Genomic DNA, 54,598 nt, shown 5'->3' on the forward strand with positions numbered 1-54,598 from the left:
ATCACCACCAACGAAGTGGTCGAATACAAGACCCTGAAGAACAACCGCATGCTCGCCGCCATCGAAGATGAAGGCGATTTGCTGACCTACAGCGCCCAGGCCATCCGCGATGCCAAAAGCGAGCAGGCCGAGCAGCTGTACCTCACCGGCTACCGTGACGAGAAACTCAGCGACGAAGTGCGTGCCATTTCGCTGTACCAGATCGGCCTGCTGTACATGAACCGCTTCAACGAGCAGCGCGATGACAATAAGGCGCTCAACTACTTCTACCAGGTGCTCAACCAGTTCCCTGCCAGCCGCGCCGCCGAGCGGGCCGAGGCGCGCATCGTGATGATTCGCGAGCGCGCCAATGAACCTGTGCACAAGACCTCACGCGAATTGCTCGTACACTGGAAGCCCAATCAGCAACTCGACCTCTACAAGCCCAGCCTTGACCAAGACATGACCCTGCTATCGCGTCGCGCCGTACTGAAAAATCGCGTAGGCGAAGCCGAAGAGCTGTATCTGTTGGCCTTGAGCGACCCCGGCATCCCAGCCGACATCAAGGAAAAGGCCCTGTACCAGCTCGGCCTGATGTACCTGGCTCCGGACAACCCCCAAGCCAGCCGCGACAAGGCCATTACCTACCTGCGCCGCCTGCTGGTGCAATACCCCAGCAGCGAGCTGAACAACAAGGCCGCCCGCCATCTGGACCAGGCACTCAATCGCTAGCAGGCCTGTCAAGGTAGTGCAGAGGAACAATGACTACAGCCTTGCGGCATAGTAGCCTCGTACACAGATGCAACTCAGGAGTCTGTGCATGACCTTTCGCCGCACCAAAATCGTCGCCACCCTCGGCCCCTCCAGCAGCAGCCCCGAAGTGCTTGAACAGCTGATCATCGCTGGCCTGGATGTCGCCCGCCTGAACTTCTCCCACGGCTCGCCCGATGAGCACAAGGCCCGCGCCAAGCTGGTGCGCGAGCTGGCTGCCAAGCACGGTCGTCACGTTGCCCTGCTCGGCGACCTGCAAGGCCCGAAAATCCGCATCGCCAAATTCGCCAACAAGCGCATCGAACTAAAACTCGGTGATCGCTTCACCTTCTCCACCAGCCACCCGCTGACTGCCGGCACCCAAGATATCGTCGGCATCGACTACCCGGATCTGGTCAAGGATTGCGGCGTCGGTGACGAGCTGTTGCTCGACGACGGCCGTGTGGTGATGCGAGTAGAAACCGCAACCGCAGACGCCCTGCACTGCGAAGTGATCATCGGCGGCCCACTGTCCGACCACAAAGGCATCAACCGCCGTGGCGGAGGTCTGACCGCGCCAGCGCTGACCGAAAAAGACAAAGCGGACATCAAACTGGCGGCCGAGATGGAGCTGGATTACCTGGCCGTGTCCTTCCCGCGCGATGCCGACGACATGCACTACGCGCGCAAGCTGCGTGACGAAGCCGGCGGCACCGCCTGGCTGGTGGCCAAGATCGAACGCGCCGAAGCCGTAGCCGACGACGAAACCCTCGACGGCCTGATCCGCGCCAGTGATGCGGTGATGGTTGCCCGTGGCGATCTGGGTGTGGAAATCGGCGACGCCGAGCTGTGCGGCATCCAGAAGAAAATCATTCTGCACGCGCGCCGCCATAACAAGGCGGTGATCACGGCGACGCAGATGATGGAGTCGATGATCCAGAACCCGATGCCGACCCGTGCCGAAGTCTCCGACGTGGCCAACGCCGTGCTCGACTACACCGATGCGGTGATGCTCTCGGCTGAAAGCGCCGCCGGCGCCTACCCGCTGGAAGCGGTGCAGGCCATGGCACGCATCTGCCTGGGAGCGGAAAAGCATCCGACCAGCAAGAAATCCAGCCATCGCATAGGCACCGAGTTCGAGCGTTGCGACGAAAGCATCGCCCTGGCAGCCATGTACACGGCCAATCACTTCCCCGGTGTGAAAGCGATCATCGCCCTCACCGAAAGTGGCTACACCCCGCTAATCATGTCGCGTATCCGCTCTTCGGTGCCGATCTTCGCCTTCTCCCCACACCGCGAAACCCAGGCCCGCGCGGCCATGTTCCGTGGCGTCTACACCGTGCCGTTCGACCCAGCCGCCCTGCAACCGGCCGAAGTCAGCCAGGCCGCAGTGGACGAGCTGCTCAAGCGTGGCGTGGTACAGGCCGGCGACTGGGTGATCCTGACCAAGGGCGACAGCTACCACACCATCGGCGGCACCAACACCATGAAGCTGCTGCATGTAGGTGAGGCGCTCGTTTAACTGCTGCGCTGCAATGCAAAAGGCCGCTCGATTGAGCGGCCTTTTTGTTTGCCTCAAGGCATCAGGCGAACTTGCTGAAGTCCGGCGTACGCCGCTGCATAAAGGCAGTCAGTGCCTCGATGGCTTCCGGCGAGCGCAGGCGTTGGCCGAACAGCGCGCCCTCCTCTTCGATTACCCGGCGCAGTTGCTCGCGATCCGGTGCGCGCATCAGGCGTTTGCTGTCCACCACTGCAGCCGGTGCCAATTGCTGGAAGCGCAGGGCCATTTCGCGGGCCTTGGCCAGGGTTGCCGCGCCGCTATCCAGCGCCTGATTGGCGATGCCCCAGGTTGCAGCCTGCTCACCGGTAAAGCTCTGCCCGAGCAGCAGCAGTTCGGCAGCGCGGGCGTGGCCGAGCAAACGCGGCAGAATCAGGCTGGAACCGTATTCAGGGCACAGGCCAAGGTTGACGAAGGGCATCTTCAACGTGGCCTCGCGGCTGACATAGACCAGGTCGCAGTGCAGCAACATCGTCGTGCCGATACCCACCGCCGGACCGTTGACGGCGGCCACCACTGGTTTGCTGAACTCGAACAGCGCCTGCATAAACTGGAACACTTCGCTGTTCAGCCCCGTCGGGGGCGCCTGGATAAAGTCGGCGACATCGTTGCCACTGGTAAAGCAGCTCTCGCCGCCAGTGATCAGCACGGCGCGCACGCTTTTATCCTGATCGGCCTGCACCAGCACTTCGGCCATGCCGCTGTACATAGCGCGGGTCAGGGCATTTTTCTTGTCGGGGCGGTGCATGCGTAGGGTCAGCAACCCTTGTTCACGCTCAACCAGCAGGTGCTCGCTCATCAGAAATCCTCACGGCAGGCCACCCGCGAGCTGAGAACCGGTACGGCTAGCGCGCGTGAGGCAAAAATACGTCAGCGAAAACCTGGCTGCGCGGTAAACCCGCCAGATACAGGCGGCGCGCAAAGGTTTCAACGCTGTCGGGGTGGCCGCAGAGTAAGGCGATGGTTTGCCGCGAAACAAGGCGCAGTTCGGCCAAAGCAGCCGGCAACTCGGCCGCAACCAGCAGCTCGACCTGCAGCGGAGGATGGTTGGCCGCCAATGCACGCAAGGGCTCGGCCAGATAATGCGCCGACGCATCATGGGCCAGGTGAATAACCCGGATAGCGCCCTGATGCTCTTGCCGCAGTGCCTCGCGCAGCACCCCGTACAGCGGCGCCAGGCCGGTGCCGGCGGCCATTAGCCAGAGCGGGCGGGCTTGCCAGTCCGGGTCATAGTGCAAAGCTGCACCGCGCAATTCGCCCAAACGCAGACCATCGCCCGGCTGAAACGCCCGCGCAGCTCTGGCAAAGGCACCGCCGTGTCGACAGTCAATATGAAATTCCAGCCAAGGATCATCGTCCGGCACGCTGGCCAGCGAATAGGGTCGGGCAATTCCGTCCTCAGTCCAGAGTTGCAGGTGCTGGCCGGCGCTGTAACGTAGCGGCCGCTGTGGGGTCAGGCGCAGGCGCAGCACATCGCTGCTGAGCCAGTCGCAACTTTGAATAACGGCTGGAGCCGCATCACGCAGCGGGTCGAACACCTCGACCTGCACATCCTCGACTACCCGACACTGGCAGGCCAGGCGCCAGCCCTGCTCACGCCGCGCAGCGTCCAGGGCTTCCGGCTTTGCATCAAGCAGCTCGCCGCTCACACAGCGCACCAGGCAGGCATGACAACTGCCGGCGCGGCAGCTGTAGGGCACGGCGATGCCGACAGCCAGCAAGCTATCCAGCAGGTTACTGGCGGGGGCGACCTCAAGGCAGCGTTCCGCGGCCCGTAACTCAGGCATCCACATCCTCCCAGGTCGCCGCGCAACGGTTACGCCCGTCGCGTTTGGCCTGGTACAGCGCCTGATCGGCACGTTGCAGGGCTTCGTCGAGATCATCGTGCACGGTCAACAGAGTCATACCGATGGATACGCTCAGGCTGGCCACCTTCACGCCCAGCGGCTCAGCGCGACTGAACGCCTCACGCAGGCGCTCGCAGCAGGCGGTGAACTGATCGGCTTCGGTATTGGGTAACAACAACACAAATTCCTCACCGCCGTAGCGGGCTACCACATCACCATCGCGCAGGCAGGCGCGGGCGACGGCGGCGAACGTCTGCAGAACCCGATCCCCGGCAGCGTGGCCGTGGACATCGTTGATCCGCTTGAAGTGATCCAGATCGAGCAGCGCCAGGCCATGCTGACGCCCGTTGTGCAACCCTTCCAGCTCACGGCTGGCCAGGCGCAGGAAGTGTCGACGGTTGCACAGGCCAGTCAATTCATCGGTGGCGGCCAGATCTTCGAGCTGCCGCATCATGCCACGCAGCGTGTCCTGATGTGCTTGCAATGCGAAACGCCGTTGGCGCATACGCTGACGCATGGCCTGGGCGTAACTGGCGAACAGACACAGCCAAACCAGCACCACCGCCAGTACGCACGCCTGCATTAGCGCCACACGCGGTTCGCTCAGCTGCAGGGTATAGGCCTCATACAGGTTCAAACCGGCAAAGCCGAAGAAGGCAAACAGCGCGCAGCGGGCGAACACCCGTGGCGGCAACTGGAACACGCCGAACAGCAGTATCAGCAGATAGATCACCAGCATGCTGCCGCGGCCTTCGCTGAACAGCGACAGCAGCACGGTCAGCCAGGCCAACGCCACCAGCACCTGGGGTTCGGTCAGGCTGGGGTCGGCTAAACGCAGATTGATGCGGGACAGAAATAGCCCGAGAAACACCAGCTGGCTCAGCGCAGCCAGGCCGGTAATGCTCAGAGCGGCCAAGGGCGATGCATGAAACAGCCCGGCAAATACGCCAATCCAGCACAACAGCCCGGTCAGCGCATAGGTCGCCACTGCCATGCCGAAACGTTTCAGCAGCAGGCTTTGCAGAGATCGCTGGGTTACCCGCTGGCTACTTAGGCTCATGGGTTTATGGGCTCCGTCCCATGCTGGCATCTAGCCGCCACTGTACCCCTGTGACCACAGAATGCCTAGGGTCAGCCCAGGGTTCATTCGTCGGCTCAAATGGCCGACCAGCGACCATGGTCTGGGCCCTTACAGGTGTCCGCCTGACGGAGTGCGCGGTATACTGCCGCGCCTTTTTATCTTGTGCTTTGGCCTTGTCCTTTGACCTTGATAGCCCTGCGCCGGGCCGTGACCCAGCGTGGTTCGAAGTTCCTGCCCTACTCCTACCTTTACAAAAAGGAGCGCCAAGCATGACCGTGATCAAGCAAGACGACCTGATCCAGAGCGTCGCCGACGCCCTGCAGTTCATCTCCTATTACCACCCCGTGGATTTTATCCAGGCCATGCATGAGGCCTACCTGCGCGAAGAGTCCCCCGCCGCGCGCGACTCCATGGCGCAGATCCTGATCAACTCGCGCATGTGCGCCACCGGTCATCGGCCGATCTGCCAGGACACCGGCATCGTCACCGTATTTATCCGCGTCGGCATGGACGTGCGCTGGACCGGCGCCACCATGAGCGTCGACGACATGATCAACGAAGGCGTGCGCCGCGCTTACAACCTGCCGGAGAACGTCCTGCGTGCTTCGATCCTTGCCGACCCAGCTGGCGCGCGGAAGAACACCAAGGACAACACCCCGGCCGTGATCCACTACTCCATCGTCCCCGGCGACAAGGTGGAAGTGGACGTTGCAGCCAAAGGCGGCGGCTCCGAGAACAAATCGAAGATGGCCATGCTCAACCCGTCCGACTCGATCGTTGACTGGGTGCTGAAAACCGTCCCGGAAATGGGCGCCGGCTGGTGCCCGCCAGGCATGCTCGGCATCGGCATCGGCGGCACCGCCGAGAAAGCCGCGGTAATGGCCAAGGAAGTGCTGATGGAGCACATCGACATCCATGAGCTGAAAGCCCGCGGCCCGCAGAACAAGATCGAAGAGATGCGTCTGGAGCTGTTCGACAAGGTCAACCAGCTGGGCATCGGCGCCCAGGGCCTGGGCGGCCTGACCACCGTGCTCGACGTGAAGATCATGGATTACCCGACCCACGCCGCATCCTTGCCGGTGTGCATGATCCCCAACTGCGCCGCCACCCGTCACGCCCACTTCGTACTCGACGGCACCGGCCCAGCCGAGCTGGAAGCGCCGGATCTGTCCGCCTACCCGGAAATAGTCTGGGAAGCCGGCCCGAGCGCGCGCCGCGTCGACCTCGATACCCTGACCCCAGAAGACGTGCAGAGCTGGAAGCCGGGCGAAACCGTACTGCTCAACGGCAAAATGCTCACCGGCCGCGACGCCGCGCACAAGCGCATGGTCGACATGCTGAACAAGGGTGAAGAGTTGCCGGTCGATCTCAAAGGCCGCTTTATCTATTACGTCGGCCCGGTTGATCCGGTGCGCGAAGAAGTGGTTGGCCCAGCCGGCCCGACCACCGCCACGCGGATGGACAAGTTCACCCGGCAGATCCTCGAAAGCACCGGCCTGCTCGGCATGATCGGTAAATCCGAGCGCGGCCCGATTGCCATCGAAGCGATCAAGGACAACAAGGCCGTGTACCTGATGGCCGTTGGCGGCGCTGCTTATCTGGTCGCCCAGGCGATCAAGAAGTCGCGCGTGGTGGCCTTCGCCGAACTGGGTATGGAAGCCATCTACGAGTTCGACGTGAAAGACATGCCAGTCACTGTGGCGGTCGACACCAAGGGCGAGTCGGTGCACATCACCGGTCCAGCGATCTGGAACAAGAAGATCCACGACAGCCTGGCGGTCGAGATCAAGTAAGCATTAAAGCGCTAACACAAACCCGGCCAAGTGCCGGGTTTGTTGTTTTAGCGACCTTAGCGATGCCGCAATGCCTGCGCCATGGACTGATCAACGTGTGTGCGCCACTCGCGGTCACGCCAATCGTCGTCATGCCATTCGCGCTCAATGGCGCTTTGCTGAGTGGCCTGACATTGGCGGAAACCATCATCCCAGCCTTGGGCATACAGCGGCGCTGCCAGGTAGCGCGGCACATCCTTGCGGAAAGCATCGAGAGCGCCTGCTGCTTGCCGGCCACTGCTGCAGCCCGCCTCAAAGCCATCAACAAAGGCTGGCGGATAACCTTCGGCCTGCATCAGCTCGCGCGTGCTCTGGCAGCCGCAAACCAGCAGCGCAAACCCGGCAAGCACAAGTACTCTTAACCAGGCGATAGGCGGCGTCTTCATCTGCACGGTTGCCTCAACCGCCCTGAAGAGTCGGGCACAGCTGAACGTTCGACACAGCCTTTACGCTGCATGCCATGGTGTAAAACCGCTTCAGCAGAACAACTGTAAATAGCTGTGCAGTAAAACCAAAACGCGAGCTGTTAAAAACGTTAGCCATTACCTAACCCTCCAGCGGTTTAAGTACAGGTTGTTCGGCGTGCTGAGGCAGCGGCGCGCGATAGAGCACCCAGCGATAACAAAGCAGGCAAATCGTCCAGTCGAAGAGCAACGTCCACAGGTTGTGCGACAGGAAGTGCGCGCCCTGCATCATCCTTCCCACCGAGAAAACCGCACCCAGCCCCAGCGCGAATACCAACGCAACACGCGCACTGCGTGGGCGCTTATCACGCAGGAGGAAAAATAACGCCAGCAAGGAAAACCCCGAGGAAGCATGGCCACCCGGCCAGCAACGGCCTGGACTCTCCGTTGCCGCGCGCTCGCTCAGCAGTGGGGTAAAGGTCTCCGTGCCGCCAAACTCACTCAGGTTCCAGGGGCAATGCACGGCGGTGAGTGCTTTCAAGGGCGTGACCACACTGGTCGATATCCCCAGCGCCAGCACCAGAAACCCCAGCGACCGGCGCCACACCCTGAAACGGGTAGGTAACAGGCTGATGGTAAAGCCAATAATGGCCAGCACAGCAAACACGATAACCAGCTGCTTGGCCCGGTCGTGCAGGATGTCCTCCAACCAAAAGCTGTGTTTGCCAATAAAGCCCTGCCCCGGCTGGTAGAACAAATGTTCGATGGCGAAATCCAGACCGCTGGGGTCAAACAACAGCAATAGCGCCATCAGCGCCACAGGAATACCCAGGCCCAGGCGGAAATCAAAATAACGTGAGAACTCACTAGACCGATTGGCCCGCATAACGGTGCTCCAGCCAAGGCACTGCGCGGCAGTGCCTGAAAGATTTAGGGTTAACGCTTGCTCAGTTGCTCGTCAGGCAACAGGGTCGGCTGCCAGGCAATCAGGTGTTTCTGGAAGGCGTGGCTGGCCCCCTGGTAATAGGCAATATTGCGGCGCTGCAGAGTATCGGTGGCATCCACAACCACCTCATGGCTCAGGCCTAGCGCATCATCATGGCGGCGCATGCTCTTACGCGGGCTCAGAATTGCCAGGCTGGAACCGTCGAACAGCCCAAGATGCTGATAGTTACCCAACAGCGCACGGCCCGGGGCGCGGTCATTGCGCAGTACATTGCGGCCGAAGAAGGTCGATACATAGTCCATGTTCAACAAGCCCAGCAGCGTGGGTGCCAGGTCGATCTGGCTGGCTACATCGCTGAATTCACGAGGCTGAATGTGCGCCGGCGCATAGATGAACAACGGGATGTGGTAATTAGCCACGGGCAGGTCTTCTTTGCCGGCACTGCCCGCCGTGTGGTCTGCGACAAAAATAAACACTGTTTGCTTGAACCAGGGTTTATCCCGCGCCTGGGCAAGGAATTGGCCGATGGCATAATCGGTGTACTTCACCGCACCTTCGCGACCATCACCGGATGGGATGTCGACACGACCGTCAGGGTAGGTATACGGCCGGTGATTGGAAGTGGTCATCAGCTGCAAAAAGAATGGCTTTCCTGCGGCATGATCAGCGTCGGCCACCTTCAGCGTCTGCGTGTAGATGTCCTCATCAGACATACCCCAAGCGTTCTGGAACACCATATCCGCTTCAGCCACGCTGCTCTGGTCAACGATGCGATAACCATTGCCGCCGAAGAAGGCATTCATATTGTCGAAATAGCCACGCCCACCGTAGAGAAACACACTGTCATAACCTTGCGCTCTGAACTGTTGACCCAAGCTGCCGAAGCCAGACTCACGGCCGACACGCTTGACGATGGAGCGCCCAGGCGTAGGTGGCATGGACAGGCTAATGGCCTCTAAACCCCGATCAGTTCGGGTGCCCGTGGCGTAGAAGTTACTGAAGCTCAGGCTCTGTTTACGCAGTTGGTCCAGGTTGGGTGTCAGTCCACGTGTATCGCCAAAGCTGCCCAGGTACTTGGCACTCAGGCTTTCGATGGTCACCAGGACAACGTTCAGGCGCTTGGGCTGCCCAGGGTTATCGATCACCCGGCGGATATCCTGCGGATCACTGCCGATAAACCGCGCGTTGGGCTCACTGATTTCACTGCGCAACAAACGGGCCACCTCGGGTTCCGCCAGGGTGGTGTAAAACTGCGGATAATCCAGCTCATTGTTACGAAACGCGGCAAAGAACTGGAATGGACCATTGCTGGCTAGCTCACGCTGGTAAGCGTTGCCATCCGTTCCCCGTGGCGCGTCCTGGCCAATCAGTGCGCTACTCAACGCTGCCGATAGCAGTATGCCCACCACGCTAAACAGGGCCGGCGCAGCCCTTAGACGTGGGGCATCCAGCGCAGCCAGCACCGTCTTACGCAACAGCACAGTCGTAACGATGGCCACGATCGCCAACAACGCCAGCAGCGGGTAGATCGGGTAGGACTCGAGGATGTTGTTGATCACCTCCTCGGAGTACACCAAGTAGTCCACGGCGATAAAGTTGAAGCGCACGCCGAACTCATCCCAGAACAGCCATTCCGCCACCGCCGTAAACAGCATGACAAAAAGGCTGACCCCGACCACGCCAAGTAACAGCTGCTTATGCCAGTGCTGTTGCCACAGGCGTCGCGGACACAACAGTAGGTACACGGCAAGCGGCAGACTGGCGTAGAGCAGGAAGCTCACGTCATACACCACGCCAACCCCATACAGGCTGAACACCTGCAGCACACTGACATTGGCGTCGCTCAGGTGGGTGGCCAGCAATGCACTGCGGGTCAGGAAAAACACCACCAGCCATGCCGCCACGATGATCGACAGGTAACGAAGTTGCGCGAAGTGAAGCTGAGGCATCGTATGATCCTGCTTGGATGAACGTGCCGCAGTGTGCAACTGCACCTGTGAGGCGCTTGTCAAAGCAATGTGAAAAAAACGTCAACGCTAAAGGAACACCCGCTCATGCGTATTCTGGTGATCGAAGATAACCGCGATATTCTGGCCAACATACTCGACTACCTGCAGCTCAAAGGCTTTAGCGTTGATTGCGCACAAGATGGTTTGAGCGGCTTGCACCTGGCCAGCAGTGGCCACTATGACCTGATCGTGCTGGACATCATGCTGCCCGGCATTGACGGCTATCAGGTGTGCAAGCGCTTGCGTGAGGATGGCCACAATGAGGTGCCCATTCTTATGCTGACGGCCCGTGATGCACTGGATGATCGCCTGCAAGGCCTGAACGCCGGCGCTGACGACTACCTGATCAAACCCTTCGCGTTGTCCGAACTGGTGGCGCGTATTGAGGCGATCCTGCGGCGCAGCCAGGGCAGCCGCAAACGCCAGCTGAAAGTCGCCGACCTGGTTTATGACCTCGATACGCTGCATGTCAGCCGTGCTGGGCAGCCACTCAAGCTCAACCCCATCGGCCTCAAATTATTGGCCGTACTGATGCAGAAGAGCCCGGCGGTGATCCGCCGTGAAGCGCTGGAAGAAGCGCTCTGGGGGGACGACAGCCCAGACAGCGACAGCTTGCGCAGCCACATCCATCAACTACGCCAGGTGCTGGATAAACCCTTCGCGACACCGCTGCTGCATACCTTGCATGGCGTCGGCTATCGCTTGGCGGAGCATGCCAATGGCGTCTAAGCAACCGTTCGCCAGGCGCATTCTGATCGCCTTTGTCCTGATGACGACGCTGGTCAGCGGCCTGTTTTCGCTGAGTATCGTGGCGGTGGTGCATGTCCTTGAAGAACACCTGGTGTCCGAGGAGCTCAGCCGCGAGCTGGATACGGTGCTGCACGAAGACCTCAAACAAGGCAACCACCCTCGGCTGGATGCCTCCACACGCTTTTTTGCCTCCAACCTCCCCGACTATCCCATCCCCGAGCAGTACGCCGGGCTGCCGAAGGGCTTCAATGAGGTATTTAACGAGGAGACAGCCTTCTACGTCTATGTGCAGGAAATCAACGGCAACACCTACCAACTGGTGCAAGAGCAGCACGAGTTCGAGGCCCGCGAGCAAGCCTTGTTCAACGTCGTACTCGCCGGTTTTCTGCTGACCGTCGTCGGCGCCTGGGCCTTGGGCCTGGTCATGGCGCGCAGGGTCATGGCACCAGTCAGCCGTCTGGCGCAACAAGTTCGGCACCGCGACCAGCTGCACACCCTCGCCCCTCCTCTGGCACCGGACTACCCCGATGACGAAGTGGGCCAACTGGCCGCCGCCTTCGACAGCACCCTGGGACAGGTACGGCAGTCGCTGGAGCGTGAGCGCCTGTTTACCAGCGATGTCAGCCATGAGTTGCGCACGCCCTTGATGGTCATTGCCACCTCCTGCGAGCTACTCACAGAAGCCACCCTACCACCCCGTGAACGTCAGCAGATTGAGCGCATTGCCAGGGCCAGTGAGGAGATGCGCGAGCTGGTGCAGACCTTCTTGCAACTGGCCCGGAGCACGGCCAATGAGACCGCGTTTGTTGCAGACAGCAGCCTCGCCAGTATCGCTGCCGCACAGACAGAGCGCTGGGAGCCGATGTTCAATGACAAGGGTTTGACCTTCCAGCATGCGCAAGAAGGCAACGATAGCGGCCTCTACAACGCCACATTCCTCGGCACGGTCATGGCTAACTTGCTGCGCAACGCCTTGCATTACACCGAACACGGATTGGTTCGCCTGGTGCTGGAAGAAGGCGGCTTTCGTGTGGAGGACAGTGGCACGGGCATTCCCCAAGAGCAGCACGAGCAGATTTTCCAACCCTTCGTGCGCGGTCCGCAGGCACGCGGCGAAGGGCTCGGGCTTGGGCTGTCACTGGTAAAACGCATCTGCGCCAAGCAAGGTTGGGCAATATCTGTACACAGCCGTGCAGAGGGAGGCACTTGCTTCAGAGTCAGGTTCAACCCACCCGCTAACGAAATTTTCACATCCCTTTAACAGCCTGTTGATGCCCTGACACCTAATGTGGCGAGCGTTCCCCCTTACCGGACGCTCAGCCATGCTTGCACTGCCTACTCCTAATCGCCTGTGCCCTATGGGTTCCCCGTTGTGCCGTACACAACTGCAGAAACTGGAGCTGCCAACATGAGCGGCAAACCCACTGCAGAGACCCATGACGCCCTCTCGCTCAAAGGCCGCACCGGGCTACGGCGCATTCTCGACGCAGGCGGCTATTCACTTATGGGCTTACAGGCGGCCTATCGCGGCGAGGCGGCGTTCCGCCAGCTGCTGCTGCTCAATGTTGTGCTGCTTCCGCTGGCATGTCTGGTCGAGGTCACACGCAGTGAGCGCGTGCTGCTCATGCTCGTGCCGCTGCTATCACTGATCGTCGAGCTGCTCAACTCCGCCATCGAAGCCACCGTAGACCGCATATCCCTGAGCCTCCATCCACTGTCCAAGCAAGCCAAGGATATGGGCAGCGCGGCGCAGTTTATTGCCCTGCTGCTGATCGGTCTGACCTGGGGCCTGATCCTTTTATAAGCGACAACAAGCAGACGCTAGTGTGGCCGACTTGGCATCGTCGGCCCGCCGCGAGTGAACTCCCCACGCCCGGCGGATGTCTGTGTGCTGTCGGCCCGCCGGGTGGATTGCATGGCCATTTGCCCAGCGAGCAGCTGCATAGCGCCGCACCATCCCGACCGCCTAACTGCTCACGGCAATGCGCCTGGCCGGCATTTATCGCACCCGCCTGAGGGTTTCGTTTAATCGCCATGTGAAGATTGCCCCATGTCCCTATTCCGCCATCGCCCCGCCACGTTTACCCCACTGCACAACCTGGCCTTCGCGGCCTGCCTGCTGGCAAGCGCCAGCGCCCAAGCCGAAGACAACGCCAGCAACAACCGCTGGGTCAGCGACAGCCTGAATACCTATGTACGCAGCGGTCCGACCGACGGCTACCGCATCGTCGGCACACTGGTCTCCGGGCAGAAAGTCACCCTGCTGCAGACCTCTGGCGATTACAGCCAGGTGCGTGGTGAAAGCGGCAGCGCGGTATGGATTGCCAGCCGCGACCTGCAGGACGTCCCCGGCCAGGCCGAGCGCCTGCCGCAGCTGGAACAGAAAGTGACCGAACTGAGCGCCGAGCTAGACGGCATCAACGACACCTGGAAAGCCCGTGTACAAGGCATGCAGGAAACCCTCGACTCACGCAAAACCCTGATCGACGAACTGCAAACCGCCCGCTCAACCCTGGACATAGAGTTAAGCCGGGCCAATTCCGAGCTACGCGAGCTGCAAGCGCAATTGGGCGAAGAAAACCAGCACGTGCTGATGCGCTATATGGCCTACGGCGGCGGCATCGCCGGTGGCGGACTGCTTGCAGGGCTGATTCTGCCGACCATGCTGCGGGTACGACGTAAGCGCAATGATCAGTGGATTTAATCGCTCGGATGCCGCCATATTTGCGCCCAGAGAATCACCTACTAGGCCGCTAAATGAGCAATCGTATCGACGTCATGCTGAACCCGGGAGAAGCGCACCGCAGCGCTATTCTCAAACCGCTGCGGGAACACAACAGGTCACAGGCCGGTGATCCAAAGCCAGAAACCATCGCGCTGCTGGTACGCGATGAACATACCGATGAGGTGATTGGCGGGCTATATGGAGAAATATTTTACCGCTGGTTATTTATTGAGCTGCTCGCCATACCCGAGCATACAAGAGGCCAGGGCATAGGAACCCGCCTGATGAACATGGCTGAAGACCTGGCACGGGCAAAAGACTGTGTTGGCATCTGGCTCGACACCTTCGACTTCCAGGCGCCGGCTTTCTATGAAAAGCATGGCTTCAGCGCGTTCGGCCAACTCGACAACTTTCCCCCTGAACATCAGCGTTTCTTCTTTCAGAAGAAGCTCACTTGATTCGCTGATTAGCACAGCGTTGGCAAACGTCCGTAGCAACGCGACGGTCGCTCAACTCACCCTATACACCTGCGACTGAACGAGAGGCGGGCCACGGCATGGGGACCGAGGCTCGCCTCTTAATCATCCCGCGTCAGCACTTCCAGCAGCTCGATCTCGAAGATCAAATTGGAGTGCGGTTTGATATGCGCACCGAACTCTCGCTCGCCGTAGCCTAGGTGCGAGGGTACGAACAGCTTGCGTTTTCCGCCGACTTTCATGCCCATCATGCCGATGTCCCAGCCCTTGATTACCCGGCCAGTGCCGATCACGCATTGAAAAGGCTTACCGCGAGCATATGAGGAATCGAACGTGCTGCCATCTTCGAGGAAACCGTTGTAGTGGGTGGTAATCAATGCCCCCTTGACCACCTCCTTGCCGTCGCCCAGCTGAATATCTTCGATCACCAATTCATTGCTCATCACTCACCTCGTCATAGTCGCCAAGCCTACTTGCGGCCGGGCTTGCAGGAAAATCACTCAGCTGCTGGTTCGAGTACCGCCAACAACTCAGATAGCCGCGCATCCAGTTGCGCCAACTCCGCGGCAGCAATCGGGGCCAGAATCCTCGCCTCGTTGTGCACATGCGCGGTTACCGCGCGATCAATCAGCTCCAGCCCCACCGGCGTTAACTGCACCAGCATACTGCGCGCATCGCTGGGATTGGCCAAACGGCTGACCCAACCTGATGCCTCGAGCTGCTGCAACTGTCGGGTCATGGTGCCCGAGGTAATCATCAGGGTTGAGAACAGGGTAGTCGGCGCCAGACAGAAGGGCTCGCCAGCACGCCGCAAGGTGGCCAGCACGTCAAACTCCCAGGCGGTCATACCGAATGTATTGAACACCTTATCCAGCTCACGTCGCAGAAGCGCCGAGCAGCGCCCAAGCCGGCCGATCACCCCCATTGGGCTGACATCCAGATCGGGCCGTTCACGGTGCCACTGCTGAAGAATTGCATCGACTGCATCCATCTGTCGCTGAACTGCCATTGGCTTACCCCTGAAAATTTATCTTGAACTCAAGACAAGTCGGTATTAGCCTCGTATTTTATCTTGAATGCGAGACAAAAGCATGAACAGCTCACCATCACGTAGCACCTGGCTGGATGTGTTGATCACCGCCATGGCGCCGGCCATTTGGGGCTCGACCTATATTGTGACCACTGAAATTCTGCCACCGGATCGGCCCTTTACTGCCGCACTGTTACGCGCCCTACCCGCCGGGTTGCTCCTGGTGCTTTACAGCCGCTACCTGCCTAAGCGTAGCGAGTGGCCACGCTTGCTGGTTCTAGCCGCGCTGAATATTGGTTTCTTCCAGGCGCTGCTGTTTGTCGCGGCGTACCGTTTGCCGGGCGGCTTGGCGGCGGTGGTCGGGGCGATTCAGCCGTTGCTGGTGATGGGGCTGGTGTGGTCGATGGATCGCCAGCGGCCGGCGTCTGTGGCGGTCGCCGCCAGCGTCGTGGGTATCGCCGGAATGGCTGCCCTGCTGCTGGCGCCCGGCGCCAGCTGGGACGCGATAGGGATTGCCGCCGCCTTTGTCGGCACCGCCTGCATGGCCAGCGGCACTTACCTGACGCGACGCTGGCGGCCGACTGTGCCGCTGCTGGCGTTTACCGGCTGGCAGCTGTTGATTGGCGGCCTGTTCCTGCTGCCGGTGGCCTGGCTGATCGACCCACCGCTGCCGCAACTCAGCCCGTTGCAGTGGCTGGGTTATACCTACCTGTCGCTGTTCGGCGCGCTGTTGGCCTATGTGCTGTGGTTTCGCGGTATTGCTCGGCTTGCCCCGGTGGCGGTGTCTTCCCTGGGCTTGCTCAGCCCGCTGGTGGCGGTGCTGCTGGGCTGGGCATTATTGGGGCAGAGCATCACCGGCGTAGCATTACTGGGATTGATCGCAGTGCTGGGTAGCATCCTTGCGGTGCAATGGGCCGCATCGGCTAAGCCGGCAGTTGCCGCGCCCCATGTTAAAGTCGCGCCCTGACACGACCCAAGGCGACAAGTAGCGATTATGCAAAACCCGGCATTTACTGGCGAACTGGAAGACTGGAGTACCCTGAACAGCAGCATCAGCTACCCCGAGCTGTTGATTGGCAACGGCGCGAGCCTCGCGGTATGGCGCAAGTTCGCTTACTTCTCGCTGTTTGACGAAGCCCAGACCACCCGTAACCGCCCGCTCAGCCCAACCGAGCTGAGCGTGTTCCGCGCGCTGGATACCAGCAACTTCGAGCAGGTACTCAGCGCGCTGAAGAACAGCATCCGGGTCAATGCCGCGCTGACCATCAACTCGTCGTCACCGCGCCATCGCTACTTCGCCATCAAGGAAGCACTGATCCACGCCGTACGCTCGGTGCACATTCCCTGGAGCCAAATGCAGGCATCCAGCCTGACGCGGATCAACAGCGCCCTCAGCCAGTATCAGACGGTGTATTCCGGCAATTACGACCTGCTCAACTACTGGGCGGTGATGCAGAGCCAGGACGCGTTTGAGGAGATGTTCCGTGGCCCTGACTCGACCTTTGACCTCGGCAACAATGCCCGCCAGAGCAGCGCCACACGCATACTCTACCTGCACGGCGGCATGCACCTGGTAAAGAATATCGATGGCAGCACACGCATGCTGAACTCGTCAGAGAGCACCCTGTTGGCCAGTTTCGCCATCAACCAGCTGGGTGATATCCCGCTGTTCGTCAACGAAGGCAGCAGCGCCGACAAGCTCAAAGCCATTCGCAGTTCCGACTATCTGTCGTTCTGCTACAGCCAGCTATCGCAGCCCAAAGAAACGCTGTGCATCTTCGGCCATAACCTGGCAGCGCAGGATCAGCACCTGGTTCAGGCCCTGCTGCAAGCGGGTCTGAAAACCCTGGCTATATCGATCTACCCGCACAATCCAATGTTTATCCAGCAACAGAAACAGCACTACGCCAATCTGTTCGCCGAGCAAGACGTGGAGTTGCGCTTCTTCGATGCACTGAGCCACCCACTGGGCCATCCAGAGCTGCGCGTGGCAATCACCCCAGCGCAATATATCCACTACTGACCGATTGAACGCACCACACTCAACTCGGCCGGCACACGCCGCTGACTGAGGTAACGGGTGCAGCTAACGCGCAGGAACGAGGCGAAATTCACCACTTCGCCGCGGTACTCCATAACCTCGTCATACAGCTTGGTAATCAGCTGATTGGTGGTCATGCCATCGACTTCGGCGATCTCGCGCAGGATGTCCCAGAACTGGTTTTCCAGACGCAGGGTGGTAACCACGCCGCGAATGCGCAGCGAACGAGCGCGGGACTCATAGAGAATCGGGTCGGCTTTAACGTAAAGCTCGCACATATCAGCTTCCCTCGGTGGATGCTGGGGCCACGCAGGCCCCAGATATGGCTTAGCGTTTATAGCGTGATCTGGGTACCCAGCACGTTCAGGAACGCAGCTAACCAGTTTGGGTGCGCCGGCCAAGCCGGTGCGGTGACCAGATTGCCTTGCACATGGGCCTGGTCCACGGCGATATCGATATATTGCCCGCCCGCCAGTTTCACCTCTGGCGCACAGGCCGGATAAGCACTGCATTCGCGGCCTTTCAATACACCGGCGGAGGCCAGCAACTGCGCACCGTGGCAAACCGCAGCAATTGGCTTACCGGCCTTATCGAACGCCTGCACCAGCGCCAGCACTTGCTCATTCAAACGCAAGTATTCCGGCGCACGACCACCTGGAATTACCAGGGCGTCGTAGGCATCGGCCTTGACCTGGGCAAAGTCGAAATTCAGGGCAAAGTTGTGCCCCGGCTTTTCGCTGTAGGTCTGCTCGCCTTCAAAATCGTGGATGGCAGTGCGTACGCTCTGCCCGGCGGTCTTGTCTGGGCACACGGCATGCACCTGATGACCGACCATCAGCAGCGCCTGAAACGGCACCATCACTTCGTAGTCTTCGACGTAGTCGCCGACCAGCATGAGAATCTTTTTCGCGGCCATGTGCTTGCTCCCTTTATTGATTGAGAAGCACAGAGTGTTGTCCTGATCAGCCCGGCGTGGGTAATAACCCGGTACTACAGGGCAAATCCTGGACAGACGGCGGCGAAAGAAAAACGCTGAGCCACCTGAAGCAGCTCAGCGCTTAGGTGGCGTTACTCCAGCACTTCCTCATCACGCAGCAGCACATAGGTGCAACCGCTGTCATCTTCTAGGTAGTCGTACACGTAAAACATCACCACTTCGCCAAGGCCGGGCTGAGCCGCCACGTAATCACCGATATCCACAGTGAAATGGCTCTTGGAGCCTGGCTTGGCCTCGCACTCGATGCGCGCATTGACGAACAGCTCAGGCGCGCTGTCGCCGAAATAATCTTCACGTTCTGCCGCATCCCAGTCAGCGGGCGCCTCAAACGGGCCGCAGAACAGCACCTTGGCATCACCCAGATCCACTTCCTCGGCTTCCGGGTCCTGATCATCCGCGCGGTATACCGTGCAGTCCTGCGCTTCAGGGTTTTCCAGGATGGCCAGACGGGCCGCCAGTTGTTGCTCAGTATCCATAGGGGGCATAACTATCTCCGAGCGTTTGGCGTTGTAAGAGGGTGTCTACAAACTACTGCGCTCGGCCATGCTGCGTTGAAATCAGCCTCAAAATGCTCATGTACAACTCGTACACTGCGCTTTTTCGGCTGATTTCGCCTTGCCTGGCCTTCGCTCGCTACGTTTGTAACCACCCTCTAAGGTCAGGGCAAATCAAACCTGCCGTCACACGGCAAGTAGGGCTTTGCAGGCTATGGGCTGGAGTGGTTGCAGTGCAAGCAATGAAATGCCCGTTGCCGCCTGCGCAGAATATTTACTGCCTTAATTTAGCGTTAAGACTGCGAGCAGAAACTCACACCCAAGTTCTCAGATGAGGTTCCTTCCATGGAGCTGCCTTGGGTGTATCAAGATACTGCACTTGCACAGATCGGCCGTGAGCAACCGCTCAGCCTCTACCTGGCCAACAGCGCAAGCCCACGCCGGGCAGGCATTGAAGCCTTTATCGGCGAGCGCTTCGCGGTTCAGCATCAGGCGCGTATCCGCCACTTCATGCCGTGCCTATTGAGCCTGGAAGACAGCAGCGGTCAACTGCTCGGCGCGGTGGGGTTGCGCAGCGCCGGCGCGGGTCCGCTGTTCCTTGAGCGCTATCTGCAGCAACCGGCAGAGCAGGTGATTGCCACCAAGAAAGTGGCCAATGCACCGCAGCGCACGCAACTGGTGGAAGTCGGCAACCTGGCTGCGGGCAGCCCCGGCGCCGCCCGTCTGTTGATTGTGGCGCTGACCGACCTGCTGGTGGCGCTGGGTTACCGCTGGGTGACTTTCACCGGCACCCTGGCCCTGCTCAACAGCTTCCAACGCTTGGGACTAACACCCGTAGCGCTGGGCCCAGCCAACCCTGACTGCCTGGGCGATGAACAGGCCGACTGGGGCACCTATTACGACAACCAGCCGCAAGTTATGGCCGGTGACATCTATGCCGGGCACCAGCGCCTGTTGCAGCTGGGCGCATACCCCCGCCTGGCCCACCAAGCCTTTTATGCCCTGGAGGACATGCCCAATGTGGCCTGCCGCTAAACCGCTTTTCGACCACCTGGCCGCCCTCGGTGACGCCATCGCCTTGCGTGAAGGCAGCCGAAGCCTGAGTTATGCCCAGTTATTGGCCGAGATCGAAGTCCGCAGCCAACACCTGCAACAGCTAGGCGCCCGACGCATTGCCCTGGCTCTGGATAACGGCATTGACTGGGTACTCTGGGACTTGGCCACCCTGCATGCCGGGCTGGTGTGCGTGCCCGTACCGGGCTTCTTCTCCACCAATCAGCAGGTGCATGTACTCGACAGTGCCAGCATCGACTGCCTGGTCGGCCCGGAAAATACGCTGTACAGCGCGCTGGGTTTCAGTGCGAGTGCAACAGCGAGCGCAGCCGGTGTGCTGCAACGGCCGCGCGCTGTGGTCAGCGAATTACCCGTCGGCACCTGCAAGATTACTTACACCTCTGGTACCACCGGTCAGCCCAAGGGCGTGTGCCTGGATGTGGCGACACAACTGGCCGTGGCCCACAGCCTGGTGCAGGCCAGTGCCAGCTGTCAGGTAGAACGCCACCTGTGCGTACTGCCGCTGGCCACACTGCTGGAGAATATCGCCGGTATTTACGCCCCCCTGCTGGCCGGCGCGCAAATCGAGTTGATGCCTATGGCGCAAGTCGGCCTGCTGGGCGCCAGTCAATTTGACCTGCCGCGCTTTCTGACGGCGCTGGGTCAGGCGCAACCCAACAGCCTGATCCTGCTACCGCAGCTGCTATTGGCGCTAGTCAGCGCCGCCGAACGCGGCCTGCCCGTACCGGACTCACTGCGCTTTATTGCCGTCGGCGGCGGCCGTGTGTCCAGCCAACTGCTGCAACGTGCCGATGCGCTGGGCTTGCCGATCTTCGAGGGCTATGGCCTGTCGGAGTGTGCGTCGGTGGTCTGCCTGAACACCCCTGAGCAGCGCCGTATCGGCACCGTTGGCCAACCATTGCCACACTTGCAGGTTCGTCTCGGAGCCGACCAGGAAGTGCAAGTCAAAGGCCCGCGCCTGCTGGGTTATCTCGGCGAACCGGTTACCGATGAAGAATGGCTGGGCACCGGTGACCTCGGCCATTTCGAGGGGCCGTTTCTGGTACTGCACGGGCGTAAGAAACACCAGTTCATCACCGCCTTTGGCCGCAACGTCAACCCCGAGTGGGTCGAGGCCGAGTTGGTGCAACAACTGCCCATTGCCCAAGCCTGGCTGCACGGCGAAGCCCTACCCGGCAACGTCGCCGTACTGGTGCCGCGCTTCGAGACGACCAGCGACAGCCAACTGGCCGAAGCCGTGGCTGCCGCCAACCAATCACTGCCTGACTACGCCCGCGTGCACCACTGGCTGCGCGCCGCACACCCGTTCAGCAGCAGCAACGAGCTGGCGACCAGTAATGGCCGGCTGCGCCGTAATGCCCTGTTTTCCCACTACCAGAGCGCCATCGAAGAGTTGATGGCCGACCAAACCTGCTATGGAGATGCTTGATGAGCTTCTATGAATCCCTGCTCGAACAAACCACTGCTGAACGCAACTACCTGCTTGGCGCCCCGATCATTGCCCAGGCCATGGCCGGCACCGTCAGCCTGAACAGCTACATCGCCTTTCTCACCGAGGCCTACCACCACGTTAAACACACCGTACCCTTGCTGATGGCCTGCGGTTCGCGCCTGCCGGAGCGCCTGGAGTGGCTGCGCGAAGCCATTGCTGAGTACATCGACGAAGAAAAAGGCCACCAGGAATGGGTCCTCAATGACATCGCCGCCTGCGGCGCGGACAAGGAAGCCGTACGTAACGGCCTGCCGCATATGTCGACCGAATTGATGGTCAGCTACGTCTACGACCGCATCGCCCGGCATAACCCGGTGAGTTTCTTCGGCATGGTCAATGTGCTGGAAGGCACCAGCATCGCCCTGGCCACCCAAGTGGCCGGCGTGATTCAGGACAAACTGCAACTGCCGAACAAGGCCTTCAGCTACCTGAGTTCCCACGGCAGCCTCGACCTGGATCACATCGAGTTCTTCAAAAAACTGATGAACCAGTTGGACAACGATGATGACAAGGCTGCGGTGGTCCACACCGCCAAAGTCGTCTATCGCCTGTATGGCGACATATTCCGCAGCCTGCCACTGAGCGCATAGGAGCTTCGATGAAACTTTCTGAATGCCGCGCCGTGATTACCGGTGCCAGCGGCGGTATCGGCCAGGCGTTGGTCAGTGCCTTACTGGCCGAAGGGGCACAGTTACTGCTGGTCGGCCGTCAGCCAGAGGCGTTGCAGGCGCTGGCGCAGACGCAAAGCGGCAAGGTCCAAGTGGTACAGGCCGATATCCGCGGGCGCAGCGGCCGTGAAGCCGTGGTTGCTGCCGCGCAGCGCTTCGGCGGCATCAACACGCTGATCAACGCTGCCGGGGTCAATCACTTCGGTTTGCTCGAGCAGCATGATGAAACGGCCATCGCTGATCTGATCGGCCTCAATGTCACCGCCACCCTGCAACTGACCCACCGCCTGCTGCCCATGCTGCGCCAGCAAGGCCGCGCGCTGGTGGTCAATCTCGGTTCGACATTTGGCTCCATCGGTTACCCCGGCTTTAGCGCGTATTGCGCCAGCAAGTTCGCCCTGCGCGGTTTCTCCGAGGCGCTGCGCCGTGAACTGGCGGACACTCAGGTGAAGGTTCTCTACTTCGCCCCGCGCGCGACGCAAACCAGCATGAACGCCGCCAACGTGGTGGCCATGAATGACGAACTCAATGTCGCCATGGACGACCCGCACAGCGTAGCCCTGCAACTGCTGGCCGCCATCCGCCGCGAGGAAGAGGAGCGCTACCTCGGCTGGCCGGAAAAACTCTTCGTACGCCTCAACAGCTTGCTACCCCGTGTGGTCGACCAGGCCCTGCGCAAGCAACTACCGATTATTCAGCGTTTTGCCCGCAGCAAACCCTAAGGAGCCTGTATGAACCCTATCCGTAACGCCGCCTGCGCCCTGCTCTGCTTCGCCAGCCTGCCCGCCTTCGCGTTAAGCGAACAAGGCCAGACGCAACTGCAAAGCCTGCAAGACCGCTGGGCCGAGATCAATTATCAGGTACCTAAAGAGCAGCGCGAAAAAGCCTTTGCCAGCCTCAGCGAGCAAGCGCAAAAAGCCGTCAGCGCCGAGCCAGACGCCGCTGAGCTGCATATCTGGAACGGCATCATCCTCAGCACCTACGCGGGAGCCAAAGGCGGCCTGGGCGCACTCGGCTTGGTCAAGGAGGCCAAAGCCAGCCTGGAACAAGGCCTGGCCCTGGACCCCAAAGCGCTGTCCGGCTCGGCCTACACCAGCCTCGGCAGCCTGTATTACCAAGTGCCCGGCTGGCCAATCGGCTTTGGCGATGATGAAAAAGCCGAAGCCATGCTCAAGCAGGCCCTGGCCATCAATCCGGATGGCATCGACCCCAACTACTTCTATGCCGACTATCTGTCCCGTGCCAAGCGCTATGCCGAAGCCAAAGTGGCATTGGAAAAAGCCCTGCAAGCGCCGGCGCGACCTAATCGCCTATCGGCCGATGCTGGACGCAAACAGGACATTCAGGCGCTGCTGAGCAAGGTCAACGCCGAGCTCAAGTAATACGCCGCTAAAACCCACCTGATCGGTCCCTTGTGGGGTAGATCAGGTGTTTAAAACAGCCTCGACTTCCTCGCCTAGGCTTTGCAAGGGTCTGTTAGTCTCAGCACGTACGTTTGAATCAAAAACAGGAAGTGGCTGCATGCGTATTCTGCTGGTCGAAGATGACAAAGCCCTTGGCGAAGGGATTCGCACCGCACTCAAACCCGAGGGTTACACCGTCGACTGGGTACAGGATGGCAGCAGTGCACTGCATGCGCTGAGCAGCGAGAGTTTCGAACTGGCCATCCTCGACCTTGGCCTGCCGCGCATGGACGGCCTGCAAGTACTCAAGCACCTACGTGCTGCCGCTAACCCGGTACCGGTACTTGTACTGACCGCCCGCGACTCGACCAGCGACCGCATCGCCGGGCTGGATGCCGGGGCCGATGATTACCTGGTCAAACCCTTCGATGTCGCCGAACTTAAAGCCCGCATGCGCGCCTTGCTAAGGCGCAGTTTCAACCGCCCGCAACCGGCACTGGAATACCGTGGCATCAGCCTTGACCCGGTCAGCCAGGCCGTCAGCTATCAGGGCCAGACGGTCAATCTGCCGCGCAAGGAATTCCTCCTGCTGCATGAACTGCTCGCCCAGCCGGGCCGGGTGATGACCCGCGACAAGCTGCAGCAGGCGCTCTATGGCTGGGATGAAGAGCTGGAGAGCAATGCCCTGGAGGTGCATGTGCATCACCTGCGCAAGAAGTTCTTTCCCGAGCTGATCCGCACCGTGCGCGGCGTTGGCTACCTGGTGGATAAATAACATGCCGAAGTTGTTGCACTCGATTCGCGCACGCTTACTGGTACTGCTGCTGTCTCTGCTGACCGTGAGCTTGAGCCTGATCAGCTACAAGATTTACAGCGATGCCAGCCATGAAGTGGAAGAGTTGTTCGACGCCCAATTGGCACAGACCTCTCGCATGCTCATGGGCCTGGTCCGCCACGAGCTGTCCAACGACTCGCGCCGCGATCTGCAGGCCGCGCTGGACGAAGCCCTGCTGCTCAAACACAGCTCACGCAACCTCGAGGGACTCCTGGGCCACGACTACGAAAGTAAGCTGGCGTTCCAGATGCTCGATGACAATGGGGAGTTGGTGTTCCAGTCAGCCAGCGCCCCTAAAGGGCTGTTGATGGAGATGATTGCCCAACTCGGCCTCAGCCTGCCAAATGCAGAAGAACCATTGAGCGCGCGCCTGAGCCGCCTGGCCAAATACCTCAGCGGCTATCACACCCTGACCCTGGGTGAGCACCGTTGGCGGGTTTTTGTCCTGCATGACAACGTCGATCATCACTGGGTACTGGCGGGTGAGCGTGAGGATGTGCGCGGCGAACTGTCGAGCAAAATTGCCCAGCGCAGCCTACTGCCCTTACTGGTTGGCCTACCGCTGTTGGCCCTGTTGCTCTGGCTGGCGGTCGGCTGGGGCCTGCAGCCTCTGCAGCGCATGGCTGAATCAATAAAAGCTCGAGCGCCGGACAGTCTCGCCCCGCTGATGTTTGGCCCCCTGCCCTACGAACTGGAGCCCATGGGAGCCTCGATAAACCGCTTGCTGATGCAGGTCAATCAGCTGCTCGATCAGGAAAAGCGCTTTATCGCCGACGCCGCCCACGAACTGCGCACACCGCTGGCCGTTCTGCGTATCCACGCACAAAACGCGCTGGAAGCACCCGACCCGCAGGACCGCGACGACGCTCTGCGTCAGCTGGGCAGCGGCGTGGAACGCGCCACCCGAGTGGTGGCGCAACTGCTCACAATGGCGCGTCTAGACCCCAACGTGGTGCAGCTGGCCATGCGCGAAATGGACCTGCTCGGCTATGTGCGCAATGAGCTGGCAGAGCTGATCCCGCTGGCACTGGAACGGCACCAGGAGCTCAATCTCGACACCGATGACCTGGCGGACTATCACCTGCTGGCCGACGGCCCGAGCCTGGGCACCCTGCTGCAAAACCTGGTCAGCAATGCCGTGCAGTACACCCCCGACGGCGGGCACATTCAGGTACAGCTGGATGCCCAGCCCGACGCCATTGTGCTGCGCGTACAAGACAGCGGCCCAGGCGTAAGTGAGGCGCAGCGCGACAAACTCTTCGAACGCTTCTACCGCCTCGGCACGGGCCAGGGGGCAGGACTCGGGTTGTCCATCGTACGCCGCGTGGTAGAGCTACACCGCGGCAGCATCAGCCTGGGCGACTCCCACCTGGGTGGCCTTGAGGTGGCAGTGCGCCTGCCACGCAAGCGCTAACGTGTTGAGCTAACACCCCGGCGCAGGGCGCGCTCCTCACGGCGCGCCTGCTGCTGCACTTCGGCCAGCACTTCCTGCACATAATCGATATGCCGGTTGGACAGCGTGCGGGCGTCTTCGGCGCGGCCTTCGATAATCGCCTGGTACAGCGTGCGGTGCTGTTCGATCAGCATGTCGCGGGTTTCATCGCGTTGCGCATACATGCCGCCAATGTTGGTCACCACGTTGCGCTTGAGCAGGTCGAACAGCCCGCGAATGGTGTGCAGCAGCACGGCGTTGTGGCTGGCCTCGGCAATTGCCAAATGGAAGTTGGCATCGGCGGCGCCCTCTTCGGCGCGGGTCACCTTGCCGCTGCGGCTGTAGCAATCCTGCAGCACGGCAAAGGCATCGGTCAGGCGCTGGCGATCCAGTTCGGTGGCGCGTTGCGCGGCATAGAAGGCGCAGGATCCTTCCAGGGTGTGACGAAACTCCAGCAGGTCGCGCTGCGCTTCGGGATTGCTTTCCAACAGGTGTAACAATGGATCGCTGAAGGTCGAACCCAGGGTTTCGGCCACATAGTTACCGCCACCATGGCGGCTGACCAGCAGGCCCTTGGCCGCCAGTTTCTGAATCGCTTCACGTAGCGACGGCCGCGACACGCCGAACTGCTCGGCCAGCACCCGTTCCGCCGGTAGGCGCTCGCCGGCCTTGAGTGTGCCTTCGAGGATCATGGTCTCCAGTTGGCTGACGATATCGTCCGACAAACGGCGCTGACGCACCGATCCCACTTCCATAGCCCGCACTCCATTGGTTTGACCACCTGCCATGGGCCTTTGCGACCCGCTGCCGGCAAGCCTATCGCCGCCTCAGCTGCCTAGCAAGACGCAGCTTTACGACCAAAGTCGTAAGGCAGCTAATTGACAGGCTGGAGCCCACACTTTTACCCTGACCGCGCAGTCGTGTTAATTGGTATTACCAATTAACCAAACAAAAACAATTCCAAGAATCCATGAGGTCTCCCTATGCCGGCTCTATTGCTTACCCCCGCCGCAGCGCTGCATGCCGATGCGCATCCGCACTCACCCATGCGCATTGCGCAGCGTTAAGGAGAGACCACTATGTCGACGGGTCTTCTTGCCCTACTGGCTTTTTCCCCCATCCTGCTAGCTGCCATTCTACTGATCGGTCTGCGCTGGCCGGCCAAACATGCCATGCCCCTAGTCTATCTGCTCACCGCTGGCGTTGCGCTATTTGCCTGGGATATGAGTTTTAACCGCGTACTGGCCTCCACCGTGCAAGGTCTGCTGATTACCCTTGGCCTGCTGTGGATCATCTTCGGCGCGATTCTGCTGCTCAACACCCTCAAGCACTCCGGCGGCATCACTGCCATTCGTGCCGGTTTTGCCACCATCAGCCCAGACCGGCGCATTCAGGCAATCATCATTGCCTGGCTGTTCGGCTGTTTTATCGAAGGGGCTTCCGGCTTCGGCACCCCCGCGGCCATCGCTGCGCCATTGCTCGTCGCCATCGGCTTCCCAGCCATGGCTGCGGTAATGCTCGGCATGCTGGTACAGAGCACGCCGGTGTCGTTCGGCGCGGTGGGTACGCCGATCATCGTTGGGGTCAATACCGGCCTGGACTCAGCCACCATTGGTGCACAGCTGGTTGAGCAAGGTTCGTCCTGGGCGCAGTTTCTGCAGTTGATCACCAGTGAAGTGGCAATCATCCACGCCGTTGTCGGCACCGTGATGCCGCTGATTATGGTGCTGATGCTGACGCGCTTCTTCGGCACCGAGAAAAGCTGGAAAGCCGGTTTTGCAGTGATGCCATTCGCGATCTTCGCCGGCCTGGCGTTTACCATTCCCTACGCGCTGACTGGGGTGTTTCTCGGCCCAGAGTTCCCTTCCTTGGCCGGTGGCTTGATTGGCCTGGCGATTGTCACCAGCGCCGCGCGCATGGGCTTTCTGCTGCCAAAAACCACCTGGGATTTCGCCCCGGCGGACAAATGGCCTGCCGAGTGGCTGGGCACCGTAGAAATGAAGCTCGACCAACTCACCGCCAAGCCGATGAGTGCCCTGCGCGCCTGGCTGCCTTACGTACTGGTTGGCGTGCTGCTGGTGATCAGCCGGGTATTCCCCGAGGTAAGTGCCGCGCTGAAAGCGGTGATGCTGAACTTCCCCGACCTGCTCGGTGAAACCGGTGTCAGTGCCAACTTCCAGCCGCTGTACCTGCCGGGTGGGATTTTGGTCACCGTGGTGCTTGCCACCTTCTTCTTCCACGGCATGAAGCTGCGCGAATTGGGCAGCGCCGTGAAAGAGTCGTCGGGCGTGCTGCTGAGCGCCGGCTTTGTGCTGCTGTTTACCGTGCCGATGGTACGCATCCTAATCAACTCCGGGGTTAACGCCGCCGAGCTGTCGAGCATGCCGATCCTGATGGCGCGCTGGGCGGCCGACAGCGTGGGCGCTATCTACCCGTTGCTGGCGCCGAGCGTTGGCGCCCTGAGCGCGTTTATTGCCGGTTCCAACACCGTCAGCAACATGATGTTCAGCCAGTTCCAGTTTGGCGTGGCCAGCAGCCTGGGCATTTCTAGTGCGCTGATTGTGGCGGTGCAGGCGATTGGCGCGGCCGCCGGCAATATGGTGGCAATTCACAACGTCGTCGCGGCTTCAGCCACGGTTGGCCTGCTGGGTCGCGAGGGCAGCATCTTGCGCAAGACCGTCTGGCCTACCCTTTACTACGTGCTGTTTACCGGCCTGATCGCACTGTTTGCCGTGTATGTGCTGGGCATTAGCGATCCGCTGATGGCAGGCTGATAAGCGCTCGGGCGCGCGAGCCAAACCGCGCGCCCGAGCGTTGTAACAACCCTCATTCTCCACCTGGGTGACTCCATGATCATTTCTGCCTCCACCGACTACCGCGCCGCCGCCCAACGCCGGCTGCCGCCGTTTCTGTTCCACTACATCGATGGCGGCGCCTATGCCGAGCACACGCTCAAGCGCAACGTCACCGACCTGGCGGACATTGCCCTGCGCCAACGCGTGCTGCGCAACATGTCGGAACTGAGCCTGGAAACCCGTCTGTTTAACGAAACCCTGAGCATGCCGGTGGCCCTGGCCCCGGTCGGCCTAACCGGCATGTACGCCCGCCGTGGTGAAGTGCAGGCCGCCAAGGCCGCCGCTGCAAAGGGCATCCCCTTCACCCTGTCCACCGTTTCGGTATGTCCGATTGAAGAAGTCGCGCCGGCCATCGACCGGCCGATGTGGTTTCAGCTGTATGTGCTGAAAGACCGTGGCTTTATGAAAAACGCCCTGGAGCGGGCCAAGGCAGCCGGCGTCACCACCCTGGTATTTACCGTGGATATGCCGGTGCCCGGCGCGCGCTACCGCGATGCCCATTCCGGCATGAGCGGGCCGAACGCGCCACTGCGGCGCATGCTGCAAGCCATGACCCACCCACGCTGGGCCTGGGATGTTGGCCTGCTGGGCAAACCCCACGACCTGGGCAATATCTCCGCCTACCGGGGCAACCCCACGGGCCTGGCCGACTATATCGGCTGGCTGGGTAACAACTTCGACCCCTCCATCAGCTGGAAGGATCTGGAATGGATTCGTGAATTCTGGGACGGCCCGATGGTGATCAAGGGCATCCTCGACCCGCAGGATGCCAAGGATGCGGTGAGCTTCGGTGCCGACGGCATCGTCGTGTCCAACCACGGTGGTCGTCAGCTCGACGGTGTGATGTCCAGCGCCCGCGCCTTGCCGGCGATTGCCGATGCAGTGAAAGGCCAGCTGGCGATTCTCGCCGACTCCGGCATTCGCACCGGCCTGGATGTAGTGCGCATGATTGCCCTGGGCGCCGACACGGTGATGCTCGGCCGCGCGTTTATCTACGCCCTGGCCGCTGACGGCGAGGCTGGCGTGAGCAACCTGCTGGACTTGATCGAGAAGGAAATGCGCGTGGCCATGGTGCTGACCGGAGCCAAATCGATCAGCGAAATCACTGCTGATTCGCTGGTGCGCGAACTGCACCACGCCGCGTCCTGACGCTGCATCTAATTTCGGAGCCTGCATGAGCCTGCCTGCCGCCTTTCTCACCGCCGTCGAGCGCCTGATCCCTGCCGAGCGGCGCTTCGACGACCCGCTGTCGACCCTGGCCTTCGGCACCGATGCCAGCTTCTACCGGCTGATTCCCAAACTGGTGGTGCGCGTTGAGGCGGAACTAGAGGTGGTTGACCTGCTTAAGCTGGCCAGCAAGCATCAAGTGCCCGTGACCTTCCGCGCGGCCGGCACCAGCCTGTCTGGCCAAGCCATCAGCGATTCGGTGCTGATCGTGCTCGGTGATAACTGGAACGGCCGGGAAATCCGTGGCCAGGGTAGCCAGATCCGCCTGCAACCTGGAGTGATCGGCGCACAGGCGAATGCCGTGCTCGCGCCGTTTCAGCGCAAAATCGGCCCCGACCCCGCCTCGATCAACGCTTGCAAGATCGGCGGTATCGTCGCCAACAACTCCAGCGGCATGTGCTGCGGCACTGCGCAGAACAGCTACCACACCCTGGCCGGTATGCGCCTGGTGCTGGCCGACGGCACGGTGCTGGACACTGAAGACCCGCTCAGCGTGACGCGTTTTTTCGCCACCCACGCCGACCTGCTGACGCAACTGAACGAGCTGGGCCGCAGCACCCGCGCCAACACTGAGCTGGCCGCAAAGATTCGTCATAAATACCGGCTAAAAAACACCACCGGCCTTTCGCTCAACGCCCTGGTAGATTTCGACCAGCCGCTGGATATCCTCAGCCACCTGCTGGTCGGCTCCGAGGGCACCCTGGGTTTTATCAGTGCGGTGACTTACAACACCGTGCCCGATCACCCGTACAAGGCCAGCGCCCTGCTGGTGTTCCCCGATGTGGAAAGCTGCTGCCGCGCCGTCACTCTGCTCAAGCAGCAGCCGGTGTCCGCCGTGGAACTGCTCGACCGCCGCAGCCTGCGCTCAGTGCAGGAAAAGCCAGGCATGCCGGAATGGGTCAAGGGCCTGTCCAACAGCGCCTGCGCCCTGTTGATCGAATCCCGTGCCGCCAGCCAGAGCCTGTTGCACGAACAGCTGCAATTGGTCATGGCGTCCATCGCCGACTTCCCCTTGGAAAAACAGGTGGATTTCAGCGAAGACCCGGCCGTCTACAACCTGCTGTGGAAGATCCGCAAAGACACCTTCCCTGCTGTCGGCGCAGTGCGCCAGACCGGCACCACGGTGATTATCGAAGACGTGACCTTCCCCGTCGAACAGCTCGCCGAAGGCGTCAATCGCCTGCTTGAGCTGTTCGATAAACACAGTTATGACGAAGCGATCATTTTCGGCCATGCCCTGGAAGGCAACCTGCACTTCGTATTTACCCAGGCCTTCGAAACACCTGAGCAGGTCGCCCGCTACTCAGCCTTTATGGACGATGTGGCGCAGCTGGTGGCCGTGGAGTTTGGCGGCTCGCTTAAAGCCGAACACGGCACAGGGCGCAACATGGCCCCCTTCGTCGAGTTGGAATGGGGCAACGATGCCTATCAACTTATGTGGCAAATCAAGCGCCTGCTCGACCCCCAGGGCATTCTCAATCCGGATGTGATCCTTTCCGAGGATCGTGACATCCACCTGAAAAACCTCAAGCCGCTGCCGGCCGCCGACGAGATCGTCGACAAGTGCATTGAATGCGGCTTCTGCGAGCCGGTGTGCCCGTCCAAGGGTCTGACACTCAGCCCGCGCCAACGCATTGTGATCTGGCGCGATATTCAAGCCAAAAAGCGCGCAGGCATCGATACCCGCGAGCTGGAAGCCGCCTATCAATACCAAGGCATCGACACCTGCGCCGCTACCGGTCTATGCGCCCAGCGCTGCCCGGTGGGTATCAATACCGGCGACTTAGTGCGTCAGCTGCGTGGCCGCGACGCCAACAGCCAGCGCAGCGCCGATTGGCTGGCGAGCAACTTCCGCCGCGCCATGCAAGGCGCACGCTTGATGCTGCATGTGGCCAACGGCGCACGCATGCTGATGGGCGCACCGTTGCTCAGCCGCACCTCGGCGGCGCTCAGCAAAGCCAGTCAGGGTCGCGTGCCGCAGTGGACACCAGCGATGCCGCAACCGCTGCAACGCCTGCAACTGCCCAAGGCCAATGACGATGCACGGCCACGGGTGGTCTACCTGGCCGCCTGCGTATCCCGCGCCATGGGCCCGGCGGCAAGCGATGTCGAGCAAATGTCGCTACTCGACAAGACCCGCGCCCTGTTGGAAAAAGGCGGCTTTCAGGTGGTGTTCCCGGCTGACTTGGACAACCTCTGCTGCGGCCAGCCGTTTGCTTCCAAGGGCTACAGCGAGCAGGCCGAGCGCAAGAAACAAGAGCTGATCGATGCGCTGCTCAAGGCCAGCCGTGGCGGCCTCGACCCGATCTACTGCGACACCAGCCCCTGCACCCTGCGCCTGCTGCAAGACGGCCTGGACGCCCGGCTGAAATTGCACGACCCGGTGAAGTTTATCCGCGAGCAGTTGCTCGACCGGCTGACGATCACCCCACAGGACAAACCGGTCGCCGTGCATGTCACCTGTAGCACCCAGCATCTGGGCGAGGCGCAGGGACTGATCGATATAGTCCGCCGCTGCACCAGCGAGGTCGTCATCCCCGAAGGTATCCACTGCTGCGGCTTCGCCGGCGACAAGGGTTTTACCACCCCGGAGCTGAACGGCCACGCGCTGCGCAGCCTGAAATCGGTGGTGCAGTACTGCGAGGAAGGCATCAGCACCAGCCGCACCTGCGAGATCGGCCTAAGTCAGCATGGCGGCATCGATTATCACGGGCTGGTGTATCTGCTGGACCGGGTCAGCCGTGCCAAGGGTTAAGCCCAGATAGACCAACGGCCCAGCCAGCGGGTAAAGGCTTTCTATACTGAAGGCCTCACCCACTCAGCTGGAGACTCGCCATGCGCCGTCTTGCCGTTTTCTTTGCTACCGCGTTACTCAGCACCTCGCTTTGGGCCATGCACTGCCCAGCGGATATGGCCAAGATCGATGATCTGCTGAAAACCGATCCGCCAAGCGATGCCAAAGTACTCGCACAAGTGCAGCAGCTACGCGCCGAAGGCGAAACCCTGCACAAGGCCGGCAACCACGGCGAATCGGTCAAAGTGCTGGGTGAAGCGCTGCAGCTACTCGAAACCAGCGAATAGTCCGAGCAGGCTGAACGCCTTCGACAGAACTGCCGAAGGCGCAGCTTAAAGCGCCTGCCCCAGCAGACTAAGCGCCACACGGCGCACCTGGGCCAGGTCAATCGGTTTGGCCAGACAAGCCTGGGCGCCGCGCCGACGTGCTTCGGCAAACACCGCCTCATCCGCCGCCGCACTGATCACCAAAACCGGCACAGCCTGCAACCGCGGGTTGAGGCGCATGGCATCGAGCACCTGCATACCGTCACCATCGGGTAGATCCAGATCAAGCAACAGCAGCGTCGGTGTGCATTGCTCCAGTTCAGCCAGTGCCCGCTGAACCGAGCCGGCGCCACGTACTTGGGCAAATTCACGCAGCGCTTCCTGAACCACCTTGAGGCAGGCCGGGTGATCCTCCACACACAACACTTCAGCCAGCTGCTTGGACTGCGCTGACGCAGACTCCACATCAGCCGCCTGTACTGTCGGTGCCGCAGCGCCGGGTAGATCAATCCAAAAGCGACTGCCCGTGCCGGCGCTGCTGCTAAAGCCCATTTCGCCCGCCATCAACGTGGCCAGCTCACGGCACAGCACCAGACCGATTCCGGTGCCGGGAATGCTGGAATTTTCCCGCCCTAGACGCTGGAACGGCTGGAACAGATTGGCCTGTTGTTCAGCCGTCAGCCCTGCGCCATTGTCCTCGACCCACAACCGCACGCAGTTGGAGCGCACCTCATAACCCATACGAATCAGGCCCTGCGGGCTGTTGTACTTGATCGCGTTAGACAGCAGGTTAAGTACCACCTGGCGCACTCGACGCATATCCGCCTGCACGTACAGGCCAGTGTCGGCCTCAGCCAAAACCTGCAACTGTAACTGACGTTGCAACACATCCGGCTGTACCAGCTCGGCGCAACCATGCAGCAGCGCGCCAACTTCCACGGGCTGCAACTTGAGCTGCTGACGCCGGCTTTCGATACTCGACAGGTCGAGAATATCGTCCACCAGCGAGGTCAGATGACGGCTGGCATTGACGATCTCGCGGGCGTAATCGGCTTCCAGTTTGGCCTCGGGTTTGTCCTGCGCCTCCATCTCGATCAACTGGCCAAAGCCGTAAATCGCATTGAGCGGCGTGCGCAGCTCATGGCTCATGCTCGACAGAAAGCGGCTCTTGGCCTGGCTGGCGGCCTGAGCATCCAGACTGGCGCGACGCAGGTCTTCCTGCACCTGCTTGAGCCGCGTGATATCGACATGAGTGCCTGCCGCGCGCAGGGCTCGGCCCTCGCCGTCACGTTCCAGCACCTTGCCGCGGCTCAGTAGCCAGACGTACTCACCCAGAGCATCGGCGTAGCGGTATTCCGCCTCAAAATTATCCTCACCACTGCTGGCAAACAGCTGACGCAGATGGCGAATACGTTCAACATCATTAGGATGCACGCGCTGATTAAACTCACTGAAACTCATGATCGAATGAGTCAAACCAAAGCGCCTGAGGAAGCGCTCGCTGAGAGTGATGCTCATACCCTCTGCCTCGACCTCCCAGAGACTTTCCGTGGTGCTTTCCAGCACCAGCTGAAGAATCCGCTGCGCCTCCACCCGCTGCACCTCACTGGCCTGCAGCTGCTCGCCGGTGTGTTGCACCGCTGCCGCCATGCTGACCAACTCCTCGATCTTGCTAGTCGGTGCGGCAGGCTGGTAGTGGCCCTGACCCAGCTCGCGCATCATCCCGACAATCCCATCAATCGGCCGCACCAACTGCTCGCTCAGGCGCCGCGAACGCAGCCACATCAGGGCAAAGAACAGCAGGTAGAACAGCGCTAAACCGACGATCAATAAGTAGCCGATATGCAAATAGCGCTCGGCCAGGCGATTGGTCTCGCTGAAAATGTGCTCTTCATCCACCACCAGCAGCAGCTGCCAGCCTGTCTGCGGAATCTCGCTCCAGGCGATCAGCCGATTGCGACCGCCAAGCACCACTTCCTGCACATTGCCCTGCCCGGCCGCCATAGCCTGCAGCAGCGGCTGCATCTCGGCACGCTTGGCCAGGCTGAAGTCCTCGGGCTTGAGCACCTCGCGGCGCACCGCCTCAGCATAGGAATATTCGGTCAGTTCGCGCAGGCCGAAATCTTCTTCGCCGGCACTCGGCAAGGCCATGATGTTGTGATCTCGGCTCACCAACATGGCATAACCCTGCCAGGGCACATCCAGCTCGCCAATCTCACCCAGCATCTGCCCGACCGTGATATCCAGCCCTACCACACCTTCGAGAAAATCAGCGCGATACACCGGCGCCACTGCCGACATCATCCACCCCATACCAGCTGGGTCGAGATAAACATCGGTCCAGGCCACCTTGCGCTCGGGGTTGTGCTTGGCGTCCGCCAGGTAATAGAAGTTGTAATCGGGTATCACCATGTCATGGGGATACTGCTCGGGCGTCATAAAGAAGGGGTAGATGCGGTTGTAACTGTCCCAGGTATTGAAATAGGCCGCCGCCACACGCGGGTTGGCTGCCTGGATCGAACGCATCAACGGGTCGAGCTGCGACAGGCGCAGGGCCTTGTCGTGGTCCTGCAGGGACAGCGGCGTGCTGTTGGCATAAAAGGATGCCGCCCGGCCATCATCGCTGCGGCTGTAGAACACGCCGTTTTCAGTCAAGGCATGGCGCTGCCTCTCCAGCGCATCGGGCTCAAATGTGCGGTTATCCAGGGCATTGAGCGCAGCATCACGAAAAATCTGTACCTGCGCCTCCACCGAACGCAGGCGACCATCGATCACCTGGCCTTCACGCGCCACCGCCGCTGACAGATCATCCAGCGCACTCTGCTGCAAATGCTCGATCTGCGCATCGCGAATCGCCGCATTGCTCAGCAGGTAAACCGTGATCAACACCGACTCGACCAGAATCAGCGGAATCAGGGCACTCTGCACAAAAGCGCGCCAGATCCACTGACGCAAAGGGTAACGCGACGCACGTGGCATACGAGGGTCTCATCCAAAAGACATAGCGAATGTGCAGGATGCGATCATAGTCGGCAAGCCCCATCAGCGTCCGCCAGGCAATTGCCGGGTGACGCTGTGGAACCTTTGGCGTAAACTCGCGTCCCAGTAACAGCAACAAAAGTTTCGGGGCCGATTAGGATTCGACGCCGGTAGCGAAGCTCTAGGTGCATGCCGACTTGGTAACAGAAGTCGTAAATCCACTGTTGCAACTTTCTATAGTTGCCAATGACGAAAACTACGAGGGCTACGCTCTCGCTGCGTAAGCGGCGCGACTAGTCCTTCTGGTAGCTTCGGCTCCAGCGATCACTAGGGGATGCCTGTAAACCTGAAGTGATTGTCATGCAGAACAGGATCGCCGCGTAGTACGTTGTGGACAAAGCGGCTAAAACTTACACAACTCGTCCAAAGCACCCTGCCCGTCGGGCGGCTGCGGATTAACTCAATAGACACGGCTAAGCATGTAGTACCGAAAGTGGAGAACTGGCGGACGGGGGTTCAAATCCCCCCGGCTCCACCAAACAAGGCCCGGAAACACTGGGCCGCAGTAGAAAAGGTTGCTGAAAGTTGCTGTGGATTAAGGCTGTTTTAGGCCAGGTTCAGCGACTTTTCAGCAACCTTTTTTATTTGCCCCCTCCACGGCCGTCCTGGCCACGATCACCCACCACCCAATGAATCATAGTGCCGCTCACACGAAGCGCCCCTTATTCCCCTGTCGTCGGCGATGTCAGCATAGAGTCCAGCAGTCTCGCCAATCCTGCCGAGCAGGTCGGCAAGCATTCTGGCCTCGGCGCCTGTTGCCTGGCTGAGCTGGGCAGTGATGGTATTGCCGGCTGCTCGGCTCCGCTGCTCAACTGCTTCGAGGCGCAGCTTGAGCCGCTCAAGAGCACTACCAGCAGCGGCAGCATCAGCGCGGGCCACTTCAATCTGTTGTTCAGCATCTTTCTGCACCTTTGCTGCGGCCGTCATACGGCGCTTGGTTTCCTCTAAGGCTGCCAGTGTCGCGCGGCGATCGCGCTCACTGACTTCTGTTCGGTAGCTGGCCAGCGCAGTTACAGCGCCGGCGGCCACAACCTGAGCGCCTGCCACCCGCAGCTGCTGCACGCCACCCACAAGCACCAGGGAAAGCGCCCAAGCACCGACCAACCACGCCCATGCTGGTACCAGCTTCAACCACGCGGTCATCACGGCACGTCCTTGAAGAAGATGTGCCGGCCGATCTTCTTGGTTCGGGCAGCGACCTTCGCCCAGGCCGGCGGGGTTTTCATCGTGGTTGAGTAGTAGTGCGTGGCATTCCCGGTCGGGTCAGACTCGTGGCCATCGATCACCGCGACAGCCGCCTCACGGCACTGGATGAACTGCGCAGCCGGGATCTGCTTCTCGCCACGCAGGTAAGCCGAGTTCGGGTCGTTGCGGTTCCAGCAGCTGAACTGCCAGGGCGCACGGCACACGCCGGCATAGCCCTCCCCCCACCAATCCGGCTTGCCGTCACCGTGCAGGTCAATCTCTACACGGTTGCGGATGCACCAGCCCACAGCAATCTGCCCAGCCTGGCCTTCGCCGCGGGCCTCGCCCCAAATCGTGCGGGCGAGCACATCGATGTCTTGGTCTCGCTGACTCATACTTTTCTCCAGGCAACAAAAAGCCCGCACTGGGCGGGCATGGTCTAGGCTGTGGATTGCGCGCAAGGCGCACCCACTTATCTATGCAAGGATGCTATCGATGGGACTGATCATCGCCCGCAAACTCAACGAAGAGATCGTATTGTTCGCCGAGCAAGGCGCTGATCCTGCGCTGCTCATTGAGCAGTTAACGGAAGGGCTGACAATCAGGGTGCATGAGATGAATGACTCTGGCACCAATGTACGGCTAGACATCAGCGCGCCAGCCGGGATTACGATCTTGCGCAGTGAGATGCTGGATCGATAACTTTATAGGGACGCCGGCAAAGCCCAACCGGCAGTACGCCAGCTGCACACCTTGCCGATAGTGTCCGGGTTGTAGATCGAAGGCGCCGGCAGCACCAGAGCTCTGGCGCACCATTCGGAACAGAACGCCGCATGCTCGGTCGGCCGGTTTCGGTTGAACACCTGACTGGCGATCAGTGATGGCCAGCCGTATACGTCGCTGTCCGTGGCTTCGAAGTACTGCACGATGGCGGCACTATCAGCCCAAGGCAGCTCGATCAGATCCCAGTGATCTTCGCCCAGGCTGATTTCATCAGCGCCAGGCCCTACCCGCTTGCGCCGCACGCCCTTGTCCATCACTGAACTGGAGTAGCACCAGCCGTCCACCACCAGTTCGCAGTGGCTGTATGGGCTGCCCGTCCACCAGCGTATGGCAGCGTTGCCGAGTTGGCCCTTGCCTTTGTAAAGCGCGAGTTCTGCCGGCATCAGAAAAGCTCCTGCAGCTCTGTTGCGTTTGTAGTCATGATTTGCAGCGTTTTTGCCTGCATCTCAGCGTAGAGGCTGGCGGGGATTACGTAATCCAGCACTGGATCACCACCGTCCTTGATTTGGTCTTCATACTTCTGCCGGGTACCGGTTAGGTAGGAGCTAACCATCTCGAACTGCTGAGCTTTGGCCAGGGTGCGACGCAGGTACTCATCCCGGTCAATTCCGCGCGTAGCCGCGGCGCGGTCAATCCAGGGCGTGAGTGCATTTTCGGGATCGGCCACCCAGGCTTTCGACTCTTTGTCCTGAGTGGGCCAAGTGTCCTTTTCCAATTGCGGGTAGTCGGTGGTGATGAAGCGCGTGGCCTTTTCGTATGAATCATTATTACCAAGCAGCCGACGAGCCTTGATTTCAGCCTTTTCATCGATAACAGCTGGCGCGCTCCATCCTGGGAATAGCCACACTTGCGAGCCATCGGTAGGTGCCGATGGAACCTCTACGTGCGGAATGCCTGGCGTTCGGCCGTCCATATAGGTCGCAATGAAAAGGCCTTTCGGTGGTGGCGTAACAAAGTGGGCAACCATATCAGCCAACCTCAATAACTAAATGTTCAGGGTCAGTGCTTGACCCGCCAAAAACGTAGCAGTTGATGGAGAAGCCAGTGGTCGTTTTGCTGTACGTATTCGAATCTAGGTTGACCACGCCTGAAAATGCTGTAGCGCTTACCCGGATTGGATAGTAGGTATCCCCTTGGTTGGCGAAAGACACGCTAAATATTCCTGCACTTGACCTGGTTACAGTAATGCTAATTCCGTAAGAGCTGCGCACCGTAAGAACCCCGGCAGCGATGGAGATAACTACGCGCCCCTTGGGAAGAAGGGCGAGCGGGTCTAGCTGCTCCTGCGAAGCAATGTCTTTGGCATTGCTCCGCAGGCCTACGTGCCTCATGCCACCACCGAGACCCGGTACTGCCCAGTGGTCGGGGCAACGCCGAAAGTGATCTGCACTGTGTCATCGGTGTTGGCGACCCAATCAGCGATAACGCCGGCATTGCTCGACACCTCCCGAACGCTCACGATCAGGTCGCGTGTGCCAAAGTTGTGTGTGACCGAGATAGTGGTGGCGGTGTTGTCACCGATTGTGGCGCTGACCTTACTCGCAACTACAGCATCATCAATGGAAATAACCCCACCGCTGATGGTGATGCCGTTGCCGGCGGTATAGCTCGCTCCACCGCCTACCTGAGCCCACACAAGACCAGTTGTGCCAATAGTGATCGGGGCATCAGTGGTCATATTCCACTGGCTGTTGCCGTTTGCGGTGCCCTCTGAAACAAAGACGCTTGCGCCAACCACCTCAGCACCTGAGTCAAAATCTGCAGCGCGAGACCAGGCCCCAGTGGCGGCAAGATAAATGCCGTTGGCTGAGGCTGAACTCTGATCTTTAACCAGTACGCGGTCGCCCGCCACAACGCTCACGCCGTCGATAGTTTGCGCACCAGAGAGCGTGATGTTTGCAGTGGTTGCGGCGCGCACTGGCTCTTTCCACTTCCAGCCCTGCACGGCAGCATCAAGCTGGGCCTTGGTTACAGCATCCTGGGCGCTGGTTGCATCCGCGAGGTTCTGAACCCGGAAGCCATCGGCGTTTAGGTGGTTGGTGATTTTCATGGGCGCTCCTAGTTGCAGTAGGCGAAGCCAGACACAGGCCGGCCGTGCGTGATTTGGATGATGTTGTCGTCGATGTAGCGGATATCGGAGATCACGGCATTGCCGGCCAGGTCGGTGACCATGACGCTGGGGCGCCGCTGTAGGTTGTGCGGTACGGTCCAGACAGCTAGCGGATCTTCCTGCTCAAACTGGAATGTCTCGCCACCGTTCGTGCCCGGCCGCCCAGCAGGCCCCTGCCGCCCTGCAGCGACCACGACCACCGGGGCCTGGCGAGGCTCAACCACAACCACAAACGGCAGTGCTGCAACAGACACCGCAGGGCAACAGTCACCCATGGCAGCCACCACTGACGAGCACATCCCCGAAAAGCCAAGGGATAACGTCGCCGTCACTCATCGTCAGCATGAGTTCGTAGGTCCCGCGTACCCAAGTGATAGCAGCGCTCTGCTCTTCGGTTAGCACAATCATCATCTGGCCAAGTCCTTCAACCACCAACCCGCCGTTTTCTGTGGTCAACTCAAGCTGTTCGCCTTTGCCGCACAGCAGCAAGCGACCGCTACAGCCGGTCAGGTCAAGCGGTATCCGGTAGGTGATGCGTCCACCAGTAGCTCGGCTGTCAACGCCGTCGAGGTTGTTAAACTCCAGGGTGTCGGCATCGATTACATGTGGCATGTAGAAGGCTTCGCGGTCTGGCTCTCGGTTTAGCGAGCCGCCGGCAGACACCCCACGAATCCACACTGGCCAGGTTCCGGGCAAGCCGTGGCTTGGCACCGTCATACGCAGCGGTGCGGTGCGGTGTATCTCGGTGATTTCGGGCGCCGGGGAAACGAACTGCGGCTGCATCAGCCACAGCGGGATTCTATTTGTGCTCGCTCGAAAGAGAGGGAGTTCTAGGCGGGCGGGCTGCATAAATTCTCCAGGCGTAAAAAAGCCCGCACTTGGCGGGCTCGGCAGTTATTCCGGCAGATCGGTGTAGAACGCTAAGCGCTCCCAGGCCCAGAACTCGCCGTTTTTATAGATGGCGATCCACACGCCAAATGGCGTGTAGTCGTTGATGTACATGCTTCGCCCGGTAGGCGCATCAACTGGAGCTCCATACCCCGAAATTACTGGCATTTCGGCCTGGATAGTGCGCAGCGCCCCGGCCGTCAGGCGTGCGCTGATCAGCTCACCCTCAAGCCAGTCCAGCGGGTCTGGCCCGCGCGTGACGGCCAGCATGCCTTCGCTGGTGTTATCCACGCGCACCACTTCCCAGGCGGTTTCCACGCCTTCAACCACTCGGGCAAGCGTCAGCTCGTAGTAGTCGCCGGCGCCAAGCCCAACCAGTTGGTCAGCCTTTGCCGGCAGCACGCTGAGCGAGGTGTCAGCGGCTGCGGCATCGGCCAGCAGTGTGGTGCGCCAGTTATCAATAAACAGCTGCATGGTTTCTCCTAGAGCCAGCCGGTGATGGTGCGGCTTGGCATATCAACGGCGCGGGCAACTTGCCCTGTCATCGGGTTGTAGGCCACCACGGATACAACCCGGCGCAGCGTTGGGCTGTACCCGCTGCCGGCCTCCCAGTCGCCGGCGGTGCCGGCTGGGGTTAGCGCGCCACTCACGGCACATACGTCCGTATCTGTGCGGGCACTGGCCAAGGCCATGGCTTTGGTGCTGCCTGTCAGGCAGAGCCAGGTTTGCAGCAGGCCAGGGAACGGCGGCCGCGCGGGGGCGTAGATTTTGCCGGGGTCCAGCGGGCTGCCGGCCAGCACATAGGCATCCGCAAACGAGGCGGCATTGATCAGCGAGCCGGTCTGGGTGAACTCGGTATCACGCACTTCGTCAGCCAGTTCGGTGGCGCTTTCTTCGATGTCCGTGGTGAAGGTGAAGTCGGCGTCATCAAAGCTGCCGCTCAATTCGTAGTTGTACTGGTAGTCCAGGGCGCCGAGTATGGCATAGCTGTACTCGCCGGTTACCTCAGCCAAGCCACGGTGCAGGCGCATGCTTGAGGTTTGCGTGCGCGTGGCCGATGAGATCAACCGCTTCACCCGGTAGCTGGAGCCGGCAAGCTCGGTCTCCAGACTAGCCGTGCCGGTTGTCTCTGCCTGCCAGCTACTGTCGAAGCGCAGGAACTCCACCCCGCCACCGGCAAAGTAGCCGCCGATGATTTGCCCGGTACGGGACCAGCCTTCAGTGAAGCTGCCAAAGTGCGGCACCTGGTAGCCGCCGCGCCCAGCCTCAAGCGTGTTGGTATCCGGCGGGATGGCCGCCGGCGTTACCTCTCCGGTGCTGGCGTTCAGCGTGTAGTTGTAGCGGTCGGACTCGCGCTCAATGGTCAGCGCACCCAGGCAATCCAGCAGCCCAGCAGCCACGCTGTAGTTCAGCCCGTACAGCCCAGCACTTTCGGTAATGCCCAACACCAGCACGGCAACGAAGCAGGATGTGTTGATGGTTGTCGCGGCGGAGTAGTACGTGGCCTGCAGGGCAACCAGCAGCTCGCGGCCATCGGGTGCGATGTCCAACAGGCTGAGCTGCGTTGAGGTGGCCAGCACGATATCGAACTGGTTGTCCTGGTTGGTGATCAGCGTTTCGCCGTCAAATACCAGGTCAGTGTCTATCTCCAGCGAGGCCAGCAGATCGCCGCTATCCACGTCGCGCAGCTCAAACCGACCGATGCCGAACCACTCCAGCGACAAGCGCCTGGACACGCCGGCTACTCTGGCGACAAACACCGGTTCCAAGGCCATTAGCTTGCGACCGATTGACAGGCCGCCAGCAGCAATAAGGCCAGCTGTCTGCGGTGGGTCTGGTTTGCCAATGTCCCAAAGCGCCGAATTGATCTTTGGCAGAAAGCGGGTCCATTGCGAATCAAACCCCGGCAGGGCCGGCAGCGGTATGCGGTCTCGCCCATCCATGGGGTCCAGCCAGTCACCACCGCCATCGATGTAAGCCAGGCCGTGGAATGGGTACGGGTCGACGGCATCGATGGTCAGCGGGTACGGCCACTGGCCTTGAATGGTCATGGACCGAGCACCAGTTCAGGGAACCGGAACACCACCACCGAGCCGGCATCGCCTTCCATGGTCAGCGACTCCAGCCTTCGCACGGCGAAGTAGCCGCTGCCGTCGATGGTTTCCAGGTAGATCGGGTCAGGCGAATACACGCGCTCAACTTCGGTGAACTCGCCATCAAAGCTGCCGCCTGTTGCGGGTGGCTTGTAGGTGGCGCGGCCGCGCGAAGCAGGCACGGCACCAACCGGGGCCACAGTGCGCAGCGTGCGCCGCTGTTGCGGGACGCGCTGCAGGCGATTGAGGTCTGCGACCACTTGCGCACCGCGGCGCTCAGTTTCCAGGCGTTTGCCAATGGCTTGGCGCTGGGCGCCCGAGGTTGGCGCGCGGCCAGCTGCAACACCGTTGCGGATGGCGCGGCGCTCATCAGATAGGCTCATGCTTAGAGCTCCAACAGGTCATTGGGGATGCCAACGCGGTAGAGGTAATCACCCGTCAGCACGCGCTCATCGCGCGCTTCCTCGGGCACCTCATCTGCTGGCACCACCATTTCACGCGGGAATTGCGACGGGCCGCCGCCGGCATCGCTGTTGCCAGAGAAGCCGTCAAGCTCTGGGTCATAGTCAGGCAAGCCGAAGCCGCTGATCTGGGTCGGCAGAATGGTTGGGATGGCATCACCGCCACCGCCTGGGTCATCGGCAAGGCCGAGTCTGGTGGGCACTGTCAGGGCATCACTCACACCGCCGCCGCGCATTACCGCAATGCTCAGCGTGGTGATGGCCAGGCCAGTCTCCGGATCATGGCTACCAGCAATGCGGCGGCACTTGCCCCGGGCGCGTACGCCCTGGTCATTCAGCTCCAGGGTATGAGTCAGGTCGATGCCAAGCGCCATGCTGGTTGGCACCTGCCAGCTCACCGTTGTTTCACGGTGGGCCGCTACGACTTCAGCCAGAGCGATACGCTGCGATGCCTCCACCAGCGCACCGCGACGGCTTTCGTCATTCAAGTCGGTATGGCCGCCGGTGCCGCCGGTAATCGGGTCAGCCTCCCAGGCTTCTGCTGCAGTGTTCTCCACCTCAACCGTGTACCCATTGCGCTGCACGATGCGGCTAGTGGTGCCAACGCCTGCCGTGGTGGCCAGCACCATGCGGTAGGTCTCGGTGATGGTTTGCACCCAGCGGCGGGCACCGGTCCAGTCGGCACCCAGCAGCAGGTCGGTAAAGCGGTTGATCCACGGCACACCATCACCGCAGGGGTTTGGCATGGTGGGGGGCAGCAGGTAGTACAGCGGCCTGATCACCGTTTGCCCGGTTTGCTGGGACGCTTCCTCGATCATGCTGATGGTCGGCAACTCGCTTGGGTAGCCGCGCCAGTTACAGAAGCCGGGGATGCCTTCGGTGCCATCGGTCTCCGGGTGCAGCCAGCTGTAGCTCTGGTTGCGCTGCCACAGCCGCGTATAGCGAAAGCTCACCTCCAGCTCAATGCGGTTGGTGCGGCCGACCAGGCCGGCAGGCTCAACCTTTACCGATTGATCAATGGTGGTGCCTGGGCCAAACACAAAGTCCGGCGTGGCCTTGGCGTACCAGCTGGTCACGCGCGGCACACCGAGCGGGTCGCAATCCAGGCTGGCCGTGCGCGTACTCATGCGCTCAACGGCGTAATCCCAATGGCTACGCCCAGCCAGGGGTTCGAACAGATCCTCTGACCACATGCCGCCAGTCAGGGTGTCGATCTCGCCCTGTGGCATGGCCTCAACCCGCTGCTGCAGCGAGTCGCTGCACTCGCAGTTGAGCACGCGCAGTTCGCTGTTCCAGTCCGGCGGCAAAGCAATCACGCCAGTAAAGCGGCGCTCTTCGGTGGTCACACCCTCGGTCGTGGTGATGTAGTCGATGATTACCGAGAGCCCAACCCAGTCAGATGGCACAACCGGCCCGGGCGGCAGGAAGATGCCAAAGCCCGCCACGCCGGCGGCGCCCTCTTCCCGGTCGTAATCCAGGCCGCCCACCAGCTGGTCACTGACATCCACGCCATCAACCACAACCCGATCACGCCAGAGGTAGCTGATGCCCGCTACCACGTATTCAGGGTCAGGGCCTGGAGCTGCTGCAGGGCCTGCGCCGCCATTTAGCTCGTTGCCGTTGAGGGTTTCGCCGTTGAGCATCACGCCTCCACCCAGCTAATAACTGCAGCCTGAGTGCCAGCCGAGCCGGATTGGCTTTTTGATGGGCGGCGCGCCTTCACCTGGTATACCGGCATCCACCACACCTGATAGGACGTGGCACCAGCAACCGCGGTGACAGTGGCGGTTCTGCCTACCGTGGAGACTTCCGCCGGCACCAGCTCACCATCGACAACCGCCCAGGCCCAAGGTGCTTGGTCTGGTCGCGGGGTGCTGGTGAGCTCAAATACCAGACCTGCCCCCTGCGCGGTGTGCACTTGGGTGCTGCGCAGCTCCATGATCTGCGTGAAGTCGAGGGCATCAATGCCGGGCTGTATCCAGCCCTGCACAGAAATCGCTCCCGAGGCTTTGCTCCAACGAGTCATGGAAACCAGCGTGCCATTGCTCAGGCGCACATCGCCCTCGCCGCCGATAGCGTCCTCATTCAACTCCGGCGCGCCGGCATGCAGCAGAAACTCAACGCCACCAAGCATGAGGGGTACGGACATCAGGGAACTCCAGGCATAAAAAAGCCCGCGCGTGGCGGGCTATTGGGCATTACTCAAAGCAACTAGCCGCGAGTGCGGCCGAACTTAGCGGCGAGGCGCTGAAGGTTGAGCGCCTCGCTAGGGCTGGCATAAACGCTGACCTCGTTACCACCGCCGAAATCGAAGGCCACGCGCCCAAGGTCTGGGAAGCTTGGGCCTGCCATCAGCGCAGGATTCATCGCTGGGATTGCTGGCAATGCTCGATTGCTGATCGATCCGCCTTCGGCAAACCGTGGAATGCGGCGCTGGCGCAGCGCCTCCATAAAGCCTTCGCCGTAGTAGTCCACGGTTGATTTCGGCTGCATGAACTCGCCGTTTGAACCCCACATCAGAATGCTGTCGCTTGTGCCGGTGCCGGGGCCGCGCAGCTTGCCGCCGCTTGCGAGCTGCGGCAAAGGCGGTAGCACGTAATCACCGGAATAAGTCGGCAGGTCACTGACAATGGGGCCGTCCGGGTGAATAACCCGCACAGGCAGAACAATCTCCTGCTTGCCCATGTCGGTAACCAGCTGCTGGATCTGAGAGCGCACGGCCTCAATGCTCGCCTCGTCCGACTTAATGCTGAGCGGCATATCCTTCAGCTTGGCGGCATCGGCCTCAAGGCTTTTGATCTGCTCGCGGATAGCGGCGATCTTGGTCTCAGCATTGGTTTTCTCAATGTCGTTGGCGGCCAGCTCGATGGCCTGCAGCTCCTGAATAAAGCCGCTGAAACCGTAGGTGTTCTCGCCGGCGGCTGCCAGGTCCTGCAGCATCTTCAATGCTGCTTGGGCCTGGGCCTGGGCGCCCTCAACATCACCAGATGCCAGCGCGTTACGAGCGCCAATTTTCAGGTCCTGCGCTGCGTTATATGAAGGCTCACCTTCACCACCCAGGCCGGCCAGCGCTTCCTTGTAGCGTTTATCGATATCGAGGCGATCCTTGCGGACCTTCTCAAGCTCGGCGGCCGCCTTCTTCTCTTCGGCCGCCAGGGCCTTGCCAGCCTTCTTGGCATTGGCGACCTGCTCGTCCTGCAGCTTCTTCAGTTCGCCGATGTATTTGGTGTTGGCGTCAACCTCTTTCTGGCGGCCAGCTTCGGCAGCGGCGGCCGCGACCTCAGCAAGGAACTGCATTTCTTCATTAAGCCCGCCTTGCTGCTCTACTAGAGCCGCGCGGGCCTTCGAGAGCGAGTCAATTTCTGCCTGTATTTCTTCGTCAGTAGTGCCGGTAAAGAAATTGAAGACTGCATCAGTCGGGCCTGAATCTGAGAGGGTGGTGCGCAGCATCTTAATCTTCGCATCCAGGCGATCCAGCTCAGTTAGGTTTCCTGCAATAGCAGCAGCGATGGTTCCAAACTCCGGGCCGAGCCGGGCAAAGTCACTAGCCAAACCCGTAGCAAGTGCGCTCATCTTTACAAGAAGGCCGGTAAAAAATTGAAGCCCCTCTTGGAAGGCTGGGTCAGAGATGGCCGAGGATAATCGTTTGATCTGGTCAATTAGCGGCTGAACATCTGTGCCGCCAATTGCCATATTCCATTGATCCATCAGAGCGGTCATTGCGCCGCCAACCGTTTCCGGCAAGGTCTCGGCCTCTTTGCGCAGCACATCAAGCTGGCTCACCAGGGCGTCAGAAACAACGTCAGCTGTCAGCAGGCCTTGGGACGCCATCTCTTTCAATGCACCGACCGGGACGCCGATGGAAGCGGCAAGGGCCTGCATCAAACGCGGGGCCTGCTCGGCAACACTATTGAACTCTTCGCCACGCAGCGCCCCGGCTCCGAGCGCTTGAGCGAACTGGATAACGCCATTCTGGGATTCTTCAGCTGTCGCACCGGAAACCCGGAACGATGTGGCCACCGCCTCGGTTACTTTCAGGATATCCGCCTGGCTGCGGCCGGCTTCTTTCAGCGGCCGACTGATGCGGCCATAAAGGGTTACCAGGGAAGCAATTGGACTCTGGGTGGCCTGGGCAATCCGCGCCAATTCAGCCTGAGCTGTCGTGAATTCCTGCTGCGAGTCGGTCGCCAACTTCAGGCGTGCATTCATCAGATTATAGGCGTCCGCCTGGTTGGTAATCCCCCTCAGCGCGGCTGCAGCGGCAAAGCCAGCGCCAACCCCACTAACCAGGCCAGGCAGCATCGAGCCGCCAGCGTTTAAGCGGCGTTGCTCTGCCTGCAACTGGCCCATGGCGGTTTTCGTTTCGATGATCCGGCGGGTGTAGGCCTGCTGGGCAATCGATAGCTCGCGGTTTGTCAGCTTGCCGCTGCTGCGCAATAAGGCGTACTGCTGCCGAATTTGCTCAAGGGCATTCTCGTACTGCCGCGCGCGGGTGATGCCGAAGTCGGCCTTGGCCTGCTCCAGGTTGGCCTGGCGCTGTTCACGGGCCAACTGCCCGAGCGCTGCGCTCTGGGCGCGTATGCCCTGCACAGCCTCAGTGCGGCGGCCGTCCAGTTGCGCTTTGGCCATTTCAGCCTGTAGACGCTGCTGCTCGCCAGCGAGGTTGCGGGTATCCACACCAGCGGCTTTCAACTCGGCGCGCTGCTCGCGCACCTTGGTCTTTTGCCGGTCGAACTCTTGCGTGGTGCGCGCCAGGTTGCGCTCTGCCTTGCTCAGCTCCGTTTCCAGAATGCGCACCGGCTGCGCCGCAGCCTCGTACTCATCGCCCAGCACTTTGACGCTGGTGCGGCTGGCGTTGAGCGCCTGTTGGTGGGCAGCCAGGGTGGTGCGCTGCTTTTCATATTCAGCCGTGGCGGCGGCGACTGCCTGCTTGGCGGCAGCCATCGCCGCGGTATCACCCTTGCCGGCTGGGCTGCCATCTACACCAGCCTGCGACTGTTTGAGCGCATCCAGCGCCTGCTTGGTGGCCAATACAGCGCCGCGCTGGGCATCCAGTTTTTGCTTCTGCCGGTCAACCGCAGCACTTGCGCGGTTCATCTCCTTTTCAGCCTGGCCCAGGGCCTGGCCAAGCTTGTTGGCTGGAGGGCTTACTTTCTCCAGCGCCTGCTGCAGACCTGTGACTTTCTGCCGCGCGTCGAAGAAGGCAGCGCTGGCCTGCTTGGCGCTCTCCTGTACCTTCTGCAGGTTGTCGATCTGGCGCAGCGGTTTTTCAATCGCCTTAACCGTCTGCTCGTATTCCTTGCGGAAGCCACCCACGCCTTTGGTGGCCTGGGCCACATCGGCCGTCAGACGCAGTTCGATATCAGTCATGGGTTAGCCCTTCAAGGCGCGGCAAAAGAGTGACCAGGGGTAATCCAAAACACGGTGGTGGCCGAGTACCGTGAGCTTGCAAATCAGGTTGTCGAGCTGGCTTAGGCTTGCGTCTGCGCTTTGAGCCGGGCCAGCATCGCGAAAAAATCGGGGTTGGCCTTCTTGCAGCCAGCCACCACTTGCGCCAACTCGCTTGGGCGCATGGCGTCAATGTCGCTTTCGGTGAGGTTAGTGAGCGCCGGCAGGTCGCCAAGGCGCAGGTCTGGAAACAGAGCATCCTTGATCAGCTCGCCCGTGCCGGGCGAAGCGATTAGATGACGCACACCCGCAACCGTCAGCTCACGGCAGATCACTTCCTTTTCGCCAATCTTTACCAGCGTGGTACTGCCTAATTCATTCATGCTTTTCTCCTGGTAATAAAAAACCCGCCGAAGCGGGTTTGTTTTATTTGGCATTTGATAATCGTTCGTACAGCGGCGGCGCGACCAGCACCGCGCTATTTACACTAGGTATTGATTCGCCAGCTGCCCTCATATCGGCAAGCAACTTGAGCAGGTTTTCACGATAGCTTTTCATCTCGCCAATCAGCTCAAGCTGATCATTCAGCGCTTCAAGTCTATTTTTGGCGGCACGTTCCTGAATGTATTTATTGCTTGAGTATTCGTCTGCCTCAGCACTTTTTTCGCGATCCTTTGCCGATGAGAGCTTCATCATATTTCGCATTGATCCTGATAAAGCCCTAATGACCTCCTGCGACTTCTTCATATACGTCACTGCCGCACTGGAGACGTCAGGCGCTGCGGATACAAGAGAGACCTTGACCACAGACGAGTCAATCTCGACAACCGCCTTATTAGCCTTCTCGAAGAACTCTGCAAACGTCATAGATCCACTGTCATCCAGTGCTGTGATTATTTGCGTCACGTAGACTGAAGTAAGTTGAACCTGCTCTTCTACGGCAGCAACTGCTTGCCGATGCTCGTAGAACTTCCAGCCCCCAACTAGAGCCAGAATAAAAACGCAGACAATTACAGCCTTTTTCAGCATACCTGCTGAGCTTCGTGCGCTTGTTAAGGCAGCCGAAGAAGCCTTATTTTGACCAGCCTTACTGTAAACAACCTGGCATTTTGGGCATGAATCTGGACTGCCCTGCATCTCAGCCATCGTAGGTTCGTACTTGCATTTCGGGCACTGCATAGGGCATCCCTCCCAATTGAATGGAAGGGACTTTAGCCCAGGTGACGCCGCAATGAACAGTTTCTAGTTAAGCGCTCAACCCAGCGGCAGCGCACTCATGCGGGCGCTTGGCGTTGCCGGTTTTGCACAATGCTGCAATTTCTGGCGACTTCTCCAGTTGCTTTGCAGATTGGTGCAGCTCCCTGAAGAACTCCCATGTATGGCTGTAAAAGTCAGGGTTAAGCGCCTTCACAGCTTCAGCGATACCCTGATGCCAGCGGTAGTTAACCCAGTCCACGTAATGCAGCAAGCAGGTCAAGCTGTTGGCCTGGTACACATCCAGAGCCAGCACACCCACCACTTCCTCCTGCTTTGGCAGCCACTCACCTTCCAGCGCATAAGCAGCGATGAAGTTTCGGGCGGCGTCCAACTGGCTGGCAGGAATGTCAGCACCGGAGCGCACCCCGAAAGCGGCGTGGGTTTGAGACCAAATTTTAGCCGTGGCCTTGGCGCGGTTAACCGCAGGTAGGCTAACCACCTTGCCCTTGATCAAAGACCCAAGCATGTTGAAGCCGTTGGTGCCGATGGTCTCCCCGAGCAGGGTACCCATCTTGTTGTGCGTATCAGCGTAGCTGCCATGCTTGCGGATGGCTGGTAAAACCTCCCCGGCCAGCCACATCTGAAAAGGTAATGCCTTGGGCTTATCGGAGCGGCCCAAGAAGAAATACAGGCCTTGCTCAGACAACATCAAAAGCTTCTGAGATCCGCCAGGGGTGTGAATCGGATTCACACCCTTCCACTGCACAGGCACTGCATCAACAAGCTTGGCTGGCGCGCTTGCCTTTGAATAATCAAGAGAACGAATTATGTCTTTGACTGCAAACCATGGTTCGCCTTCAACAATTGCGGTGCGCACTTGATTTGCTTCAAAGCTGAATGGGATGACTTGTGCTGTTTGCATGGCGGAACTCCTACAGAAGGTTGAGTCCGCGCCCGAGGCCAATCGGGTGAGCGGAACCGTGCGGGTTGGCCTACCGGCTGTAGGAACCGGCCACCCTTACGGGTGCCCACACGGCCCGCCCATAACAGGCTTGCCATGCTGCGGACACAAAAAAACCGCTCAGAGCGGCGGTTGCGTCCGCCTACAGTTCCGGGAGACCAATCCCAGGCCGCTGAATTTGCAGCGGCACGGGCAATATCTCTGAACCTCGGCACTGCGTCAAGCTGTAAAAAAAGCCAGCTACTTACCCAGCGCATCAGGGAGTAGCCTGCAATAGCCTCTATCTAGCCAAGGACCGGACATGACAAATCGCCCAGCCAACACCATCGTGACTCTGAGCATCTGCTACGAGAGCGGCGGTGGTGAAATTACGCAGCGCGGCGTTTCTGTCACAGAGTTTGATGAGCATGAGATTGTCGGCTTCTGCCACTTGCGCGAGCAGAACCGGACATTCCTCTACAGCCGCATATCCTCTTGCGTGGATGTGAAAACCGGCGAAGCCATCCAAGACGTAAACGCCTACCTGCAGGATGTTTACAAGCAGTCTCCGCGCTACAGCGCAGACCTGCTCTACCACAACCACTACGAAACCCTGCAGGTGCTCTTGTATGTCGGCAAGGCCGATGGCCAACTGCGCGCGGAAGAGCGCAAGGTCATAGCCGCAGCCTGCAAGGTGATCACTGGCGACGTTCGAATTACCGAAGAAATTGCCAATGACCTGATTGATTCTGTTGGCATACCCAGCCTCCACAGCTTCAAGATCGCCGTGGGCAAGGTGGCCAAGCGCGGCAATCCAGCCATGATGAAGCGCCTGCTGATCGCCAGCAAAACCATCGTAAATACGCAAAAGCACGTAACCGCTACCGAGCAGGAAGCCCTCGACTACATGGCAAAACGCTTCGGGCTGGCTGAATAAACGGCCATCCATGGCCAGCCGATCAGTCGACGTCCTTGATCACCATGTACTGCGAGATGCCGGTGCCAACCTTGGTGCCGTCTTTCTCAGCCTTGGCTGTGAACTCCATGCCCTGGAACTCATCGCCGATGAAGCTAAGCGATGCTGGGGAATGGTTGACCTTATAAACCTCGATCACCACCTTCTGGCTGGAGCTGGCTTCGTTGAGGCCGATGAAGACCATACGGAAGCGCTTGCCGGACTTAACCAACGCCTGGATCGTGGCGTGCTTAGCGTAGGAGTAATCCACCTGGATTGTTTCAGCCGCACCGATGCCGCCACCTTCAAGGATTTCAGGGAATCCAACTGCGTTGATCACGTAGTCGGTGTTTTCCACATAGGTGGTCGTGCCGGCCTCATCCTTGACCACAACAGAGGTGGCGCCGGGGTTGCCCAGCATAATCATGGCCCCAGGGTTGGCGACATGCTCTTCACCGGTAACCGTGCCTGCGGCAACATCAGCGGCAGCGCCGTAGATGGCGCGCGCCATGTTGGCCTTTTTGAAGTGGCGGGCGTTGTAGGTGATATTCAAAGCCTGGATGCGCTGAACCGAGGAATCCAAGCCGCCACCGGGGGTGGTGTAGTCCTGTTCTTCGATTTCCTGGGGGGTCGCTTCGTAGTTCAACGAGTTGCAGTTACCGATGAAAATCAAACCTTGAGAGTCGTCCAGGTCTTCCAGATAAATCTTGCCTACGCCCAGGTAAGCGCCACGTAAATCAGCCATTGCTCGACTCCTTCTGCTGGCCGCCGATCACGCCATGCTTTGTAAGCCAGGTTTTTTGATCTTCGGTAACTTTGATTTTGTCGCCCTTGGTGTAGGGCTGCCCTTTGTGGTTGTGCGCTTTATCGAGGACGACCTCGACCAAGACGGGCTGCTCAGCAGCCGTCTGCGATTTAGTGCTCATGGGTCACTCTCCGGAGGTGATAACGGTGTGCATGTAAACGGGGATCAGCACGCTGGCGGCGCGCTCGCCATTGCCTGGCGGGTAGTGCTCTGATGCGCCGAGCGTGAACCCGGTGATACCCATGCCTTTGGCCCACTCCACAAACTGGCCGCCCGAAGGCATCAGGCACTTGAGCAGATCAAGCTCTATGTCATCGAGCGCATCTTCATAGCCATCAAGGCCAGCATCGACGGCTCCGATCACGTTGAAACATGGGTAAGCCCGAATGGCGCCGGCGCCCTGCTCAGGCGGTTTTCCTTTGCCACGCTGAACAACAATCAGAGGGAAACCCGATTCGTTTGAGGTGATGACCTCATTGAACCAACCTGTTCTGACGTTTGACCCAGCGGTGGTTTCGTAGCCGTTGGCAGGGCTGATAACCGAAAGCCGATCGGTTAGCGCGTTGCGGCCTGTGGTTAAACGGTTCATGGAGTCACCATGCAGGCGGCGGTGATCATGTGGCCGTCATCGGTAATGGCTTCTTCTACGGTGAAGCGCTCAGCGCCTATCGCGAATACGCCACCGCGCGTTGCCCGGCAAAGCTCGACAACACGCCAGCTGAGACCAACCGCATCGCTTTTGAAAATCCCATCCGGGCCGTTCTGCATCAGGTTGCGATCGATGATCACACTGATACCCGAAACAGGCGGTTCGCCGTTGGGGCCGGTGTAGGTGGCCAGGCCATCCTTGAAGGTGGCGGTGACCCGGCTGTGAAGCCGGTCACGCGCTGCAGCCCAGCCCATGGCTTAGGCGGTTACCGGAAGGCCAAGTGTGCCGTTGAGGCGCACGGTGCCAGCTGGCGAAGGGTTGGCCGCAATTTCAGTTGCCACGCCCACCAGGTAATTGCCAGTGCCAGGCACGTTGGTAAGTACGTTGGTGGCGGCAATTGCGTAGATGGGATTACCAACAGCCCATGCTTGGGCGCTGGTTTTGCCCAGCTCAAAGCAGCCGGTGGTTTTCAGTTCTACCGGGTCGCCTTCGGCCTCGGTGGTTGCAGCAACGCCAATCAGGCCGTTAACGCGATACAGGCCGCCGGATACGGTGCCGCCAGTTGGTGCCGGTACGGTGATCATGTCGCCGTGCTGTTTGAAGTTTTTCATTGAGCGTTCCTCAAAATCGGTATGGCAGAAACGACGAGAGCGCCGATGGGCGCTCTCATGGTCAGTGGCTGGCGATTACGCGCCTGGGTTTTTGTACGCGCCGCGGTAGTCGATCCAGGCAGCGCCGAATACCAGGCGAGCCTTGATTTCCATGCCATCCACTTCGAAGCCCTCGCGGGTTTCGGTGAACACGCCCTGCTCGCCTTCCAGGTAGGCATACTCGAAGGTATCCACCACACCCGGCGCGGCGTACAGGTACCACTGGTTGCCGGTGATACGAGCGTCGACGATCACGCCCAGCGCAGCATTGCGCGAGTCGTTGATATCGGAGTTTTTGGCGGGCACGTAGTTGGAGCTGGTGAACTGGTAGGCCTCCAGCTCTTTATCCGGACCAACCACCAGGAACTGCGGGCCGATGTTGAGGAAGTGACCAGCCTTAGACTTCTGCTTGCGCATTGCAGCGCGAGCAGCACCAAGTGTGGTGGTGTTGATTGCGCCACCAGCGGCTGCCAGGTTGCCGTGATCGGCA

58 protein-coding genes and 1 other RNA gene (2 of these 59 running past the window's edge) are annotated in these 54,598 nt (G+C 60.3%); 24 read left to right on the top strand and 35 right to left on the bottom strand.

All coding sequences use genetic code 11. The annotated features are described in order from the left end of the window. Both ACIGEK_RS21440 and pyk read left to right on the top strand, forming a co-directional pair. Positions 1–711: the 3' portion of a tetratricopeptide repeat protein gene (locus tag ACIGEK_RS21440; protein WP_397495260.1), read on the top strand. It extends 87 nt beyond the left edge of the window; only the last 711 of its 798 coding nucleotides appear in the window; the start codon falls outside the window, past its left edge; the stop codon is at positions 709–711. An 88-nt stretch (positions 712–799) separates the two neighbouring features. Continuing rightward, positions 800–2,251 carry a pyruvate kinase gene (pyk, locus tag ACIGEK_RS21445; protein ID WP_397495261.1) on the top strand — a complete coding sequence of 484 codons (1,452 nt, stop codon included), beginning with the start codon at positions 800–802 and terminating at the stop codon, positions 2,249–2,251. A gap of 61 nt (positions 2,252–2,312) precedes the next feature. Here the strand turns inward: pyk and ACIGEK_RS21450 are convergent, their stop codons facing one another. The 3 genes from ACIGEK_RS21450 to ACIGEK_RS21460 are packed head-to-tail and all read right to left on the bottom strand — an operon-like array spanning position 2,313 to position 5,194. Then, positions 2,313–3,086 carry an enoyl-CoA hydratase gene (locus ACIGEK_RS21450; protein WP_397495262.1) on the bottom strand — a complete coding sequence of 258 codons (774 nt, stop codon included), beginning with the start codon at positions 3,084–3,086 and terminating at the stop codon, positions 2,313–2,315. A gap of 46 nt (positions 3,087–3,132) precedes the next feature. After that, on the bottom strand, positions 3,133–4,074 hold the full coding sequence (locus tag ACIGEK_RS21455) for an iron-sulfur-binding ferredoxin reductase (RefSeq protein WP_397495263.1): 942 nt from the start codon (positions 4,072–4,074) through the stop codon (positions 3,133–3,135). After that, positions 4,067–5,194 carry a diguanylate cyclase domain-containing protein gene (locus tag ACIGEK_RS21460; protein WP_397495264.1) on the bottom strand — a complete coding sequence of 376 codons (1,128 nt, stop codon included), beginning with the start codon at positions 5,192–5,194 and terminating at the stop codon, positions 4,067–4,069. Before ACIGEK_RS21460 ends, ACIGEK_RS21455 begins: the two co-directional genes overlap by 8 nt. 290 nt (positions 5,195–5,484) lie before the next feature. Between ACIGEK_RS21460 and ACIGEK_RS21465 the strand changes: the two genes are divergently transcribed. After that, on the top strand, positions 5,485–7,008 hold the full coding sequence (locus ACIGEK_RS21465; RefSeq protein WP_397495265.1) for a fumarate hydratase: 1,524 nt from the start codon (positions 5,485–5,487) through the stop codon (positions 7,006–7,008). Positions 7,009–7,064: 56 nt separating this feature from the next. On the opposite strand, the gene ACIGEK_RS21470 is transcribed toward ACIGEK_RS21465, so the two are convergent. From ACIGEK_RS21470 to ACIGEK_RS21480, 3 genes are all read right to left on the bottom strand, one after another. Then, positions 7,065–7,433 carry a hypothetical protein gene (locus ACIGEK_RS21470; RefSeq protein ID WP_397495267.1) on the bottom strand — a complete coding sequence of 123 codons (369 nt, stop codon included), beginning with the start codon at positions 7,431–7,433 and terminating at the stop codon, positions 7,065–7,067. A 160-nt stretch (positions 7,434–7,593) separates the two neighbouring features. Beyond that, positions 7,594–8,337: a phosphatase PAP2 family protein gene (locus ACIGEK_RS21475; RefSeq protein WP_397495268.1), complete on the bottom strand. Its 744-nt coding sequence runs from the start codon at positions 8,335–8,337 to the stop codon at positions 7,594–7,596. 50 nt (positions 8,338–8,387) lie between these two features. Next, a complete protein-coding gene (locus ACIGEK_RS21480) occupies positions 8,388–10,346 on the bottom strand; it encodes an LTA synthase family protein (RefSeq protein WP_397495269.1) in 1,959 nt (652 codons plus the stop codon). 105 nt (positions 10,347–10,451) lie between these two features. Here ACIGEK_RS21480 and ACIGEK_RS21485 point away from each other — a divergent pair, with 105 nt between their 5' ends. From ACIGEK_RS21485 to ACIGEK_RS21505, 5 genes are all read left to right on the top strand, one after another. Beyond that, positions 10,452–11,135, top strand: coding sequence for a response regulator transcription factor (locus ACIGEK_RS21485; protein WP_274086255.1), 684 nt, complete (start codon positions 10,452–10,454; stop codon positions 11,133–11,135). Next, positions 11,125–12,417, top strand: a complete 1,293-nt coding sequence (locus ACIGEK_RS21490) for a sensor histidine kinase (protein WP_397495270.1) — start codon at positions 11,125–11,127, stop codon at positions 12,415–12,417. The genes ACIGEK_RS21485 and ACIGEK_RS21490 overlap by 11 nt, the downstream gene beginning before the upstream one ends. Positions 12,418–12,564: 147 nt before the next feature. After that, on the top strand, positions 12,565–12,960 hold the full coding sequence (locus ACIGEK_RS21495; protein ID WP_397495271.1) for a diacylglycerol kinase: 396 nt from the start codon (positions 12,565–12,567) through the stop codon (positions 12,958–12,960). Positions 12,961–13,206: 246 nt separating this feature from the next. After that, the gene (locus ACIGEK_RS21500; RefSeq protein ID WP_397495272.1) at positions 13,207–13,860 is read left to right on the top strand and encodes a TIGR04211 family SH3 domain-containing protein; all 654 of its coding nucleotides are present in this window, start codon (positions 13,207–13,209) and stop codon (positions 13,858–13,860) included. A 53-nt stretch (positions 13,861–13,913) separates the two neighbouring features. Beyond that, entirely contained in the window at positions 13,914–14,339 is a 426-nt protein-coding gene (locus ACIGEK_RS21505; RefSeq protein ID WP_397495273.1) for a GNAT family N-acetyltransferase, read from the top strand. Between the two features lie 119 nt (positions 14,340–14,458). Here ACIGEK_RS21505 and ACIGEK_RS21510 read toward each other — a convergent pair whose 3' ends face one another. After that, on the bottom strand, positions 14,459–14,800 hold the full coding sequence (locus tag ACIGEK_RS21510; RefSeq protein ID WP_397495275.1) for an FKBP-type peptidyl-prolyl cis-trans isomerase: 342 nt from the start codon (positions 14,798–14,800) through the stop codon (positions 14,459–14,461). Positions 14,801–14,853: 53 nt separating this feature from the next. Beyond that, a complete protein-coding gene (locus ACIGEK_RS21515) occupies positions 14,854–15,366 on the bottom strand; it encodes a MarR family winged helix-turn-helix transcriptional regulator (protein ID WP_397495276.1) in 513 nt (170 codons plus the stop codon). Between the two features lie 82 nt (positions 15,367–15,448). Here ACIGEK_RS21515 and ACIGEK_RS21520 point away from each other — a divergent pair, with 82 nt between their 5' ends. Continuing rightward, positions 15,449–16,354 (top strand): DMT family transporter, encoded by a 906-nt coding sequence (locus ACIGEK_RS21520; protein WP_397495277.1) that lies wholly within the window; start codon positions 15,449–15,451, stop codon positions 16,352–16,354. A 27-nt stretch (positions 16,355–16,381) separates the two neighbouring features. Then, positions 16,382–17,410 carry a DUF4917 family protein gene (locus tag ACIGEK_RS21525; RefSeq protein WP_397495278.1) on the top strand — a complete coding sequence of 343 codons (1,029 nt, stop codon included), beginning with the start codon at positions 16,382–16,384 and terminating at the stop codon, positions 17,408–17,410. Here ACIGEK_RS21525 and ACIGEK_RS21530 read toward each other — a convergent pair. The 3 genes from ACIGEK_RS21530 to ACIGEK_RS21540 form a co-directional block, all read right to left on the bottom strand. Further along, positions 17,404–17,706, bottom strand: a complete 303-nt coding sequence (locus ACIGEK_RS21530; RefSeq protein WP_397495279.1) for a ribbon-helix-helix domain-containing protein — start codon at positions 17,704–17,706, stop codon at positions 17,404–17,406. The two genes, ACIGEK_RS21525 and ACIGEK_RS21530, sit on opposite strands and share 7 nt — an antisense overlap. Before the next feature lie 56 nt (positions 17,707–17,762). After that, positions 17,763–18,344: a DJ-1/PfpI family protein gene (locus ACIGEK_RS21535; protein WP_397495280.1), complete on the bottom strand. Its 582-nt coding sequence runs from the start codon at positions 18,342–18,344 to the stop codon at positions 17,763–17,765. A 152-nt stretch (positions 18,345–18,496) separates the two neighbouring features. Further along, a complete protein-coding gene (locus ACIGEK_RS21540) occupies positions 18,497–18,910 on the bottom strand; it encodes a hypothetical protein (RefSeq protein ID WP_397495281.1) in 414 nt (137 codons plus the stop codon). A 354-nt stretch (positions 18,911–19,264) separates the two neighbouring features. Between ACIGEK_RS21540 and ACIGEK_RS21545 the strand changes: the two genes are divergently transcribed. From ACIGEK_RS21545 to ACIGEK_RS21575, 7 genes are all read left to right on the top strand, one after another. Then, the gene (locus ACIGEK_RS21545) at positions 19,265–19,954 is read left to right on the top strand and encodes a thermostable hemolysin (protein ID WP_397495282.1); all 690 of its coding nucleotides are present in this window, start codon (positions 19,265–19,267) and stop codon (positions 19,952–19,954) included. Further along, the gene (locus ACIGEK_RS21550) at positions 19,938–21,422 is read left to right on the top strand and encodes an AMP-binding protein (RefSeq protein WP_397495283.1); all 1,485 of its coding nucleotides are present in this window, start codon (positions 19,938–19,940) and stop codon (positions 21,420–21,422) included. Before ACIGEK_RS21545 ends, ACIGEK_RS21550 begins: the two co-directional genes overlap by 17 nt. After that, positions 21,422–22,075, top strand: a complete 654-nt coding sequence (locus tag ACIGEK_RS21555; RefSeq protein ID WP_397495284.1) for a TenA family transcriptional regulator — start codon at positions 21,422–21,424, stop codon at positions 22,073–22,075. The genes ACIGEK_RS21550 and ACIGEK_RS21555 overlap by 1 nt, the downstream gene beginning before the upstream one ends. A gap of 8 nt (positions 22,076–22,083) precedes the next feature. Next, positions 22,084–22,875: an SDR family oxidoreductase gene (locus tag ACIGEK_RS21560; RefSeq protein ID WP_397495285.1), complete on the top strand. Its 792-nt coding sequence runs from the start codon at positions 22,084–22,086 to the stop codon at positions 22,873–22,875. Positions 22,876–22,884: 9 nt separating this feature from the next. Then, entirely contained in the window at positions 22,885–23,535 is a 651-nt protein-coding gene (locus ACIGEK_RS21565; RefSeq protein WP_397495286.1) for a hypothetical protein, read from the top strand. 139 nt (positions 23,536–23,674) lie between these two features. Then, on the top strand, positions 23,675–24,331 hold the full coding sequence (locus ACIGEK_RS21570) for a response regulator (protein ID WP_397495287.1): 657 nt from the start codon (positions 23,675–23,677) through the stop codon (positions 24,329–24,331). A 1-nt stretch (position 24,332) separates the two neighbouring features. Beyond that, complete coding sequence (locus ACIGEK_RS21575) at positions 24,333–25,805, top strand: sensor histidine kinase (protein ID WP_397495288.1); 1,473 nt, start codon at positions 24,333–24,335, stop codon at positions 25,803–25,805. Here ACIGEK_RS21575 and ACIGEK_RS21580 read toward each other — a convergent pair. Beyond that, complete coding sequence (locus ACIGEK_RS21580) at positions 25,802–26,578, bottom strand: FCD domain-containing protein (protein ID WP_397495289.1); 777 nt, start codon at positions 26,576–26,578, stop codon at positions 25,802–25,804. The genes ACIGEK_RS21575 and ACIGEK_RS21580 overlap by 4 nt on opposite strands. A 324-nt stretch (positions 26,579–26,902) precedes the next feature. Here ACIGEK_RS21580 and ACIGEK_RS21585 point away from each other — a divergent pair, with 324 nt between their 5' ends. From ACIGEK_RS21585 to ACIGEK_RS21600, 4 genes are all read left to right on the top strand, one after another. Further along, positions 26,903–28,597 carry an L-lactate permease gene (locus ACIGEK_RS21585; protein WP_397495290.1) on the top strand — a complete coding sequence of 565 codons (1,695 nt, stop codon included), beginning with the start codon at positions 26,903–26,905 and terminating at the stop codon, positions 28,595–28,597. Between the two features lie 75 nt (positions 28,598–28,672). Further along, positions 28,673–29,827: an FMN-dependent L-lactate dehydrogenase LldD gene (gene lldD, locus ACIGEK_RS21590; protein WP_397495291.1), complete on the top strand. Its 1,155-nt coding sequence runs from the start codon at positions 28,673–28,675 to the stop codon at positions 29,825–29,827. Positions 29,828–29,852: 25 nt separating this feature from the next. Further along, a complete protein-coding gene (locus ACIGEK_RS21595) occupies positions 29,853–32,660 on the top strand; it encodes an FAD-binding and (Fe-S)-binding domain-containing protein (RefSeq protein ID WP_397495292.1) in 2,808 nt (935 codons plus the stop codon). 80 nt (positions 32,661–32,740) lie between these two features. Continuing rightward, positions 32,741–32,986 (top strand): hypothetical protein, encoded by a 246-nt coding sequence (locus ACIGEK_RS21600; RefSeq protein WP_397495293.1) that lies wholly within the window; start codon positions 32,741–32,743, stop codon positions 32,984–32,986. Positions 32,987–33,031: 45 nt separating this feature from the next. Here ACIGEK_RS21600 and ACIGEK_RS21605 read toward each other — a convergent pair whose 3' ends face one another. Beyond that, positions 33,032–35,944: an ATP-binding protein gene (locus tag ACIGEK_RS21605; protein ID WP_397495294.1), complete on the bottom strand. Its 2,913-nt coding sequence runs from the start codon at positions 35,942–35,944 to the stop codon at positions 33,032–33,034. 146 nt (positions 35,945–36,090) lie between these two features. Here ACIGEK_RS21605 and ssrA point away from each other — a divergent pair. Then, positions 36,091–36,482, top strand: a transfer-messenger RNA (tmRNA) gene (gene ssrA, locus ACIGEK_RS21610). Between the two features lie 137 nt (positions 36,483–36,619). On the opposite strand, the gene ACIGEK_RS21615 is transcribed toward ssrA, so the two are convergent. Together ACIGEK_RS21615 and ACIGEK_RS21620 are read right to left on the bottom strand one after the other, a co-directional pair. After that, positions 36,620–37,147 carry a DUF2514 family protein gene (locus ACIGEK_RS21615; RefSeq protein WP_397495295.1) on the bottom strand — a complete coding sequence of 176 codons (528 nt, stop codon included), beginning with the start codon at positions 37,145–37,147 and terminating at the stop codon, positions 36,620–36,622. Continuing rightward, entirely contained in the window at positions 37,147–37,584 is a 438-nt protein-coding gene (locus ACIGEK_RS21620) for a cell wall hydrolase (RefSeq protein WP_397495296.1), read from the bottom strand. Before ACIGEK_RS21620 ends, ACIGEK_RS21615 begins: the two co-directional genes overlap by 1 nt. Before the next feature lie 100 nt (positions 37,585–37,684). On the opposite strand from ACIGEK_RS21620, the gene ACIGEK_RS21625 reads away from it, so the two are divergent. Next, on the top strand, positions 37,685–37,891 hold the full coding sequence (locus tag ACIGEK_RS21625) for a carbon storage regulator (protein ID WP_397495297.1): 207 nt from the start codon (positions 37,685–37,687) through the stop codon (positions 37,889–37,891). A gap of 2 nt (positions 37,892–37,893) precedes the next feature. Here ACIGEK_RS21625 and ACIGEK_RS21630 read toward each other — a convergent pair whose 3' ends face one another. The 14 genes from ACIGEK_RS21630 to ACIGEK_RS21695 all read right to left on the bottom strand — a co-directional run bounded on the left by ACIGEK_RS21630 (position 37,894) and on the right by ACIGEK_RS21695 (position 51,031). After that, a complete protein-coding gene (locus ACIGEK_RS21630; RefSeq protein ID WP_397495298.1) occupies positions 37,894–38,355 on the bottom strand; it encodes a hypothetical protein in 462 nt (153 codons plus the stop codon). Further along, positions 38,355–38,939 (bottom strand): hypothetical protein, encoded by a 585-nt coding sequence (locus ACIGEK_RS21635; RefSeq protein ID WP_397495299.1) that lies wholly within the window; start codon positions 38,937–38,939, stop codon positions 38,355–38,357. The genes ACIGEK_RS21630 and ACIGEK_RS21635 overlap by 1 nt, the downstream gene beginning before the upstream one ends. Before the next feature lie 360 nt (positions 38,940–39,299). Then, positions 39,300–40,022, bottom strand: a complete 723-nt coding sequence (locus ACIGEK_RS21640) for a head decoration protein (RefSeq protein ID WP_397495300.1) — start codon at positions 40,020–40,022, stop codon at positions 39,300–39,302. A gap of 8 nt (positions 40,023–40,030) precedes the next feature. Continuing rightward, positions 40,031–40,357: a hypothetical protein gene (locus tag ACIGEK_RS21645; RefSeq protein WP_397495301.1), complete on the bottom strand. Its 327-nt coding sequence runs from the start codon at positions 40,355–40,357 to the stop codon at positions 40,031–40,033. Further along, positions 40,350–40,931, bottom strand: coding sequence for a hypothetical protein (locus tag ACIGEK_RS21650; protein ID WP_397495302.1), 582 nt, complete (start codon positions 40,929–40,931; stop codon positions 40,350–40,352). Before ACIGEK_RS21650 ends, ACIGEK_RS21645 begins: the two co-directional genes overlap by 8 nt. A 45-nt stretch (positions 40,932–40,976) precedes the next feature. Further along, a complete protein-coding gene (locus ACIGEK_RS21655; protein WP_397495303.1) occupies positions 40,977–41,444 on the bottom strand; it encodes a hypothetical protein in 468 nt (155 codons plus the stop codon). 8 nt (positions 41,445–41,452) lie between these two features. Then, entirely contained in the window at positions 41,453–43,021 is a 1,569-nt protein-coding gene (locus tag ACIGEK_RS21660; RefSeq protein ID WP_397495304.1) for a hypothetical protein, read from the bottom strand. Beyond that, positions 43,018–43,446 carry a hypothetical protein gene (locus ACIGEK_RS21665; RefSeq protein ID WP_397495305.1) on the bottom strand — a complete coding sequence of 143 codons (429 nt, stop codon included), beginning with the start codon at positions 43,444–43,446 and terminating at the stop codon, positions 43,018–43,020. The genes ACIGEK_RS21660 and ACIGEK_RS21665 overlap by 4 nt, the downstream gene beginning before the upstream one ends. A 2-nt stretch (positions 43,447–43,448) precedes the next feature. Then, positions 43,449–45,167: a hypothetical protein gene (locus ACIGEK_RS21670; RefSeq protein ID WP_397495306.1), complete on the bottom strand. Its 1,719-nt coding sequence runs from the start codon at positions 45,165–45,167 to the stop codon at positions 43,449–43,451. Then, the gene (locus ACIGEK_RS21675) at positions 45,167–45,673 is read right to left on the bottom strand and encodes a hypothetical protein (protein WP_397495307.1); all 507 of its coding nucleotides are present in this window, start codon (positions 45,671–45,673) and stop codon (positions 45,167–45,169) included. Before ACIGEK_RS21675 ends, ACIGEK_RS21670 begins: the two co-directional genes overlap by 1 nt. Before the next feature lie 62 nt (positions 45,674–45,735). Further along, on the bottom strand, positions 45,736–48,894 hold the full coding sequence (locus ACIGEK_RS21680) for a tape measure protein (RefSeq protein ID WP_397495308.1): 3,159 nt from the start codon (positions 48,892–48,894) through the stop codon (positions 45,736–45,738). Between the two features lie 101 nt (positions 48,895–48,995). Then, on the bottom strand, positions 48,996–49,295 hold the full coding sequence (locus ACIGEK_RS21685) for a hypothetical protein (RefSeq protein ID WP_397495309.1): 300 nt from the start codon (positions 49,293–49,295) through the stop codon (positions 48,996–48,998). 43 nt (positions 49,296–49,338) lie between these two features. After that, the gene (locus ACIGEK_RS21690; protein ID WP_397495311.1) at positions 49,339–50,058 is read right to left on the bottom strand and encodes a hypothetical protein; all 720 of its coding nucleotides are present in this window, start codon (positions 50,056–50,058) and stop codon (positions 49,339–49,341) included. A gap of 100 nt (positions 50,059–50,158) precedes the next feature. Next, positions 50,159–51,031 carry a BRO family protein gene (locus ACIGEK_RS21695; RefSeq protein ID WP_397495312.1) on the bottom strand — a complete coding sequence of 291 codons (873 nt, stop codon included), beginning with the start codon at positions 51,029–51,031 and terminating at the stop codon, positions 50,159–50,161. Positions 51,032–51,371: 340 nt separating this feature from the next. Between ACIGEK_RS21695 and ACIGEK_RS21700 the strand changes: the two genes are divergently transcribed. Beyond that, on the top strand, positions 51,372–51,986 hold the full coding sequence (locus ACIGEK_RS21700; protein ID WP_397495313.1) for a hypothetical protein: 615 nt from the start codon (positions 51,372–51,374) through the stop codon (positions 51,984–51,986). A gap of 22 nt (positions 51,987–52,008) precedes the next feature. Here ACIGEK_RS21700 and ACIGEK_RS21705 read toward each other — a convergent pair whose 3' ends face one another. The 6 genes from ACIGEK_RS21705 to ACIGEK_RS21730 form a co-directional block, all read right to left on the bottom strand. Further along, positions 52,009–52,749, bottom strand: coding sequence for a hypothetical protein (locus tag ACIGEK_RS21705; RefSeq protein WP_397495314.1), 741 nt, complete (start codon positions 52,747–52,749; stop codon positions 52,009–52,011). Then, a complete protein-coding gene (locus tag ACIGEK_RS21710; RefSeq protein WP_397495315.1) occupies positions 52,742–52,930 on the bottom strand; it encodes a hypothetical protein in 189 nt (62 codons plus the stop codon). The genes ACIGEK_RS21705 and ACIGEK_RS21710 overlap by 8 nt, the downstream gene beginning before the upstream one ends. Before the next feature lie 3 nt (positions 52,931–52,933). Beyond that, positions 52,934–53,398 (bottom strand): hypothetical protein, encoded by a 465-nt coding sequence (locus ACIGEK_RS21715; protein WP_397495316.1) that lies wholly within the window; start codon positions 53,396–53,398, stop codon positions 52,934–52,936. After that, entirely contained in the window at positions 53,395–53,712 is a 318-nt protein-coding gene (locus tag ACIGEK_RS21720) for a hypothetical protein (protein ID WP_397495317.1), read from the bottom strand. Before ACIGEK_RS21720 ends, ACIGEK_RS21715 begins: the two co-directional genes overlap by 4 nt. Before the next feature lie 3 nt (positions 53,713–53,715). Further along, positions 53,716–54,069: a DUF2190 family protein gene (locus ACIGEK_RS21725; protein ID WP_397495318.1), complete on the bottom strand. Its 354-nt coding sequence runs from the start codon at positions 54,067–54,069 to the stop codon at positions 53,716–53,718. Between the two features lie 75 nt (positions 54,070–54,144). Continuing rightward, positions 54,145–54,598, bottom strand: the 3' portion of a protein-coding gene (locus ACIGEK_RS21730) for a prohead protease/major capsid protein fusion protein (protein WP_397495319.1). The gene runs 1,490 nt beyond the window's last position; the window shows 454 of its 1,944 coding nt (coding positions 1,491–1,944); the start codon falls outside the window, past its right edge; it ends in the stop codon at positions 54,145–54,147.

Source organism: Pseudomonas sp. NPDC079086, assembly GCF_044542155.1.
GTDB lineage: Bacteria > Pseudomonadota > Gammaproteobacteria > Pseudomonadales > Pseudomonadaceae > Aquipseudomonas.

What these genes read in the sequence shown, in the direction of transcription:
- pyk (WP_397495261.1), top strand. Translation starts at nt 800, where the DNA reads ATGACCTTTCGCCGCACCAAAATCGTCGCCACCCTCGGCCCCTCCAGC.
- ACIGEK_RS21450 (WP_397495262.1), bottom strand. Translation starts at nt 3,086, where the DNA reads ATGAGCGAGCACCTGCTGGTTGAGCGTGAACAAGGGTTGCTGACCCTA.
- ACIGEK_RS21455 (WP_397495263.1), bottom strand. Translation starts at nt 4,074, where the DNA reads ATGCCTGAGTTACGGGCCGCGGAACGCTGCCTTGAGGTCGCCCCCGCC.
- ACIGEK_RS21460 (WP_397495264.1), bottom strand. Translation starts at nt 5,194, where the DNA reads ATGAGCCTAAGTAGCCAGCGGGTAACCCAGCGATCTCTGCAAAGCCTG.
- ACIGEK_RS21465 (WP_397495265.1), top strand. Translation starts at nt 5,485, where the DNA reads ATGACCGTGATCAAGCAAGACGACCTGATCCAGAGCGTCGCCGACGCC.
- ACIGEK_RS21470 (WP_397495267.1), bottom strand. Translation starts at nt 7,433, where the DNA reads ATGAAGACGCCGCCTATCGCCTGGTTAAGAGTACTTGTGCTTGCCGGG.
- ACIGEK_RS21475 (WP_397495268.1), bottom strand. Translation starts at nt 8,337, where the DNA reads ATGCGGGCCAATCGGTCTAGTGAGTTCTCACGTTATTTTGATTTCCGC.
- ACIGEK_RS21480 (WP_397495269.1), bottom strand. Translation starts at nt 10,346, where the DNA reads ATGCCTCAGCTTCACTTCGCGCAACTTCGTTACCTGTCGATCATCGTG.
- ACIGEK_RS21485 (WP_274086255.1), top strand. Translation starts at nt 10,452, where the DNA reads ATGCGTATTCTGGTGATCGAAGATAACCGCGATATTCTGGCCAACATA.
- ACIGEK_RS21490 (WP_397495270.1), top strand. Translation starts at nt 11,125, where the DNA reads ATGGCGTCTAAGCAACCGTTCGCCAGGCGCATTCTGATCGCCTTTGTC.
- ACIGEK_RS21495 (WP_397495271.1), top strand. Translation starts at nt 12,565, where the DNA reads ATGAGCGGCAAACCCACTGCAGAGACCCATGACGCCCTCTCGCTCAAA.
- ACIGEK_RS21500 (WP_397495272.1), top strand. Translation starts at nt 13,207, where the DNA reads ATGTCCCTATTCCGCCATCGCCCCGCCACGTTTACCCCACTGCACAAC.
- ACIGEK_RS21505 (WP_397495273.1), top strand. Translation starts at nt 13,914, where the DNA reads ATGAGCAATCGTATCGACGTCATGCTGAACCCGGGAGAAGCGCACCGC.
- ACIGEK_RS21510 (WP_397495275.1), bottom strand. Translation starts at nt 14,800, where the DNA reads ATGAGCAATGAATTGGTGATCGAAGATATTCAGCTGGGCGACGGCAAG.
- ACIGEK_RS21515 (WP_397495276.1), bottom strand. Translation starts at nt 15,366, where the DNA reads ATGGCAGTTCAGCGACAGATGGATGCAGTCGATGCAATTCTTCAGCAG.
- ACIGEK_RS21520 (WP_397495277.1), top strand. Translation starts at nt 15,449, where the DNA reads ATGAACAGCTCACCATCACGTAGCACCTGGCTGGATGTGTTGATCACC.
- ACIGEK_RS21525 (WP_397495278.1), top strand. Translation starts at nt 16,382, where the DNA reads ATGCAAAACCCGGCATTTACTGGCGAACTGGAAGACTGGAGTACCCTG.
- ACIGEK_RS21530 (WP_397495279.1), bottom strand. Translation starts at nt 17,706, where the DNA reads ATGTGCGAGCTTTACGTTAAAGCCGACCCGATTCTCTATGAGTCCCGC.
- ACIGEK_RS21535 (WP_397495280.1), bottom strand. Translation starts at nt 18,344, where the DNA reads ATGGCCGCGAAAAAGATTCTCATGCTGGTCGGCGACTACGTCGAAGAC.
- ACIGEK_RS21540 (WP_397495281.1), bottom strand. Translation starts at nt 18,910, where the DNA reads ATGCCCCCTATGGATACTGAGCAACAACTGGCGGCCCGTCTGGCCATC.
- ACIGEK_RS21545 (WP_397495282.1), top strand. Translation starts at nt 19,265, where the DNA reads ATGGAGCTGCCTTGGGTGTATCAAGATACTGCACTTGCACAGATCGGC.
- ACIGEK_RS21550 (WP_397495283.1), top strand. Translation starts at nt 19,938, where the DNA reads ATGTGGCCTGCCGCTAAACCGCTTTTCGACCACCTGGCCGCCCTCGGT.
- ACIGEK_RS21555 (WP_397495284.1), top strand. Translation starts at nt 21,422, where the DNA reads ATGAGCTTCTATGAATCCCTGCTCGAACAAACCACTGCTGAACGCAAC.
- ACIGEK_RS21560 (WP_397495285.1), top strand. Translation starts at nt 22,084, where the DNA reads ATGAAACTTTCTGAATGCCGCGCCGTGATTACCGGTGCCAGCGGCGGT.
- ACIGEK_RS21565 (WP_397495286.1), top strand. Translation starts at nt 22,885, where the DNA reads ATGAACCCTATCCGTAACGCCGCCTGCGCCCTGCTCTGCTTCGCCAGC.
- ACIGEK_RS21570 (WP_397495287.1), top strand. Translation starts at nt 23,675, where the DNA reads ATGCGTATTCTGCTGGTCGAAGATGACAAAGCCCTTGGCGAAGGGATT.
- ACIGEK_RS21575 (WP_397495288.1), top strand. Translation starts at nt 24,333, where the DNA reads ATGCCGAAGTTGTTGCACTCGATTCGCGCACGCTTACTGGTACTGCTG.
- ACIGEK_RS21580 (WP_397495289.1), bottom strand. Translation starts at nt 26,578, where the DNA reads ATGGAAGTGGGATCGGTGCGTCAGCGCCGTTTGTCGGACGATATCGTC.
- ACIGEK_RS21585 (WP_397495290.1), top strand. Translation starts at nt 26,903, where the DNA reads ATGTCGACGGGTCTTCTTGCCCTACTGGCTTTTTCCCCCATCCTGCTA.
- lldD (WP_397495291.1), top strand. Translation starts at nt 28,673, where the DNA reads ATGATCATTTCTGCCTCCACCGACTACCGCGCCGCCGCCCAACGCCGG.
- ACIGEK_RS21595 (WP_397495292.1), top strand. Translation starts at nt 29,853, where the DNA reads ATGAGCCTGCCTGCCGCCTTTCTCACCGCCGTCGAGCGCCTGATCCCT.
- ACIGEK_RS21600 (WP_397495293.1), top strand. Translation starts at nt 32,741, where the DNA reads ATGCGCCGTCTTGCCGTTTTCTTTGCTACCGCGTTACTCAGCACCTCG.
- ACIGEK_RS21605 (WP_397495294.1), bottom strand. Translation starts at nt 35,944, where the DNA reads ATGCCACGTGCGTCGCGTTACCCTTTGCGTCAGTGGATCTGGCGCGCT.
- ACIGEK_RS21615 (WP_397495295.1), bottom strand. Translation starts at nt 37,147, where the DNA reads ATGACCGCGTGGTTGAAGCTGGTACCAGCATGGGCGTGGTTGGTCGGT.
- ACIGEK_RS21620 (WP_397495296.1), bottom strand. Translation starts at nt 37,584, where the DNA reads ATGAGTCAGCGAGACCAAGACATCGATGTGCTCGCCCGCACGATTTGG.
- ACIGEK_RS21625 (WP_397495297.1), top strand. Translation starts at nt 37,685, where the DNA reads ATGGGACTGATCATCGCCCGCAAACTCAACGAAGAGATCGTATTGTTC.
- ACIGEK_RS21630 (WP_397495298.1), bottom strand. Translation starts at nt 38,355, where the DNA reads ATGCCGGCAGAACTCGCGCTTTACAAAGGCAAGGGCCAACTCGGCAAC.
- ACIGEK_RS21635 (WP_397495299.1), bottom strand. Translation starts at nt 38,939, where the DNA reads ATGGTTGCCCACTTTGTTACGCCACCACCGAAAGGCCTTTTCATTGCG.
- ACIGEK_RS21640 (WP_397495300.1), bottom strand. Translation starts at nt 40,022, where the DNA reads ATGAAAATCACCAACCACCTAAACGCCGATGGCTTCCGGGTTCAGAAC.
- ACIGEK_RS21645 (WP_397495301.1), bottom strand. Translation starts at nt 40,357, where the DNA reads ATGGGTGACTGTTGCCCTGCGGTGTCTGTTGCAGCACTGCCGTTTGTG.
- ACIGEK_RS21650 (WP_397495302.1), bottom strand. Translation starts at nt 40,931, where the DNA reads ATGCAGCCCGCCCGCCTAGAACTCCCTCTCTTTCGAGCGAGCACAAAT.
- ACIGEK_RS21655 (WP_397495303.1), bottom strand. Translation starts at nt 41,444, where the DNA reads ATGCAGCTGTTTATTGATAACTGGCGCACCACACTGCTGGCCGATGCC.
- ACIGEK_RS21660 (WP_397495304.1), bottom strand. Translation starts at nt 43,021, where the DNA reads ATGACCATTCAAGGCCAGTGGCCGTACCCGCTGACCATCGATGCCGTC.
- ACIGEK_RS21665 (WP_397495305.1), bottom strand. Translation starts at nt 43,446, where the DNA reads ATGAGCCTATCTGATGAGCGCCGCGCCATCCGCAACGGTGTTGCAGCT.
- ACIGEK_RS21670 (WP_397495306.1), bottom strand. Translation starts at nt 45,167, where the DNA reads ATGCTCAACGGCGAAACCCTCAACGGCAACGAGCTAAATGGCGGCGCA.
- ACIGEK_RS21675 (WP_397495307.1), bottom strand. Translation starts at nt 45,673, where the DNA reads ATGTCCGTACCCCTCATGCTTGGTGGCGTTGAGTTTCTGCTGCATGCC.
- ACIGEK_RS21680 (WP_397495308.1), bottom strand. Translation starts at nt 48,894, where the DNA reads ATGACTGATATCGAACTGCGTCTGACGGCCGATGTGGCCCAGGCCACC.
- ACIGEK_RS21685 (WP_397495309.1), bottom strand. Translation starts at nt 49,295, where the DNA reads ATGAATGAATTAGGCAGTACCACGCTGGTAAAGATTGGCGAAAAGGAA.
- ACIGEK_RS21690 (WP_397495311.1), bottom strand. Translation starts at nt 50,058, where the DNA reads ATGGCTGAGATGCAGGGCAGTCCAGATTCATGCCCAAAATGCCAGGTT.
- ACIGEK_RS21695 (WP_397495312.1), bottom strand. Translation starts at nt 51,031, where the DNA reads ATGCAAACAGCACAAGTCATCCCATTCAGCTTTGAAGCAAATCAAGTG.
- ACIGEK_RS21700 (WP_397495313.1), top strand. Translation starts at nt 51,372, where the DNA reads ATGACAAATCGCCCAGCCAACACCATCGTGACTCTGAGCATCTGCTAC.
- ACIGEK_RS21705 (WP_397495314.1), bottom strand. Translation starts at nt 52,749, where the DNA reads ATGGCTGATTTACGTGGCGCTTACCTGGGCGTAGGCAAGATTTATCTG.
- ACIGEK_RS21710 (WP_397495315.1), bottom strand. Translation starts at nt 52,930, where the DNA reads ATGAGCACTAAATCGCAGACGGCTGCTGAGCAGCCCGTCTTGGTCGAG.
- ACIGEK_RS21715 (WP_397495316.1), bottom strand. Translation starts at nt 53,398, where the DNA reads ATGAACCGTTTAACCACAGGCCGCAACGCGCTAACCGATCGGCTTTCG.
- ACIGEK_RS21720 (WP_397495317.1), bottom strand. Translation starts at nt 53,712, where the DNA reads ATGGGCTGGGCTGCAGCGCGTGACCGGCTTCACAGCCGGGTCACCGCC.
- ACIGEK_RS21725 (WP_397495318.1), bottom strand. Translation starts at nt 54,069, where the DNA reads ATGAAAAACTTCAAACAGCACGGCGACATGATCACCGTACCGGCACCA.